Here is a 57,671-nt window from a genome sequence, read left to right on the forward strand (position 1 = left end):
CAGTTTTAAAGAGTGATTTTCTTTCATTTCAATGATGGTTGTTTTACCCCAAACTCTTTCTTTAGTTGTTTTAGTGTAAAATGGTTTCTTGATTGTCATCTGTTCCTGAAGTTGGGTGATGTGGTTATCGTAGTATTTGAAAAATTGTAGTGTTTCCTCAATGACTTCTTGATAAATCACCTCAACAGGACAATCAATTTGTTTAGAGTAGCTTAATACGGTGTTTTCAATCATTTTCTGCCACGCTTTCTGTTACAGGATTAGCTTCATCAGCGAGATATGTTTTGTCAATTGCCATCATGAATGGAAGCCAAATCGCAATAGAAACTGCCACGTTAACCAGTTGTAAAATCCCACCAGCAATAGAGGCTGTTCCAATCCAGCCTGAAAGGAAAACAGGTGTTGTCCAAACAATAGTGACACCAATTGGACGAGGAACAAAACCAAGATAAATAGCATAGTATGACGTTAACACGGTCACAACAGGAGCCAAAATCCAAGGGATGAGTACCATTGGATTTAAAACAATTGGAAGTCCAAAAGTAATCGGTTCAGAAATATTGAAGAAAGCAGGAACAGCTACCATTTTCATTGTGCTTTTTAGGCGAAGTGAGCGTGCTAGGAAAAGTGATATCAGAACAACACCCAGAGTCATTCCGTTACCACCAATAAGTGGGAAAATTCCCATGAAAGTCGAACAGATGATGTGCGGCAACGGTTTTCCAGCTTGGAAGGCAGCATAATTTTCGAGGTTTGATGTTTGCAGTAGTGGCTCAGTAATGGCGCCAACAATCATTTGACCATGAACTCCAAACCACCAAAGGAGTTGGGCAGCGACAACGGCAACGAGAGTAGCAGGCAAGCTTGTTCCAAGACCAACTAAAGGTTGTTGTAAAACATTAAATAAGCAATCAAAAGCATTGCCCCAACTTGTAAAGGTAAAGAGGTAACGAATGGTATTGAAAATCAATAGAGCTGCCGCACTTGGGATAATAGACGTAAATGATGTTGCTATCCCAGGTGGGACTTGTTTTGGCATTTTTATGGTAATTTTTTTATTTTCTAGGTAAGCAAAAATGGCTGTCGCTAAAAATCCAGTTAGGATGGCTACAATCATTCCTTGAGAGCCAAGCTTTGCTGTCGGCATGTAAACTTGACCTTTTACTGTTTTAAATGGAAGAAGTAGTAGGAAAGAGGCTAAACTAACAGCACCAGCATAAATCTTTGAGCATTTAAGATATTTAGCAAAATGATAACCAACACCAAAAGTAACAAATAATGCTGTGACATTCATTGTTGCATTTCCGATTGGACCAAAAAAATCGTTCAAAAAGGTTATGAAACCGTCAGGTAAAAATTTGTCGAATCCAAAGGTAGCGGGTAAATTTTGGATAATCATCATAATAGATGCAAACATTGTGGCTGGGAAAGCAACCATAAAACCATCACGTAAGCTGGTTAGATGCTTGTTTTCGCAAATAGCCGTAGCCAGTGGCATCATTTTTTGCGTGATTTTGTCAGTTAAAGACATAAGTAACCTCCTAAAGTAAAATGGATATTTTTTTAATTCACAAAATTATTGTAAACGTTTATAATATATAAAGATATGGATTTTCGTTTTTTATTTATGGAATTTTGTGACTTTTGGAGAAAGTAATGAAAATTATTAATTATTCTAATGACTGTTATCAAAATGTAGATGTGATGCTTTATAATTACGGCTATGAGGAATGTGATTCTGGGCATTTTTATGGACCTGCCGTCAGAAAAAGTTATATGATTCATTACATTACAGCTGGTAAAGGGATTTTCAGAGTTAATCATCAAACATATGAGTTATCAACAGGCGATGCCTTTTTAATGAAACCAGGTGAGGAAATTTATTATGAAGCTGATAAAAAAGAACCGTGGTGCTATGCTTGGATAGGTGTTCAAGGAGCAAAAATTGAACACTATCTTGATTGTACGACTTTGCTTGAAAAGCCAGTGTTTCATTATGATAAAGACGAACGCTTGGTCAAGATTTATAATCAATTCTTTAAGGCAACAAATGAGCCAGTTTTATTGAGAGAACTTAAAGCTAATCGTGCTATTTATGACTTATTTGCTTTCTTGATTGAAAATTTCCCAAATCATCAATCTCAAGATAAAAAAGATGATTTGTCTTACATCAAGGAAGCTGTCGCTTATTGCAATCTCAATTTAGATAAGCCGATTAAAGTTCAGGAAATAGCTGATTACCTTAACCTCAATCGCTCTTACTTAGCTCGTTTATTCAAACAAAAAACAGGCGTCAGCTTAAAGCAATATCTATCACATTTGCGAATTGAGAATGCCAAAGAATTATTAACAAAAACGGAATTACCAGTCAATGTCATTGCGTGTTCCATTGGATTTTCAGACCCATTATATTTCTCTAAGTTTTTTAAAAAATGGACAGGATATTCTCCAGAAAAATACCGTCAAGTTGAAGTCAATGTTCAAGACAGACAGCAATATGAATTTTTATTAAAATAATACTTTTTACATACTATAGTAGCTAAATCCGTGTCTGAAAACATTTACACTTGTTTTATCGCTGTTTTTTCATAGGATTTGTGGTATAATTCAAAAGTTAGAATAAATTTAAAAAATCGAGGAATCATGACTAAATTAAGAGAAGATATTCGTAACGTGGCGATTATCGCCCACGTTGACCACGGGAAAACAACCCTTGTTGATGAATTATTGAAACAATCACACACACTTGACGAACGTAAAGAATTGCAAGAACGTGCAATGGACTCAAACGATCTTGAAAAAGAACGTGGTATTACAATCCTTGCTAAAAATACTGCAGTTGCTTACAACGGTGTTCGTATCAATATCATGGACACACCAGGACACGCGGACTTCGGTGGAGAAGTTGAACGTATCATGAAAATGGTTGACGGTGTTGTGCTTGTTGTCGATGCTTACGAAGGAACTATGCCTCAAACACGTTTCGTGTTGAAAAAAGCTCTTGAACAAAACTTAACACCAATCGTTGTTGTTAACAAAATTGATAAACCATCAGCTCGCCCAGCAGAAGTTGTTGATGAAGTTCTTGAACTCTTCATCGAACTTGGTGCTGACGATGACCAATTAGAATTCCCAGTTGTTTACGCATCAGCTATCAACGGTACATCATCACTTTCAGATGACCCAGCTGATCAAGAACACACAATGGCTCCAGTCTTTGACACTATCATTGACCATATTCCAGCGCCAGTTGATAACTCAGAAGAACCACTTCAATTCCAAGTGTCACTTCTTGATTACAATGATTTCGTTGGACGTATCGGTATCGGACGTATTTTCCGCGGTACTGTTAAAGTTGGTGACCAAGTTACTCTTTCAAAACTTGACGGTACAACTAAAAACTTCCGTGTTACTAAATTATTTGGTTTCTTCGGACTTGAACGTCGTGAAATCCAAGAAGCAAAAGCTGGTGATTTGATTGCTATCTCTGGTATGGAAGACATCTTCGTTGGTGAAACAATCACTCCAACAGATTGCGTTGAACCGCTTCCAATTCTTCACATTGACGAACCAACACTTCAAATGACATTCTTGGCAAATAACTCACCATTTGCAGGTCGTGAAGGTAAATTCGTTACATCTCGTAAAGTTGAAGAACGCTTGCTTGCTGAATTGCAAACTGACGTATCACTTCGTGTTGAAGCAACTGATTCACCAGATAAATGGACTGTATCAGGTCGTGGTGAATTGCACTTGTCTATCCTTATCGAAACAATGCGTCGTGAAGGATATGAACTTCAAGTATCACGTCCAGAAGTTATCATCAAAGAAATTGACGGCGTGAAATGCGAACCATTCGAACGTGTTCAAATCGATACACCAGAAGAATACCAAGGTTCAGTTATCCAATCATTATCAGAACGTAAAGGTGAAATGCTTGATATGCAATCAACTGGTAATGGTCAAACACGTCTTGTATTCTTGGCACCAGCACGTGGACTTATCGGATACCCAACTGAATTCCTTTCAATGACTCACGGTTACGGTATCATGAACCACACATTCGACCAATACTTGCCAGTTATCAATGCAGAAATTGGTGGACGTCGTCGTGGTGCTCTTGTATCTATCGATACTGGTAAAGCAACAACATACTCAATCATGTCTGTTGAAGAACGCGGTACAATCTTCGTTAACCCAGGTACTGAAGTTTACGAAGGAATGATTATCGGTGAAAACTCACGTGAAAACGACTTGACAGTTAACATCACTAAAGCTAAACAAATGACTAACGTCCGTTCAGCTACGAAAGACCAAACTGCTGTTATCAAAACACCACGTATCTTGACGCTTGAAGAATCACTTGAATTCTTGAACGATGACGAATACATGGAAGTAACACCAGAATCAATCCGCTTGCGTAAACAAATCCTTGATAAAAACTTGCGCGCTAAAGCAGCTAAGAAGAAAAAATCTGCAGAGGAGTAAAACAGTCCAGAGGACTGTTTTAGGTCCGAGCCTAAAAACGAAAAAGCGAGGAAATCTGTTAGATTAAATCAAGTCTTCGCCTAAAAATAAGTAAGCGAAGAAGTCCAGAGGACTGTTTTAGGTCCGAGCCTAAAAACAAAAAAGCGAGGAAATCTGTTAGATTAAATCGAAGTTTCGCTTAAAAATGAAAGGGCGAAGCGAATAACAAAACAGTTTAAAACTGATAAATTGAATTGTAAAAGAAAGGAGTTATGAATGTTTTATTTAATCGTTGCTATTTTGATTGTTTCGTATTATTTTTTCATGGCTCCAAAAACAATTCGCAGCACTTTAAATATGATTGGTATGGTGGGAGCAGTAGCTTTATTGCTCGTTTTGGCAGCTATGAGTTTTGTCAAAATTATGCAATCACCACCAGAAATCTTTCTTGGACTTGCTATGGTTGCCTTAGGATTCTTCGCCATAAGAGATGTCTATCGCTTACCGTCTAAGAAAGATGAAAAAAAGCATTATAGCAAGAAAAGCTGAGGGATACTCAGCTTTTTTCGTATCTTGGTCAGCTTTGTGGCGGGAAATGTCGTAAAATATTGAAAAACACCTTAAATAAATGTAGAATATTATTATACTTGCAATGTTAGAATGGATGTATGATGAAAACAATTAAAACATTTGAAAATAAAAAAGTTTTGGTACTTGGTTTGGCAAAATCTGGTGAAGCCGCAGCACGACTCCTTGAAAAATTGGGCGCTATCGTTACTGTCAATGACGGTAAACCATTCGATGAAAATCCTGCTGCACAATCACTGCTTGAAGAAGGAATCAAAGTTATCTGTGGTAGCCACCCGTTGGAACTTTTGGATGAAAATTTTGAATTAATGGTTAAAAACCCAGGTATTCGATACGATAATCCAATGGTAGCACGTGCTATCGAAAAAAATATTCCAGTTATCACAGAAGTTGAGCTAGCTTACATGATTTCAGATGCCCCAATCATTGGAATTACTGGTTCAAATGGTAAAACAACGACAACAACCATGATTGCTGAAACACTTAATAACGGTGGTAAATCTGGGCTTCTTTCAGGAAATATCGGTTTTCCTGCTTCAGAAGTTGCGCAAACAGCAACAGATAAAGACATTTTGGTTATGGAATTGTCTTCTTTCCAATTAATGGGAACAGATACTTTCCACCCACATATCGCTGTTATTACTAACCTTATGCCAACTCACATTGACTATCATGGAACTTTTGAAGAGTATGTTGCAGCAAAATGGAACATTCAAAAGAATATGACTGCTGATGATTTCGTCGTGCTTAATTTCAACCAAGATTTGGCAAAAGAATTGGCACAAAAAACAGCTGCCCAAGTCGTTCCATTTTCTACAACTGAAAAAGTTGACGGTGCTTACTTAGACGGTGATACGTTGTATTTCAAAGGTGAAGCTATCATGAAAGCTTCAGAAATCGGTGTGCCAGGTAGCCATAATGTAGAAAATGCTTTGGCAACTATTGCCGTAGCAAAATTATCAGGAATCGCAAATGATGCTATCAAAGAAACCTTGACTCATTTTGGTGGCGTAAAACATCGTCTTCAAGCACTTGGTGGGATTAATGGTGTTAAATTCTACAACGATTCAAAATCAACTAATATTTTAGCAACTCAAAAAGCCCTTTCAGGCTTTGATAATTCAAAAGTGATTTTAATCGCTGGTGGCCTTGACCGTGGAAATGAATTTGACGAACTTGTTCCAGATATTACTGGGGTTAAATTAATGGTTATCCTTGGTGAATCAGCTCCGCGTGTCAAACGTGCAGCTGACAAAGCAAATGTTCCATATGTTGATGCCAAAGACGTTGCAGACGCTGCTCGCATTGCTTATGACAAAGCTGAAGCTGGTGATGTTGTTCTCTTAAGCCCTGCTAATGCTAGCTGGGATATGTACAAGAGCTTTGAAGTTCGTGGTGACGAATTTATCGCAACCTTTGAAGCAATTAAAGGAGAATAAACATGGCTAAGAAAATTGTCTTTACTGGCGGTGGAACCGTTGGTCATGTGACGTTGAACCTTATTCTTATCCCAAAATTTATCAAAGACGGTTGGGAAGTTCATTACATTGGCGACAAAAATGGCATTGAGCATGAACAAATCACCAAATCAGGTCTTGATGTGACTTTCCATTCCATTGCAACAGGAAAATTAAGACGTTATTTCTCATGGCAAAACATGCTTGACGTTTTCAAAGTATCATTTGGAATTCTACAATCATTGGTAATTATTGCTAAAATTCGACCACAAGCCCTCTTTTCAAAAGGAGGATTTGTGTCAGTTCCACCAGTCATTGCTGCTAAGACGTTAGGCGTTCCTGTATTTGTTCATGAATCTGATTTGTCTATGGGCTTGGCAAATAAAATCGCCTATAAATTTGCGACAACAATGTACACAACTTTTGAACAAGCTGAAGGCTTAGCAAAAGCAAAACATGTTGGAGCGATTACAAAAGTCGGCAGTAAAGTTGACTATGATGACAGTAAAATTGAAGAGATAAAAAATCATTTTGACCCTAATTTGAAAACACTTTTGTTTATTGGTGGTTCTGCTGGGGCACGTGTTTTTAATGATTTCATCACTAATACTCCTGAATTAATCGAGCATTTCAATGTTATCAACATTTCAGGGGATAAACGTTTGAATGGTTTAAGTCAAAACCTCTATCGTGTTGACTACGTCACAGACCTTTATCAACCTTTGATGGATATGGCTGATGTGGTTGTGACACGAGGTGGTTCAAATACTATCTTTGAATTGGTTGCAATGCACAAATTGCACTTGATTGTTCCTCTTGGAAAAGAAGCCAGTCGTGGTGACCAATTAGAGAATGCAGCTTATTTTGAGAAAAAAGGCTATGCTCGTCAGCTTGCTGAAGAAAAATTAACCTTTACTAATCTTGAAGAAGAATTAGCTCAACTTTTTGCTCACGAAGATAGTTATAAAACAGCAATGGCGACTTCAAACGAAATCAAATCACAAGATGAATTTTATCATCTCATCACGCAAGACATCTCTAAAACCGCAAAAGGAATGTAAATGACAAAAGAGAAAGAGCAAGATAAAAAAGAATCTAAAACTCAAAATGACGAAAAGCTTGCGCTGACAGAATGGCAAAAACGCAATATTGAATTTCTGAAGAAAAAAGAAGCTGAAGAAGCTGAGAAAAAGAAACGTCAAGAAAAATTACGTTTAGAACGCACGCCGCATGTCAAAAAAGAAGATGACGACGAGGAAGAAAAAGACTCCCAGTCTGAAAAGAAAGCTGACAAAGCGACAACCAACGGTGATGCTGACGAACAAGAAATTGTTTCTAAAAAAGAGAAAAAACAAAAAGTAAAACAAGCTAAAAAAGCCAGAAAAGAAAAAAAGAAAAAAGAGAAAAAGGAGCTCACGCCACTTCAAAAAGCGAGACGTCGTGCTTATCCTGTTCTTATTGTTGCTGGTGCAGTTTTGCTAATATCGCTCTTTTTGGTAACGCCTATTAGCAAGCAAAAAACAGTCACAGTTTCGGGAACATCAACAACAACTTCTGATGCTGTTTTGACTGCGTCGGGCATAAAAAGCTCAGATTATTTCTTCTCGCTGATTTTTAACCATTCAGCGTATGAAAAAAGCATTTTGAAAAACGATAAAATGGTCAAAGAAGCAAAAATCGTTTATCATTTTCCGAATAAATTCACGATAAAAGTGAAAGAATATGATATTGTGGCTTATGCCCAGACGGATGATGGCTACCAACCAATTCTTGAAAACGGAACTCACCTTGATGTTGTTGGGGCGTCTGAATTACCTGATACTTTCCTGACTATCAATCTTTCTTCTGAAAGCGATATTCAAAAATTGATAAAAGCTTTTTCAAAACTAGATAAAGATTTGGTTAGCCAAATTCAAATTGTTAGCTCTGCGAATTCTTCGACGACAGCTGATTTACTTCTTTTGGAAATGCATGATGGCAATACTGTTCGTGTACCATTGTCAGAAATTGTTGAGAAATTACCTTACTACACGAAAATTAAGGGAAATCTGACAGAAGCCAGCATTGTTGATATGGAAGTCGGTATTTACACAACGACAGAAACTATTGAGTCCGAAGCTGCCGCTGAAAAAGAAAGTGCTAGCTCAGAATCAAGTGATGAAAATACAGAGTCTAGCGATACCGAATCAACAACAGAATCTAGTGAGGAAACTCAGACAGAATCAAGTGATACAGAAGTATCAACAGAAGCATTTGCAGTAGATGGTGCTAGCGATAATAACCCTACTACAGAGGAAAATCCGAATAATATGACATCTGGTATGCAGGTTGGTCAACAATAAAATTAAGTTTCTATAACAAAAAACGTAAAATGATAACATTTTACGTTTTTTTATGATATAATATTTTCTGAATAATTCTGATTTTATACAGATTTTAGAATAGTAAATGATTGGAAAGATAGTGAGGTCGAGTGAATGGCTAGAAATGGCTTTTTTACAGGTTTGGATATAGGAACAAGCTCGATTAAGGTTCTAGTAGCAGAATTTGTTTCTGGCGAAATGAACGTGATTGGTGTGAGTAATGTTCCCAGTACGGGAGTAAAAGACGGGATTATTATAGATATTGAGGCTGCTGCTGAAGCGATTAAAAAAGCGGTTGAGCAAGCAGAAGAAAAAGCAGGAATGACAATTGATAAGATTAACGTAGGTCTTCCAGCTAACTTGCTTCAAATCGAACCCACCCAAGGGATGATTCCAGTACCTAGTGAATCAAAAGAAATTAAAGATGAAGATGTTGATAGTGTTGTTAAATCAGCATTAACAAAAAGTATTACTCCAGAACGTGAAGTAATCTCATTGATTCCTGAAGAATTTATCGTTGATGGTTTCCAAGGAATTCGTGATCCACGTGGCATGATGGGGATTCGCTTAGAGATGCGTGGTTTGATTTATACAGGACCAAGCACTATCTTACATAATCTTCGTAAAACAGTTGAACGTGCAGGCATTAGTGTTGAAAATATTATCATCACACCGCTTGCTATGGCAAAATCAGTTCTTAATGAAGGTGAACGCGAATTCGGTGCTACTGTAATTGATTTAGGTGGCGGTCAAACGACTGTTGCTTCTATGCGTGCACAAGAATTGCAATACACTAACATTTACCCAGAGGGCGGTGAATATGTAACCAAAGATATTTCAAAAGTTTTGAAAACATCTATGCAGATTGCTGAAGCCCTTAAATTCAACTTTGGACAAGCTAACCTAGAGGAAGCAAGTTTGTCAGAAACTGTCCAAGTTGATGTCGTTGGTAGTGATACACCTATCTCAGTTAGCGAGCGTTACTTGTCAGAAATTATTTCTGCGCGTGTACGCCACATCCTAGATCGTGTTAAACAAGATTTGGAACGTGGACGTTTGCTCGACTTACCAGGAGGTATTGTTCTTGTTGGTGGTGGAGCAATCATGCCAGGTGTGGTTGAAGTTGCTCAAGAGATTTTTGGAACAACAGTTAAACTACATGTTCCAAATCAAGTTGGTATCCGCAATCCAATGTTTGCTAACGTCATCAGCCTTGTTGAATACGTTGGTACAATGAGTGAAGTGGATGTGATTGCGCAACGAGCAGTTTCTGGTGAAGAACTTCTTCGACGCAAACCAGTTGATTTTGAACCACAACCGCAAGTACAACCACGAGTGGTCTATAATAACGACCCAGTTGTACCAGCAAATGATAACCTAGTACCGCAACCTACTCAGGTTCCACCAGTTCAAAAACAAGAAGAATCAAGACCAAAACTTGGTGAACGTGTTCGTGGTATTTTTGGAAGTATGTTTGACTAAACAATAAGTGAGGAATAAAAATGGCATTTTCATTTGACACAGCATCAGTACAAGGTGCAGTTATTAAAGTTATCGGTGTTGGTGGTGGCGGAGGCAACGCTATCAACCGTATGATTGATGAAGGTGTTGCTGGTGTTGAATTTATCGCAGCAAACACTGATATCCAAGCATTGAGCTCATCTAAAGCTGAAACTGTTATTCAGTTAGGCCCTAAATTGACTCGTGGACTTGGTGCTGGAGGACAACCTGAAGTAGGTCGTAAGGCTGCCGAAGAAAGTGAAGAAGTGTTGACAGAAGCTCTTACAGGGGCTGATATGGTCTTTATCACTGCTGGTATGGGCGGTGGTTCTGGTACAGGTGCTGCACCAGTTATCGCACGTATTGCTAAAAGCCTAGGTGCTCTTACTGTTGCTGTTGTAACACGTCCATTTGGTTTTGAAGGAAACAAACGTGGTAACTTTGCAGCAGAAGGAATTGCAGAACTTCGTGAACAAGTAGATACATTACTTATCATTTCAAATAATAACCTTCTTGAAATTGTTGATAAGAAAACACCTCTTCTTGAAGCGCTTAGCGAAGCTGATAATGTTCTTCGTCAAGGTGTTCAAGGTATCACTGACTTGATTACAAGTCCTGGTCTTATCAACCTTGACTTTGCCGATGTTAAAACAGTTATGGCAAACAAAGGTAACGCCCTTATGGGGATTGGTATTGGTTCTGGTGAAGAACGTATTACAGAAGCTGCTCGTAAAGCAATCTTCTCACCACTTCTTGAAACTACAATTGATGGTGCGCAAGATGTTATCGTTAATGTTACTGGTGGACTTGATATGACGCTTACAGAAGCAGAAGAAGCTTCTGAAATCATTAGTCAAGCAGCAGGTAAAGGTGTTAATATCTGGCTTGGTACATCTATTGATGATACGATGAAAGATGAAATCCGCGTAACAGTTGTTGCAACAGGTGTTCGTCAAGATCGCGCTGAGCAAGCAGCAGGATTCCAACAACCAACTCGTTCATTTACTCAAGCTAATGCACAACAAGCAGCAGGTGCTCAATACGCTTCAGAGCGTACACAACAACCAAATCAAACAACATTTGAACGTCGTTCAAGTTTTGACTATGATATGGGTGAAAGCCACGCTATGCCAGCTTCACAACAGCCAGCAGCTAACCAATCTCAACAAAAAGAAAATTCATTTGGTAACTGGGATCTTCGCCGTGACAACATTGCACGTCCAACAGAAGGTGAATTAGATAGTAAATTGACAATGTCAACATTTACAGCCAATGATGATGCGGATGATGAACTAGAAACACCACCATTCTTTAAAAATCGTTAATGACAGATTTTCAAAAAAATAAAGACCTTGTTTTTGAACAAGTTGCGCAGGCTGCGCAACAAGCCAATCGTTCTAAAGAAAGTGTCAATGTTATTGCCGTGACGAAGTATGTTGATAGTGGTGTTGCTGCTCGTCTTATTGACACAGGTATTGAACATATTGGTGAAAATAGGGTCGATATGTTTCTTGATAAATATGAAGCCTTAAAAGATAGAAAATTGACTTGGCATTTAATTGGAAGTTTGCAACGTCGAAAAGTTAAAAATGTGATTAACTTTGTTGATTATTTCCATGCCTTGGATTCTGTCAAACTTGCTTCAGAGATTCAGAAACGAGCAGAGCATACTATCAAATGTTTCTTACAGGTTAATATTTCAGAGGAAGAGAGCAAACACGGTTTTAAAGTTTCGGAAATTAACGAAGCTTTAGCCGCAATCTCTGAATTTGATAAAGTGGAAATCGTGGGCTTGATGACAATGGCTCCGAAAGAAGCTTCTGAAAGTGAGATTGAAGAAATTTTTGGAAAAGCAAACCAACTTAGACAAGAGTTACAAGCTCGCCAATTACCTCATATGCCTTTTACGGAATTAAGTATGGGGATGAGTGGTGATTACAAAATTGCGATTCGCAATGGAGCGACTTTTGTTAGAATTGGAACATCATTCTTTAAATAACGGGAGAACAAAAGATGGCATTTAAAGATAAATTTGACAAACTAATTTCTTATTTCGACACTGATGAGGTAAGTGATGTTGAAGAAACTGTTGAAGAAGAGGCTCAACGCCCACGTGTTCAACAGCAAGCAGAAGCAGTACCACAACAAGCCCAAAGACGTGCTGAACCAGTTCAAAATGTTAGAACTCAGCAAGTTCAAGGTGGTGGAGCAGCTCGTCAACGTCCACAACAGCCTCAACAAAGACGAGCAGTTGAAGAAAATCAACCTGTTCGTTCAATAAATCAACGTCGTGAAGAACAAATGCAAGTACGTGCTAATCAAGCAACAACGACAATTGCTTTGAAATTTCCTCGTAAATATGAGGATGCTCAAGAAATTGTTGACCTTTTGATTGTTAATGAATGTGTATTGATTGATTTCCAATACATGCTTGATGCACAAGCACGCCGTTGCCTTGACTTTATTGATGGTGCAAGTAAAGTTCTTTATGGAAGTCTTCAAAAAGTTGGTAGTTCAATGTACTTATTGACACCTTCTAACGTTATTGTTAATGTTGAAGAACTTGCTGTTCCAAATAACGGGCAAGACATCGGTTTTGACTTTGACATGAAGAGACGCTAATATATGATTTTTGTATTAATTGTACTATTAAGACTAATTCAGTTTTACTCTTATCTGTTATTTGCGTATGCTTTACTTTCATGGTTCCCAGGAGCCTACAACACTTGGTTTGGAAGAGCCATGGGGCAACTGGTTGAACCAGTTATTAGACCTTTTCGCCGTTTTAATCTTCAATTCATGGGATTAGACTTTACGATTTTAGCCGTAGTAATTGCGCTAAACGTTTTAAGTCGTGTTCTTATCATGATTTTTGCGTAATATGGCGATGAAAAAAGGTTTATATCAGCATTTTCGACCAGATGAGTATGATTTTATTGAAAAGATTGATGACCTTGCTCGTCGTGTCGAAGAAACTTATGCATATGCTTTAACAGATTTTCTAAATCCTCGCCAAGTTGATATCGCAAAAAGCGTTATTGGCAATCGAGGATTGCACTATTTTGTTTCGAGTGATTATTATCCAGCTGAATACGCTCGACTTATTGTGGCACCTGACTATTATGAGTTTAATCCTGAGAATTTTGAATTAACCTTGCTTGAGGTGAATTACAATTCAAAATTTAATCAGCTGACACATTCTCAGATTATGGGGACTTTACTTCATAAGCTTGGGATTAAACGAACAGTTATCGGAGATATTTTAGTTGAATCTGGTTATGCGCAGCTTTTGGTAACACAAAATATGGCTGATTACTTTAGAGCTAATGTGACTAAAATTGCTAAGGCTAGCGTTTCACTAAAAGAAATTCCTCTGGAACAGTTAATTGCAGGTGAGAAAGATAGTCGGCAACTGGACATCATGGTTTCTAGTATGCGCATGGATAAAGTTCTTGCAACAGTTTTGAAGCTTTCAAGAAGTCAAGCAGTGCAGTTGATAGAAACTGATAAAGTAAAACTTAACTATCAAATAGTTGATAGAGCCTCAGAAATGCTTCAAGTTGGAGATTTGATTAGTGTTAGAGGATTTGGTCGCTTTTCTATTTTAAGTGAAAATGGTCTCACTAAAAATGGAAAATGTAAATTGACCGTAGATAAGATGATACATAAATAAGGAGAAATCAATGGCACTTACAGCACTTGATATTAAAGATAAAACATTTAAATTAAAATTTCGTGGTTACGACGAAGAAGAAGTTAATGAATTTCTTGATATTGTTGTAGATGATTATGAAGACTTGGTTCGTCGTAATCATGAACAAGAAAACAGAATCAAAGATTTAGAAGATAAATTAGCTTACTTCGATGAAATGAAAGAATCATTGAGTCAATCTGTTATCCTTGCACAAGAAACAGCTGAAAAAGTTAAAACATCTGCTAACGATGAAGCTGCTAACCTTGTTAGCAAAGCTAACTATGATGCACAACATCTTATTGATGAGGCTAAATCAAAAGCTAATCAAATTTTACGCGATGCAACTGACGAAGCTAAACGTGTTGCTGTGGAAACAGAAGATTTGAAACGTCAAACACGTGTATTCCACCAACGTTTGGTAGCAGCTATCGAAGGGCAACTTGGTTTAACAAATTCACCAGAATGGACAGAATTGTTGCAACCAACAGCAGTTTACCTTCAAAACTCAGATGCTGCTTTCCGTGAAGTTGTTGAAAAAGTTTTGGAAGAAGAAGTTCCAGAAACAGATGACGAATTGTCAATGGATGCAACACGTCAATTTACACCAGAAGAAATGGAAGAATTGCAACGTCGTGTTGAAGCAGGGAACAAACACCTTGAAGAAACACAAAAAATTGCTATTGTAGATGACAACGAAGCAGATTCTGAAATCAATCTTAACGAAACACAAACATTTAAATTAAATATCGAAGAATAAGAAAAACACGGTTGATAGTCAATATTTACAGCGAGCAGGCGATGGTGTGAGACCTGCAATCACTTGGGTATCAATTATCCTTTTCTAACATTTTTACCTGAATCAAGTAGGGTAAAAGGGCAAACTCACCTTACGAGTTAAAGAGGGAAATTTAGATTTTAAAAACTAAGTTTCTAAACTAAGGTGGTACCACGAGCTTTCGTCCTTTTTGAGACGAAGGCTTTTTTGTTTAACCATTTATATGTTAGGTCATTTTCTGTTATTGGCAATGTCAATGATAGTTAAATATTATTATTTATAAGGAGTAGTCATGAAACTAAAAGATACGCTTAATCTTGGGAAAACTGCGTTCCCAATGCGTGCTGGACTTCCAAACAAAGAGCCAAATTGGCAAAAAGAATGGGAAGAAGCAGATATCTATGCTAAACGTCAACAATTAAATGAAGGCAAACCTTCTTTCAATCTCCACGATGGACCTCCGTACGCTAACGGAAATATTCACGTTGGTCACGCCATGAATAAAATTTCAAAAGACATTATTGTTCGTTCAAAATCAATGTCTGGTTTCCGTGCTCCTTATATTCCTGGTTGGGACACACACGGACTTCCAATTGAACAAGTGTTGGCTAAAAAAGGTGTGAAACGCAAAGAAATTCCTTTGACTGAATACCTTGAAATGTGTCGTGAATACGCACTTAGCCAAGTTGATAAACAACGTGAAGATTTCAAACGTCTTGGGGTATCTGCTGATTGGGAAAATCCATATATCACATTAATTCCTGAATACGAAGCTGCTCAAATTCGTGTCTTTGGTGCAATGGCTGATAAAGGTTACATCTACCGTGGTGCAAAACCTGTTTACTGGTCATGGTCATCTGAATCAGCACTTGCTGAAGCTGAAATCGAATACCATGATATCGATTCAACATCACTTTACTATGCTAACAAAGTTAAAGATGGTAAAGGTGTGCTTGATACTGATACTTATATCGTTGTTTGGACAACAACACCATTTACAGTAACTGCTTCACGTGGTTTGACTGTTGGTCCTGATATGGATTACGTTGTTGTGAAACTAGCTAATGATGACCGAAAATTCGTTGTTGCAGAAGGACTTTTGGATAGCTTAGCTGAAAAATTTGGTTGGGAATCATTTGAAGTTCTCGCTAAACATAAAGGTACTGAACTCGAATACATCGTTACAGAACACCCATGGGATACAGAAGTAGATGAACTTGTTATCTTGGGTGACCACGTTACACTTGATTCAGGTACAGGTGTTGTCCATACTGCCCCTGGTTTTGGTGAAGATGACTACAACGTTGGTGTTAAATACGGATTGGAAGTTTTTGTTACTGTTGACGAACGTGGTATCATGATGGAAAATGCTGGTCCAGATTTCCAAGGTCAATTCTACGATAAAGTTGTTCCAACTGTTACTGAAAAACTTGGTGACCTTTTGCTTGCTAGCGAAGTCATCACTCACTCATACCCATTTGACTGGCGTACTAAGAAACCAATCATCTGGCGTGCTGTACCACAATGGTTTGCATCAGTTTCTAAATTCCGTCAAGACATTCTTGATGAAATTGACCGCACAACATTCTATCCAGAATGGGGTCGTACACGTCTTTACAACATGATTCGTGACCGTGGTGACTGGGTTATCTCACGTCAACGTGCATGGGGTGTGCCACTTCCAATCTTCTATGCTGAAGATGGTACAGCTATCATGACGAAAGAAGTGACTGACCACGTTGCTGATTTGTTTGCTGAACATGGTTCAATCGTTTGGTGGCAACGTGAAGCTAAAGACCTTCTTCCAGAAGGATTCACTCATCCAGGTTCACCAAATGGTGAATTCACTAAAGAAACTGATATCATGGACGTATGGTTTGACTCAGGTTCTTCATGGAATGGTGTTATGAATGCCCGCGAAGGTTTGGAATATCCAGCTGACCTTTATCTTGAAGGTTCTGACCAATACCGTGGTTGGTTCAACTCATCATTAATCACTTCAGTTGCCGTTAACGGACATGCTCCTTACAAAGCTGTGCTTTCTCAAGGTTTCGTCCTTGATGGTAAAGGTGAAAAAATGTCTAAATCACTCGGAAATACAATCCTTCCAAGTGATGTTGAAAAACAATTTGGTGCTGAGATTTTACGTCTTTGGGTAACTAGCGTTGATTCTAGCAACGATGTTCGTATCTCAATGGATATTTTGAAACAAACATCAGAAACTTACCGTAAAATCCGTAACACACTTCGTTTCTTGATTGCCAATACAGCAGATTTCAATCCAAATACAGATGCAGTTGCTTACGAAAACTTGCGTGCAGTTGATAAATACATGACTGTTAAATTCAACCAATTGGTAGCAACAATCCGCAAAGCTTACGAAGCCTATGACTTCATGGCGATTTACAAAGCTGTCGTGAACTTCATCACAGTTGATTTGTCAGCATTCTATCTTGATTTTGCTAAAGATGTTGTTTACATCGAAGCAGCAGATAACCTTGCTCGCCGTCAAATGCAAACAGTTTTCTACGATATTTTGGTTAAAATCACTAAATTGTTGACACCAATTCTTCCTCACACAGCTGAAGAAATCTGGTCATACCTCGAATTCGAACCAGAAGAATTTGTTCAATTGTCTGAATTACCAGATGCTGAAGTCTTTGCAGGGCAAGAAAATATTCTTGAAGAATGGGATGCCTTCATGACACTTCGTAACCAAGCTCAAAAAGCTTTGGAAGAAGCTCGTAATGCTAAAATCATTGGTAAATCATTGGAAGCTCATTTGACAATTTATGCTAGCGAAGAAGTGAAAACTCTTCTTACAGCACTTGATAGTGACGTTGCTCAATTGTTGATTGTATCTCAATTGACTGTTACTGATGAAGCTGCGCCTGCTGACGCAGTAGTCTTTGATGATGTTGCGTTCACAGTTGCTCATGCTGACGGACAAGTTTGTGACCGTTGCCGTCGTGTTGACCCAACAGCTAAAGAACGTTCATACGGTGTTACTATTTGTGACCACTGTGCTGAAATCGTTGAAGCAAACTTCCCAGAAGCAGTAGCAGAAGGATTTGAAGTTAAAGCAAAATAACATCACTTTACTGTTTAACAAATACAAAAAAAAACGAACTCAAATTTTTGAGTTCGTTTTTTACATACCAAAGCAACAAAAAATCAGGTTGCGAAGACCTGATTAGTGAGCTGTTGGGAATGAAATTTCAATTAGATTTGCTGTATGCAAGGTTTTTAGTTGGTCTAATTGAACGATTGATTTGTCGATTTTACGTTTGAGGAAAAATTCACGAATGGCTTCAATTTCACTATCTTTAATAGCGCGATATTTGTTTGAAATCAACAGCTCGTAGTGTTTTGGCGCTTGTGTGAAAATAACATCAGTATTTCCTGCAGAGTAGGTCTCGACGAGCTTGGCGTCCGTATTTCGCAACTGATTACGAACTAGCTCAGAATGACTACTTGTTGTGTTGATTAACCTCATAGATCTCCTCCTGTGTGATTTTCTACCACTATTATAACACTATTTTGAGTGAAAAAGTAGAATAAGAGATATTAGTGATGATTTTTTTTCCAAGCTTCAACGCCCCACTTATGGCTACCGCGTTTTAGTTTTTCAATAGCTTCATTAATTGGAAACCAAGATAGGTTGTTGAAGTCTTCCAAAGGAGCATCAATTTCTTCAAAATGTGTCACTTCGTAGATATAAGCGGGATTATAAAAGTATGTATCACGGTGGCGAGAGTAAAAATACTCATCTGCCTGTCCATAGTAATAACCTAGCTCAGCCGAAAAGCCCAATTCTTCAATGAGTTCACGTTTTAAAGCTGAAAAATGGTCTTCACCTGCCTCGATTTCTCCGCCAGGAAGAAACCAAGAACCATTAGGTGCTTGAACTAGGATAATCTGATTTTTATCAGCGTTGGGAATAACGGCATAAACACCATAGCGTGCTTTGTAATCAACAGTTGTAAGTTTTTCACCGAAAGTTGGATTTGTCATGATATTCTCCTATGAAAAATGTGATAGAAATAGTGGAGACCGAAATAATTAATACGAGTGTCTATTGGTGATATTATACTAAAAAAATGAACTTTTTTCTATAAAATTGTCGGAATATTTCGATTTTAATTTTACGACAATTTATGCATTATAAAAAAAGCAGAGCAGAAAATTTTGTGGAAATCTGGAACGTCATCAAGTTTTGTTTTCTTGTTGATGAGGAGTCGTTGAGGCAAAGAAAAAGAGATTGGAACTATTGTTGTTCCAATCTCTTTAGAGTTTCATTATTCTGATTCTGCTGAAACGGTTGTTTCTTCTTTTTCAACTTTTTTAGCAGATTTGATGATAATTTTACCATTGCTTGTCATAACAGCTTTCAAATCTTTTTCGCTTGGATTTTCAAGATAGAAGTCTGTAATGGCATCTTCAATGTGGTCTTGGATAGTACGACGTAATGGACGAGCTCCCATTTTAGGATCGTAGCCAAGGTCAACTAATTTTTCTTTTACCTTATCAGTGACTTCGAGGTGAATATCGTTAGTTGCTAGACGTTTATTGACATCCTCAAGCATAAGGTTAACAATTTGGAGAAGATTGTCTTTGCTAAGAGCCTTAAATTCGATAATACCGTCGAAACGGTTCATGAATTCAGGGCTGAAGTAGTTGCTAAGTTCACCAAGGACAGAATTTGTACGTCCTTCACGAGCAGCACCGAAACCAACTGAAGCTTCTGTTTTACCAGTACCAGCATTAGAAGTCATGATAATAATAGTATCTTTGAAGCTTACTGTACGACCTTGACCGTCAGTCAAACGACCGTCATCAAGAACTTGCAAGAACATATGCATAACATCAGGATGCGCTTTTTCAACTTCGTCAAGAAGGATGAGTGAGTATGGATTACGGCGAACTTTTTCTGTCAATTGACCAGCTTCTTCGTAACCAACGTATCCTGGAGGTGCTCCGACAAGTTTAGCGACCGCATGTTTTTCCATGTATTCAGACATATCGAAACGAATCATGCTGTCAGCTGAGCCGAAAAGTTCGATCGCTAATTGTTTAGAAAGTTCTGTTTTACCAACACCAGTTGGTCCAACAAAGAGGAATGAACCGATTGGACGATTTGGTGTACCGAGACCGACACGGTTACGACGAATAGCTTTAGCAATTTTGTCAACGGCATCATCTTGACCGATGACGTGTGTTTTCAAATCATCAGCGAGATTGATTAATTGTGATTGTTCCTTCTCTTTCAAATCACCAACAGGGATGTTAGTTTTTTCTTCAACGATAGCTTCGATAGTCTTTTCAGTAATGACTGGAATATCGTCTTCGTTGATTGTTTGTTGTTGCATTTCCTTGTATTTAGCGATTTGGTCACGGAAATAAGCTGCGCGTTCATAATCTTCTTCGCGAGTAGCTTGTGTTTTTAGGTTTTCAGCTTCCACTAAACGCTTGTCGATTTCTTGTGGGTCAACAAAGTTAAGGGTTAAATTCATCTTAGAGCCAGCTTCGTCTAGCAAATCAATGGCTTTATCTGGGAGGAAGCGGTCTTGAATGTAACGGTTAGAAAGATTTGCGGCAGCCTCAATTGCATCATCGCTGTATTTGACATGATGATAATCTTCGTATTTCTTTTGAATACCACGAAGAATCGTAATCGTTTCTTCCACACTTGGTTCATCAACTTTGACAGGTTGCATACGGCGTTCAAGTGCTGCATCTTTTTCAATAATGCGGTATTCATTGAGTGTCGTAGCACCAACTAATTGAAGTTCACCACGAGCAAGTGCTGGTTTTAAAATATTACCAGCGTCCATGTTGCCGTCGCCTGCAGAACCAGCACCGACAATTTCGTGAATTTCGTCAATGAAGAGAATAACGTCCTTGCGTTCACGGATTTCTTCCATGAGTTTTTGCATACGTTCTTCAAATTGACCACGAATACCTGTGCCTTGCACAAGGCTAACGACATCAAGACGAATAACTTGTTTATTTTGAAGTTTTTGTGGAACGTTACCATCTACGATTTTTTGAGCTAATCCTTCAACAACGGCTGTTTTACCAACCCCTGGTTCACCAATAAGAACAGGATTATTTTTTGTACGACGGTTAAGAATTTCAATCACACGAATGATTTCGGCATCACGTCCAATGACAGGGTCGATGTCACCGCGACGAGCAATATCAGTAACGTTGATACCAAATTCTTCTAGCAAACCTTTTTGTTGTTGCTGTTGGTTAGCTGCGCCGTTTGGACGATAATTGTTATTATTGCCGCCGTTATTTCCACCACCTGATTGTGTTGGAGGCGTATTTTGGAAATCTTGTCCACCGAATGCGTGGAAATTATTCAAATTACTGAAGAAATCATCAAAAGGATTCATACCAGTAGATTGATTTTGTGTGGAAGAAGCTTGTGCATCTCCTAAACCACCTAAAATAGTATTGTTAGGGTCAGTTTTCATGATTTGATAGCAGTTTTGGCACAAATCAATTTGCTTTTGCTGACCATTGACATTTGTATAAAGATGAATTGTTGATTCGTTTAAATGACAATTTTGACAGAGCATATAAAATACCCTCCTTTCGTAATGGCTTGACATTGACAATAAAGGTCAAAGATAGTCAAACTTCATGATTCTATTATAGCACTAGGTTAATAGAAATCAAGTAAAAAGCATTAAAAAATTAGCACTCTTATGCTAAGAGTGCTATTCTTTCTCAGGGTCAATCTGACTGGCTGCCATAGACCCCATAGCAGCACCAAAAATTACCCCACCAAGGATGATTGCGATAAGTCCAAGAGGATTTGTGAAGAGTTCCAAAGGATTTTCTCCCTCTTGCCATTTGCTAAAAGCGTTAAAAACGAGCATGAATAGTGCAAAAATTCCACCAGCTAACCAGCCCTTTTTGCGAGCTTTCTGTCGTGTCTGTTCGACTTCATTTTTAGGGACTTCCAATGATGTTTGCAAATCACGATTGGTCAACATAACAAGAAGAATAATAGGAATAACAAAAATGAGGACGAAGAGATTAATATAGAGAAAAGCGGTGGTCGCTATCGTTTGGTTGATGAGTAAAATAATAGTAGAAAAGAATAACTCAAAGAAAAAGAGACCAATAAACAGTTTATTGCCGATACGGTTAACTTCTTGTTCGCGATATTCGTCTAATTCGCCATTAATTCCGTAGAAACGTTTAATAAATTTTAGCCAAAGTGATGTTTTTTTCGTTTTCATAATGATTCTCCTTTAAAATTCCCAAAATTATAGATGTCTATTCTCCCAAAAAAGTGTGTTTAAATCAGTTTGCAGTGCCTCCGCTAGTTTGATACAAAGGTCAAGCGACGGATTATATTTATTGTTTTCGATGAGGTTAACCGTTTGGCGGGCAACACCTATTTGTTTTTTAGCAAAAATTTTTTGATACTTTCCTTAAGTGTACGGACGGCAGCGACTTCCGTCGGAATTCCATGCCTAAGTTTTGAGCCGAGAGTCTCAAAACTTCCGAGTGGCTGTTCTTTTATTATTCAGCCACTTTTACCACGGCGGAAAGTATCGTTTTGTTTGCTCGCTTCGCTCGCAAATAATCCATTGATAAAATGCTATTAAGTTTTTCAAGAGAAAAGTTTGTTTGTATGCGTTCTGATTATATATTGATTATATGTGACATGTCAAATATAAATGACAAATGTGGTGGTATTTTGGAGGAGATGATTTTTTTATTTTTATTCAAAATTTGCTTGACAAAATGTATAATTATGCTAAAATTAGGTATATTATTCAAAGAAAAAGGATGGACGAGTGTATGGCTATTAATGATTCATTTTTGAAAGAGATTGATTTTACTAGGGAAGAACTGGTTGAATTGATTGATTTAGGATTGAAATTTAAAGAGTTGAAAAAGAAAAAAATTCCTCATAAATATTTAGAGGGGTTGAACATTGCTCTTATTTTTGAAAAGACAAGTACACGAACACGTTCAGCTTTCACGGTGGCTGGGCAAGATTTGGGCATGAACGTGACTTATCTTGGTAGTAGCGAGATTCAACTTGGTAAAAAGGAATCAGTCATTGATACGGCAAAAGTTCTTGGTTCGATGTTTGACGGAATTGAGTACCGTGGTTTCAAACAAGAAGATGTTGAAGCCTTGGCTGAGTATTCTGGTGTGCCAGTCTGGAATGGTTTGACAGATACTTGGCATCCAACACAAATGATTGCTGATTTTATGACCTTAAAAGAAGTTTTTGAAAAATTAGAAGGCTTGACGATTGCTTATGTCGGTGATGGGCGTAATAATATGGCAAATTCTTTGCTTGTGACTTCGGCAATTCTTGGTGTCAATGTTAAAATTATTGCGCCAGCTAGCTTGCAACCTGAAGCTGAAATTATTGAAATTGCTCAAAAATACAACAATGGTGCTGAGTTAACCATTACAGATGACCTTGCTGCGGTTAAAGGTGTTGATATGCTTTACACTGATGTTTGGGTATCAATGGGAGAAAAAGTTGATTTCAAAGAACGTATTGACCTCTTATTGCCTTACCAAATCAATGCAGAACTATTAGTGAAAACTGAAAATCCTGATGTGATTGTCATGCATTGCTTACCAGCTTTCCATGACCTTAATACCGAAATTGGTCAAGAAATTTATGACAAATATGGTCTTGCTGAACTTGAAATTACCGATGAGATTTTTCAAAAATACAGTTCAATAATTTTTCAAGAAGCTGAAAACCGTATGCATTCTATCAAAGCGATTATGTACAATTCACTAAAAGCAATTTAAGGGATAATAATCACTGGAAAATGGCACTTTTGACAGGAATTTTTGATAAAAGCAAGAAAATACATTCCTTTGTTGTTTGTTTGTAGGAAATTATGTTAAAATAGTATGGACAATAAACGAAGAGGAGAATAGTCATGGAATCACATTTGGTGAGAATTATCAATCGTCTTGAGTTAATGACAACTGATAGTAGTAATCTTAAACGTAATTTTGAACGTGATGGTGTCGTTGTGGCAGAAGTGTCATTCAGCAATGACCCTGAAAATGGTCCAGTTTTCACTTTGCGTGATGTTGAAGCGCGTGAGTCTTACTCATTTGATAGCATCGATTTAATCGCAATGGAAATTTACGACCTTCTTTACTAAAATAAAGAAAAATTCAGGACAGAGTATAAGGTTTTTGTAAAGCCCTGTTTAAGTGTGGTTTCAACGTTTTCTTATATTGCTATTTTGAATTGCAAAAAGTTCGCAAACTGCGAGCTTTTTATTTTTTTGTTTATTAAAATGCTAGAAATGCTGTTATATCAAGTGTTTACGACTGTTTTCAGAAAAATGAATCATTGGTATTTTTATTCAATCTGTGTTATAATTAATTGATTATTGCTTATAGGAGAAATAAATGGATTTTTCATTTTTGCCAAAATATTGGGCTTATTTTAACTATGGTGTCCTTGTAACCATTATGATTTCAGCGTGTGTTGTTTTCTTTGGGACGATCATTGGTATCTTGGTTGCTTTAGTTAAACGTACAAATATAAAAATTTTAAATTGGATTGCTAGTTTTTACGTTTGGGTCTTTCGTGGGACTCCAATGGTCGTTCAAATCATGATTGCCTTTGCTTGGATGCACTTTAATAATGCGCCAATCGTTGGCTTTGGTGTTCTTGATCTTGATTTTTCACGTTTGCTTCCAGGTATCATTATTATTTCGTTAAATAGCGGAGCTTATATTTCTGAAATCGTCCGTGCTGGTATCGAAGCAGTGCCAAAAGGACAGCTTGAAGCGGCGTATTCGCTTGGTATTCGCCCAGTCAATGCAATGCGTTATGTCATTTTGCCGCAAGCCCTTAAAAATATCTTACCAGCACTTGGTAATGAATTTATTACCATTATCAAAGATAGTTCACTTCTTCAAACTATCGGTGTTATGGAATTGTGGAATGGTGCCCAATCGGTTGTAACAGCAACATATTTACCAATCACACCGTTGTTATTTGCTGCATTCTACTACCTCATGGTGACAACTGTGATGTCATTCTTAGTGAAACGACTTGAAAAAAGCATGGGAAACGGAGGTAGCAACTAATGTCAGAAACGCTTATTTCAATTAAAGGGCTTCATAAATATTTCGGAAAAAATGAAGTGCTAAAAGGGATTGACCTTGATATTAAATCTGGTGAAGTGGTTGTTATCATTGGACCTTCAGGGTCAGGAAAATCAACATTTCTTCGTACAATGAACTTACTTGAAACACCAACAAAAGGTGTGATTACTTTTGAAGATGTTGATATTACAGATAAGAAAAATGATATTTTCAAAATGCGTGAAAAAATGGGAATGGTTTTCCAACAGTTCAATCTTTTCCCAAATATGACGGTACTTGAAAATATCACATTATCACCAATCAAAACAAAAGGTGTCTCTAAAGCGGAAGCAGAAGCAAAAGCCTATGATTTGCTAGATAAAGTTGGGCTTCGCGACAAAGCAGATGCTTATCCAGCTAGTTTGTCAGGTGGTCAACAACAACGTATCGCGATTGCGCGTGGACTTGCTATGGATCCAGATGTCTTGCTCTTTGACGAACCAACATCAGCGCTTGACCCAGAAATGGTTGGTGAAGTGCTTGGTGTTATGCAAGATTTGGCGAAATCTGGGATGACAATGGCGATTGTTACCCATGAAATGGGATTTGCACGTGAAGTAGCTGACCGTGTTATCTTCATGGACGGAGGTGTCATTGTTGAACAAGGAACGCCAGAAGAAGTCTTTGAACAAACCAAAGAAGCTCGTACAAAAGATTTCTTGAGTAAAGTTTTATAATAGAATAAAAAAACCTCGGTTGAGTGCATAAACTCAACTGAGGTTTTTCTTGTTCTGGAAGAAGTTGAATATAGGTAAAAATGGATATTTCATTAGATTAAAATGAGTGGAATTTTATATATTAAGCACACTTAATTTTTAGAATTTAGTTATTTTTTAAAAAATGTAAATGATTGAAACAAGAATGAAAACATCTATATTATAATGATTCTAAATAGACAAACATCTTATTTAGAACAATTCTAATTAATTTAATAATTAAAGAAAAAATTAATTTTTATAGAAAATTTGCCCTATTTTTATGATATAATGAATCGGGCGGAAGGTCAAATATTTTATCAAAAAATTACGAGGAGGTCAAGAATTTTGATTTTGCAAAATGCTAAAGTTGATATTCCTTACACAGTCGTTAGTGTTGATTTGCCTGATGAAAGTGTTCGACATTTATCAAACTTAGGGTTAAAAGTTGGTGCTTCGTTAAAAGTCGTTTCAAAAACGCCAACCAGTGCAATTGTCATGCTTAAATCAAGCCGTTTGGCATTTGATCAGTCAATTTTAAATCATATTGATGTTACTGAAGAAGAAGGAGAACTTGAAACTTTGCCCCTTTCAGAGTTGAAAGTTGGAGAATTTGCTTATGTGGATGGTATTTATGCTATTAATGAAGCAAAACGTCGTCTTATGGATATGGGCTTAACACGCCATACCAAAGTTTACCTTCGTAAAGTAGCGCCATTAGGAGACCCTATCGAAATTAGTTTACGTGGTTACGAGTTAACCTTACGCAAATCAGAAGCGCAGATGATTAGTGTTGTAAAAGTAGATAGTGAGGAGAAAAAATGACAGAGATAGCCTTAATTGGGAATCCGAATAGCGGAAAAACAAGTCTCTTTAATTTATTAACAGGAAAAAGTGGCGCGTGACTATTTGTTGAGTAATCATGCGGACAGTATTCTTAATGTTGTTGATGCGACAAACTTGGAACGTAATCTTTATTTGACAACGCAGTTGATTGAAACAGGGATTCCTGTGACTGTTGCGCTTAACATGAGCGATGCCCTCAAAGGTCAAGGAAAAACGATTAATATCGATAAACTTTCTTATCAACTTGGAGTTCCAGTCGTTTCTACTAGTGCTGTTAAAAATGTCGGCGTTGAGAAAGCTGTTAAAAAAGCAGCTCATACTACTAAAGAAACCGTTGATATCATTCAATATCCTACTTATAGTGATAAATTTGAAGCGGCAATTAAACAAATTATTGATATTTTAGGTGATATTGTTCCAGAACGTTCTGCACGTTTTTATGCTATTAAACTTTTTGAACGTGATGCTTTGGTTCAAAATGAAGTAGAATTGTCAGAATTTCAAAAAGGTGAAATCAATGAAGTGATTAAAATCACCGAAGAAATTTTCACAGAGGATTCTGAATCTATCGTTATCAATGAACGTTATGAATTTATCGAACGTGTGGCTAAAATGGCGCAGAACCAAGATAGCAATTTCAAGATGACGATTTCAGATAAAATCGACCGTGTCGTAACAAACCGTATTTTGGCATTGCCGATTTTTGCGGTAGTCATGTTCTTGGTTTATTACCTATCTATTCAAACAGTCGGAACAATGTGGACAGACTGGGTGAACGATGTTCTCTTTGGTGATTTAGTGCCAAATTGGGTACAAGCTGGTCTAGATTACTTGCATGTATCTGGTTGGTTAGAATCATTGATTATTGACGGAATCGTTGCAGGGGTTGGTACGGTTCTTGGTTTCTTACCACAAATCTTTGTTCTATTTATCTGTTTGGGTATTTTAGAAGATATTGGTTACATGAGCCGTATTGCTTTTGTCATGGACCGTGTGTTCCGACGCTTCGGGTTGTCAGGAAAATCTTTCATTCCGATGTTGATTGCGACAGGGTGTGGTGTGCCTGCGATTATGGCAAGTCGTACCATTGAAAACGAACGTGACCGTCGTATTACCATTATGACAGCAACGTTCATGCCATGTTCGGCTAAATTGGAAATTATCGCTTTGATTGCGGGAGCATTTTTCCCAGATAATCCATTTGTTGCGCCATCTACATATTTCATCGGTTTCTTGACAATTATTTTATCAGGGATTGCGCTTAAGAAAACAAGTTTCCTTGGAAGCTATGTTAGTCCATTTATCATGGAATTGCCAGCTTATCATATGCCAAAAGTGTGGTCAGTATTACATTATGCCTTTGGTAAAGCCATGAGCTTTGTAAAACGTGCTGGTACCATCATTTTCAGTTTGACGGTTATTATCTGGTTTATGTCATCTTATGATTTTGCTTTCCAAGCTGTTGATACGGAGTATTCAATCCTTGCTGCTCTTGGTAGAGCAATTGCTTGGATTTTCCAACCACTTGGTTTTGGTGACTGGAAAGCTACTGTTGCAGCTGCGACAGGGCTTGCAGCCAAAGAAGCCGTTGTTGGAACATTCGGTGTCTTGTATAATGACAGCACAACTAGTGGTTTGTATCATGCTTTGCAATTGGATTACACATCATTAGCAGCTTATTCATTCTTGACATTTAACCTGCTCTGTGCGCCATGTTTTGCCGCAATGGGTGCTATCAAACGTGAAATGGGAGATGCAAAATGGACAATTGGTGCAATTGGCTTCCAAACAGGACTTGCTTATGTGGTTAGTTTGATTATCTATCAACTTGGACTTGTTGTTTTCTATGGCAAAGGCATCACATTCTGGACGATTGTAGCTGTTATCTTGTTGATTGCTATTATTTACTTTATCGTTAGAAAACCAAGACAAGTTAAAGAAAAAGTGATTACTTTGGATAATCTAGAAATGGCTGGAGAATAACGCTATGGCAACGATTATTATTGCTGCAATTATTGCATTTGCGGTGTTTATGGGCTTTCGTAGTTTCATCAAAGGAAAAGGTTCTTGTGGTGATTGTGATTGTAACTGCCCAGTCAAAGATGAAATGCATAAAACAGCAAAGTAAACTAACAAAAGAAAGCTTGCTCATTTTGGGCAAGCTTTTTGTAGGTATAAAAGACAGTATCAATAATATTTTAAAGAATTTTCTGAAAAATAGAATATAGTGCTGTTTTCTGGTATAATGGAAGAAATACAATTTGGGAGAATGATATGGCAACAATTATAGATGGAAAAGCTTTAGCCGTCAAAAAACAGACTGAATTAGTTGAAAAAGTTGAAAAATTAAAAGCTGAGACGGGCGTTGTGCCTGGTTTGGTCGTTATTCTTGTTGGTGATGACCCAGCTAGTCAAGTTTATGTCCGCAATAAAGAACGTTCTGCTAAGAAAGCAGGATTTTTAAGTGAAACTGTTCGCCTTTCAGAATCAATCAGTGAAGAAGAATTGATTCAAGTGATTGAACAATATAACGAAGATGACCGTTTTCACGGTATTTTGGTGCAATTGCCACTTCCTGCACACATTAATGATAAGCGTGTGATTCTAGCAATTGACCCTAAAAAAGACGTAGATGGTTTCCACCCAATCAACACAGGACACCTTTGGAATGGACGTCCTGTCATGGTACCGTGTACGCCAGCTGGCATTATGGAATTGCTTCGTGAGTATGACATTGATTTAGAAGGTAAAACAGCTGTCATCATTGGTCGTTCAAATATCGTCGGAAAACCAATGGCGCAGCTATTATTGGACAAAAATGCAACGGTTACCTTGGCGCACTCTCGTACACGTCATTTGGCGCGCGTGACAAAACAAGCTGATGTTTTAATCGTGGCAATCGGTCAAGGACATTTTGTAACCAAAGAATTTGTGAAAGAAGGGGCAGTGGTTATTGATGTCGGTATGAACCGTGATGACAATGGTAAGCTCATTGGAGATGTTAAATTTGACGAAGTTGAACCACTCGCAAGTTTTATCACACCAGTACCTGGTGGCGTTGGTCCAATGACCATTACAATGCTTATGGAACAAACGTATCAATCTGCCCTTAGAAGTGTGAAAGCATGATTATTAATGAATTATTGGTGCGTCAAGTGATTACAAATCGCCAGCCACATTCTCACAAAGGAACATACGGTCGTGTTCTTTTAATTGGTGGATTTTACCCTTATGGTGGAGCGATTATCATGAGCGCCTTAGCCACGGTTAAAAGTGGTGCTGGATTAGTGACTGTGTCGACTGAGCGTGACAATATCGCAGCTCTTCACAGCCATCTTCCAGAAGCTATGGCTTTTGATTGTGATGATAAGGAGCTATTTTATGAAAATTTGACCAAGGCTGATGTCGTTTTGATTGGTCCTGGTTTAGGGGAAAATAGCAAAGCAGAAACCGTGTTTCAAATGGTTTTTGAGCATATTTCTGAACACCAGATTTTGATTATTGACGGCTCCGCTTTGAATTTATTGGCAAAAGCTAAGCCAATCACAGTTAAAACGAATCATCTCATATTGACACCGCATCAAAAAGAATGGGAAAGATTATCAGGAATCGCTATTTCGAACCAGACAATCGAAAACACCAAAGCAGCTCTGCAAGAATTTCCAGAAAAGACCGTCTTAGTGGCTAAAAGTCATCAGACTAAAATCATTCAAGGAAATCAAGTCGGCGAGCTAACTGTTGGCGGTCCTTACCAAGCGACAGGTGGTATGGGAGATACGCTTTGTGGCATGATTGCAGGCTTTGTCGCCCAGTTTAAAGATAATCTCTTTAGCAGTGTTGCCACAGCAACGTACCTACATTCCTACATCGCTGACCAACTCAGTGACCAAGCCTATGTTGTTTTACCAACGACAATTAGCGCAGAACTCCCCCGTATCATGAAAGAACTCTCGGAGAGATAAAGTGATTATGATTAATTAATGACCGATTATGACAATGTTAAGTAAAGGCTATTTTTTGATTTTATAATAGTATTTGTTACATATTTATTGTAGGGAATAGGGAGTTTTATTATGTTAACTATTTTTGTTTTGGAAGATGATTTTTTACAGCAATCTCGTATTGAAAATGCCATTAATATTGCTTTAAAACGCAATTCTTTAAAATGCCGTTCTATCAATATTTTTGGTAAACCTCAACAGTTATTAGATGCCATAGTGGAGCTCATCAACTATTCTTTTTAGATATTCAGATTGGAAACGATACCAAAAAGGGATTTGAAATTGCTAGTCAAATTCGTCAAAGAGATCCAAATGCAACAATTGTTTTTACAACGACGCACTCTGAATTTTTACCTGTAACATTTCAATATAAAGTTGCAGCTCTTGATTTTATTGATAAATCTTTATCGGAAGAAGAATATTTGGAGCATGTCGAGTCGGCAATCGTGGTGACTGTGGAGAATAGAGGAAAGAGTGTACAAGAAGATTCATTTAGTTTTGAGACATCTTTAGCAGCAATTCAGGTTCCCTTTCATAAAATTTTGTACTTTGAAACTTCACCAACGATTCATAAAGTTATTTTACACACTAAAGATGAACGTATAGAATTTTATGCACGATTGTCACAAATTGTAAAAGCAGATGAAAGACTTTTTAAATGTCATAAATCCTTTGTTGTTAATCCTGAAAATGTCACAAAAATTGATAAAGAAACTGGAATGGTCTATTTCGAAACTAATGATACATGTTTAGTTGCAAAATTAAAACAGAAAAAATTAATTGAAAAAATGAAAATTTAGGAGTTCTATGAGCATTGAAATAATTTGTAGTGAAGTACATTTTTGGGTGATGATTATTCTCTATTTGTTGTTGTATCAACAAATTTCTGGGATAAAATTTCAAAAGCGGTGGTTTATAATAATCCCTCTTATTTTTAGAATACTATTTTTGATAATTCCTATTTTAGGATATTTTGGATCGCTGCTTTTTTTAGTAATCTATTCACTTTATAAAAATTATTATCAAAATAGACTGTTAGATATTTTTTATGGATTTTATCCGATAATTATTGAAAGTCTATTTAGTAAGTTATTCACTCATTTTATTTTTCCGCTGTTTGGTATCTCATTTGATATCGTTAGTAATAATTACATATTGCTTTTTATTGTTGAACTATTAATCTATCCTATCTATTACTTACTTATAAGAGTTTTAAAAGTTGATTTTAGTTGCCTGCAAAAAAGTTTAAAAAAGCAAAATTTTAATCCATTTTTATGGCTTGTTGATATCACTATGGTTGTATATTTTTGTATCTTACAACTTTTAATGATTTTTGATGTTAATTTTAATTCTTTTTTGAGTTACAGAAAGCTATTGGTGGGTATTTACCTGATTTTATTCTTTATGATGTTGATTTATATAAATGGTACTTGTAAAGAAAAACTTGAACAAGAAGTTTTAGAACAAAAAGATAGACAATTGGCTGATTTATCTAACTATAATAAGCAGATTGAGCATTTATATAAAGAGATAAAAAACTTTCGTCATGACTATGTTAATATTCTTTCGAGTATAAAGACAGGGATAGATAATAGAGATATTGATGCCATTTCGGACGTTTATCAAAAAGTATTAGCCAAATCTGGTCAACGAATTCAAGGAAATAGATATAATATAACTAATTTAATAAATGTAGAAAATGAAGCAATAAAAAGTGTTTTGTCTGCTAAAGTACTAGAAGCTCAAGATAAAGGAATTAATATAAATATCGAAGTTGGAGATTCTTTTGTTAATCCTAAAATTGATTTACTTGATTTTGTGACTATTTTATCAATATTAATTGATAATGCCATTGAAGGTGTTCAACCAGATTCTAATCATAGTATTACAGTTGCTTTGATTGCTGGTGAAGAAGATGCGTTGATAGTGGAGAATACAACTTTGAAAGAAAAAATAGACATTTCACAAATTTATTCGTATGGTTTTTCTACTAAGGGAACAGATAGAGGAATTGGGTTATCTAATGTCATTCATATTTTAGATAATTATCCAAATGTTACTTTGCAGACACAAAGTAGTCACCATATATTTAAACAGACATTAAAAATGAAATAAAAATACCATCATATTCTCAACTCAAGAATATGATGGTATTTTTTGTTGTTGAAAATTGAAAGTTTAAAAAATAATTACTTTAGCTAAGATATTATGTATGATTTTCCAAAAATCAAATCCGTTCATTTTTACCTCCGTATATCTGTTGCTTTAATCACAGTATATAACAAAAAAACGAAAAATATAATGTTTTGTCATAAAAAGTATGTATTTAATCATTTTTGATAAATGATTTAGAAAATGACTAAAAAAGCACATATTATGACAATTATGATTTTGATCTATATTCTCATGATAATATAGATTCCGTTGTGCTAAAAAAGAGCATAATATTTAAAGTTTAAGGAGACATATAACTATGAAAAAGTCAATTTTTGACCATTGTTCGCAGCGCTTTTCAATTAGAAAATGTTCATGTGGTGTAGTGTCAGTTCTTCTAGGGATTACACTATTATTAGGTGGAGCAAATGTTAGCGCAGAAGAGGAAGCTGTTTCATCACATTTGACAGAAGATAATGTTATTCTATCAAATGTTCAAAATCAAGATTCTATATCTGATTTAAATCAAAGTAATAATGATTTTTTCAGTGATGAAATTGAAGAAAATAATGATTCTGAAGAAAATATTGTTGAGACCACAGAAGCTAATACGAATGTAAATATTGATGATTCAGCAGGTTGTGATATTGATGAAGTAAATAACATTAATGATGAAGCGGAATCTAGTGATAAAATGAACGAGTTTGAAAGTGACGAAGTACAAAGTGTAACTTTATCAATTCAAGAGAACACTGTTTACTATACAGAGAAAATGTTATCAGCTTCATTGAATTCTGGTAAGTCAGGTGTGGTGGGAGATGATTATCCTTCTGGTTGGAAAGGCAGTGGAGGTGGACAGGATACATGGGGATATACAAAATCTACCTGTACATCATTTGTTGCATATCGACTACGAAATATCAATAAATTTGAAATTCCTAAAAATTTAGGAAATGCTGGAGAATGGGGAAGAAAAGCACAAAGTCAGGGATATTTAGTAAATAAAAAACCAGCGGTTGGTGCGGTAGCTTGGTCAACTGAAGGAACATATGGACATGTAGCTTGGGTAGCGGCGGTCAACGGTAATAGTGTTGTTGTTGAAGAATACAATTGGAATTGGGATTATGCATATCACACTAGGACTATGCCAATCAGTAGTTATGCTGGCTTTATTCATTTTAAAGATTTAAAATCAGAACCTGAAAAGCCAGTGGTAAAAGGAAAAATCGAAATCCAAAACCAAAATGACAAAGCTGGAACTTTTGATGTTATTGTAACAGATGCCTCAAGTAACTATGAGATACGTGAAGTTCAACTTCCGATTTGGTCAGCACAGAATGACCAAGATGATATCATTTGGTATAGAGCTCAAAAACAAGGAAATGGCACATATAAGACATCGGTAAAAATCAGTGATCATAAGAATGATAGAGGTACATATAATATTCACTTATATTACGTCTTGAGTAATGGTCAACAAATTGGTATTGGTGGAACGCAGACAAATATTACAGATGGAAAAAGTGAAAATCCTACTGGTAAGCTAAAAATTACAAATCAAGATGATAAAACAGGAACATTTAGTGTAATAATTGAAGATGTCCTTTGCCCAAATGGATTAAAAGAAATTAGAGTTCCAGTTTGGTCAGAAAAAAATGGTCAAGACGATATTATCTGGTATACTGCTACCAAACAAAATGATAGTACCTATAAAGTTTCTGTAAAGATTAGCGATCATAAAAATGATAGAGGAACGTATAATATTCATCTTTATTACGCAACTAATAATGGTAAATTTTTAGGAGTTGACGGTACACAAATTGAAATAAAAGAAGTAGTTGATAATGGACCAACAGGTGACATTGCAATTAAAAATAAAAACAATCAAACAGGTACATTTGATGTTATTATCTCTAATGTTTTTAATAAAAATGGAGTGAAAGAAGTCAAAGTTCCAATTTGGTCAGAAGAGAATGGTCAAGATGATATTATCTGGTATACTGCTAGCAAACAAAGTGATAACACCTATAAAGTTTCTGTGAAGGCAAGTAATCACAAAAATAGTCAAGGACAATACAATGTTCACTTATACTATGTTCAAAATGACGGTAAAATGATTGGAGTTGGTGGAACGAAAACAGATGTTCATTTTATTTCACGACCTTCAATCCCAGATAAAGGAAACTATACATTTAGTAGTCGTGCAAGTATAAAATCAGAACCTAAAATGTCATCACCTGAAATTGCGTATTATGATGCAGGAAATAAGGTCTATTATGATAAAGTTCTTTTTTCTGATGGTCATTATTGGATTAGTTATGTATCTTATACGGGAAGTCGTCGTTATATTAGTATTACGTAGATTAAATATTTCAAAAATGTTACAAATATTACATTTTTGTATTGACTTTTACAGATATATACTTTATAATATTTTTCAGAATTGGCCGATTCTAATAATTAATGGTGATGATTTTAGCTATAAAATCAGCTGTTGTCACTGTTTTATGAAAAATGTCTAGGAGATTTTTTTATGAGAAAGAGTTGTAAAATAACTGTAATATTACTCTGCTCAGTCTTGTTACTTGGAGCTTGTTCAAAAAAGGAAAAGTCATCTCAAGTTAGCACAAGCCATTCAAAAGTAACACAAGTAAGCAAGAGTAGCACAAAGAAAAAGAAAGTGACTAAAAATTCATCAAGCACAGAGTTGAGTTCATCAATTTCAGCACCCAATAGCCAAGATAGTAGTAATGACAGTTCAGTTGCTGAGAGTGGAGAAGCTCAAAGTTCAGATTCTTTAAATACTCAAGGTTCTTCTGTATTATCTCGGAACGAGAATAACACTACAAATTCTGAGCAGTCTACATCATCCAGTGTTGAGAATAGTGGGGGAGCAGTGGTTAATTCTGGAACACTTGAATTAAGTCAAGCGACACCAATTTATTCACAACCCGACAAATCAAGTGAGGCGGTTGATATTTTTTCTACTGGAAACATTGAATTTGATAAGTATTTCAGTGAAAATGGTGAGTGGTGGTATAGTTATGTTTCATACGAAGGCCAACGTTACTACATTGCTTATTCAGATATTAATCATTAATTAAATGATTGAGTTTGGGAAGGTGAAGAAATTATGAAAAAAAGTATATTTGGTTGTGAGGAGCAACGTTTTGGTATCCGCAAATATAGTGTTGGGGTTGCTTCTGTTTTAATCGCAAGTGTGCTAGTTATGGGAGGACAAACTGTTGCTGCTGATGATGTGGTGTCGGCGGATGCTATTTCAACGGAGCTAGTAACAGATGTTCAAGAAGAAAGTGAGAATTCGTCTGCTATTAGTGAATCTAATGTTCAAGCAGATGTCACAACAGAAGATGAAAATACTGAAGCAGTCACTTCTGATGAAACTGATGAGCAAGCCGTTAGTCAAGTAGCAAATGAAAATCAGCCAGAAGAAACTGCTGATGTTGCGAAAGAAGAGCAAGTAGAAGAAAGTAATGCCACTGAGACATCTGAAGCACGTGAGGTTGAATCAAACGAAAATGAGGTTGTTACTATAAATGTAGCGCAAGCGAGCAAAAATGTTCAAACAAATCAAGCGCGTGTTTTTGAAGAATCAAAAATTCCTGTAACAGCTAATAGCCTACCTAATCAAGGCTATTACACTTATACCAAACAGACGGAAGTCAAAAATACACCGAAAGCTTCTGCACCAGTTGCTTTTTATGCCAATGTTGGCGACCGCATTTTTTACGACCAAGTTTTGAGCGAAGATGGCTACCAATGGATTTCTTATAAATCTTATTCAGGTCAACGTCGTTATGCTGCTATTCAGAAATTGACACCAACAGTTGTTCAAAAATTGTCTGGCTCTATTAATATTCAGAATGTTAGTAGCCAAGGTTTTGAAGTTCTTGTGACAAATGTTTCAGATCCTAAAGGTGTAAAGGCGGTAAAAGTTCCAGTCTGGACAGATAAAAATGACCAAGATGATATTATCTGGTATGACGGTGTGAAACAGACTAATGGCGATTACAAAGTTATTGTCAAAACTGCTGAACACAAAGGCGAGACTGGCAATTATAATGTGCACCTCTATTACCTTGAACAAAGTGGGAAAATGCAAGGTATCGAGGGTAAAAAGGTTACTGTTCCAGAGAAAACAACTGGTGCGCAAAATATTCCAGAACAAGGTTCTTATACCTTTAACGAAGTTGTCGAAGTGAAAAATGAACCTAAAATGTCAGCGCCGACTGAATTTACCTTTGAAAAAGGATTTAAACTTGGTTACTACGATAAGGTTTTAGAAGCCGACAATCACCAATGGATTTCTTATGTCAGCTACGGTGGGGTACGTCGCTATATTCCAATTGCTACGCTAAAAACACAAGCTCCAACTGGCAAAGTCGATATTCAAAACCACACTAACGGAGACTTTGATGTTATTGTGTCGGACGTTTCAGATAGCAATGGTATTAAAGCTGTGAAAGTGCCAGTCTGGACGGTAAAAAATGACCAAGATGACATCATCTGGTATGACGCCGTGAAACAGTCAGATGGTACTTACAAGGTCAATGTCAAATTGTCTGAGCACAAAAACGAACGCAGTGATTACAATGTTCATTTGTATTACCAAGAACCAGATGGCAAAATGCGTGGCGTGCTGGGTACAAAAACAACAGTAGCGGAAGCTAAAACAAGTGTTACTGGCAAAGTCGATATTCAAAGCCACGCTAATGGAGACTTTGATGTTATCGTGTCAGACGTTTCAGATAGTAATGGCATTAAAGCTGTGAAAGTTCCCGTTTGGACGGTAAAGAATGACCAAGATGACATCATTTGGTACGACGCCGTGAAACAAAGTGACGGCATCTATAAAGTTAACGTGAAATTGTCTGAGCACAAAAACGAGCGTGGTGATTACAATGTTCACCTCTATTACCAAGAAACAGACGGCAAAATGCGTGGCGTACTTGGCACCAAAACAACAGTAGCGGAAGCTAAGCTTTCTGGTCAATTGGCGATTACCAACCAATCACCACAAGGATTTGATGTCATTATTTCGGAAGTTTCAAATCCTAATGGAGTGAAAACGGTGAAAGTGCCAGTTTGGTCAACGCAAGGTGGGCAAGATGATATTATCTGGTATAATGCGACAAAACAAAATGATGGCACTTATAAGGTAGCTGTTAATGTTAAAGACCATAAAAATAATTCTGGTGAGTATAATGTTCATCTTTACTATGAGCAAAATGATGGTTCATTAAAAGGTGTTTCAGCAACTCGCACGACTGTTGAGGCTCCTAAAGCTCAACCAGCGCCAGCTATGCCACAAAGTGGAACATATGTTTTTACAAGTCCAAAAGAAGTGAAAAGTCAACCAAAAGTATCAGCGCCAACCGAGTTTACCTTGGATAAAGGGTATCAAATCCGCTACGACCAAGCGTTTAGTGCTGACGGTCATCAATGGATTTCTTATGTTAGTTATGGTGGCTTGAGACGTTATGTATTGATTAATTAGAATTGTTAAGTTTAGAGATATTGCTCCTACTTGGAAATGATTTTCTAGTGGGAGCATTATTTTAGGGAAGAGAGATGCAAAAGAAGTTTTCAAAAAGGATTACTGTTTTATTTTTAGCTTTGTGCTTTATCATTCTTAGCTATTGTCTTTATCGAAATATTAATAAAGCTATTCAGCCAAGGCAGCAAGAAGTACAGATTCAAGAGAAGAACGAAAAGAAAGTTTATCCTAATTTGGCAAATTACAGCAATGTGAGTATTCTTGTTTCGATTAAGCAACAGAAGATGATTATTTATTCTGGAAATCAAGTAATATTTAAGACGACCGTTTCGACAGGTGCTAAAGATAGTCCGACGCCGACAGGAAAATTTGCCATTGAAGCTGAACGTGGTGATTTTTTCTACAATGAAGAATCTAGTGAGGGAGCTTATTACTGGGTGTCTTTTAAAGACCATGGAACGTATCTCTTTCACAGTGTGCCAACGGATTGTAACGGAAATGAAATTAAAGAAGAAGCTGAAAAATTAGGAACACCTTGTTCTCACGGGTGTGTCAGAATGTCAAAAGAAGATGCCAAATGGTTTTACGAGAACATCTCTGAGGGAGTTATCGTTAGCATTCATTGATATTGGCAATATAAAATTTTCTAAAATTATAGGTCAGGCTTTCAGGAGGTGGAAGTAAAACTGACTGTTTTAAGTTGGTAACAAGACTCGCTAGAAGATCAAGTTTCTGTAAAAGGACTGATTATTGTTAGAGAAAAAAACTATCCACTGGATAGTTTTTTTAAAATCCAAAAATCTTAAAATAAGAAAGTGAAGAGTGGGCGCGATAACGCATTGTATCAATATTTTAGTTTTTTTGATATAATTATTTTGATATGCAAAAATTGTCTAATGTACGGAATTTTATGGAAAGGAGCCTGCTATGTCGGATTATTTAAGTGTCTCGAGTTTGACTAAATACCTTAAATTAAAATTTGATCGTGACCCTTATTTGGAGCGAGTTTATTTGACAGGTCAGGTCTCCAATTTTCGTCGTCGTCCAACGCATCAATATTTTTCGTTGAAAGATGAAAATGCGGTGATTCAAGCGACGATGTGGGCAGGAACCTTTAAAAAACTTGGTTTTGAGCTGGAAGAAGGCATGAAAATCAATGTTGTTGGTCGTGTCCAACTTTATGAACCAAGTGGTTCTTATTCGATTATTATTGAAAAAGCTGAGCCAGATGGAATTGGTGCCTTAGCGATTCAGTTTGAACAATTGAAGAAAAAATTAGCAGAAGCTGGTTATTTTGATGAGCGACATAAGCGTCAATTACCACAATTTGTTAAGAAAATTGGTGTTGTTACCAGTCCAAGCGGAGCGGTCATTCGTGATATTATCACGACCGTTTCACGACGTTTTCCAGGGGTTGAAATCCTTCTTTTTCCAACAAAAGTTCAAGGTGAAGGCGCTAGTCAAGAAGTAGCTGCAAATATTGCCAAAGCTAATGAGCGGGATGATCTTGACCTTTTGATTATCGGTCGTGGGGGAGGTTCGATTGAGGATCTCTGGGCGTTCAATGAGGAAATCGTTGTTCAAGCCATTTTTGAATCACGTTTGCCAGTTATTTCAAGTGTCGGACATGAAACTGATACGACTTTGGCAGATTATGTGGCTGACCGTAGAGCGGCAACGCCAACAGCAGCCGCTGAATTAGCAACGCCAGTAACGAAAGCTGATATTATTTCTTGGATTGCGGAGCGCCAAAATAGGGCTTATCAAGCTAGTTTGCGCGTGATTAAACAAAAACAAGAACGTTTGGATAAACTAGCAAAATCCGTTATTTTTAGACAACCTGAGCGATTATACGACGGATATGTTCAAAAATTGGATCGTTTGACAACTCAGTTGACGAACACTATGCAAACTCAATTTAATCAGGCTAGTCAACGGCAACAACTGCTAAATCAACGTCTTTTGGCTGTTGACTTAGGAAGTGATATTCGACGTTATCAAGAGCGTTTAGAAGCTTTTCAACGCCTTTTAATATCTAACATGACCAGCCAATATGATAGTAAGTTAGCACGATTTGAAAAGGCACAAGATGCTTTGCTGTCTTTGGATACTAGTCGAATTATTGCCAGAGGCTATGCCATGGTACAAAAAAACGAAGAAATTATCTCAAGCGTGACAGATGTTACAGTAGGCGACCAATTGACTGTTCGACTAAAAGACGGTCAGCTTGAAGTGGAGGTAAAAGATGCCAAATAAAAAAACATTTGAAGAAAATTTACAAGATTTAGAAGCTATTGTTACCAAACTTGAAAATGGTGATGTCGCTTTGGAAGATGCTATCGCAGAATTTCAAAAAGGCATGGTGTTATCAAAAGAGCTTCAAAAAACGTTAGAATCTGCTGAAAAAACACTTGTCAAAGTGATGCAGGCTGACGGAACAGAAACGGAAATGGATGCCTAATGGATAAATTAAACGAAATCAATCAGGCAATTCGACGTTATTATGCACAGTCAGATGTTGTTTCGCCAGAGTTAATTGAAGCGATTCTTTATTCTGTGGAGGCAGGCGGAAAACGTATCCGTCCCTTGATTTTCTTAGAAATTCTGGAAGGTTTTGGGATCGAGTTGACAGAAGGTCATTTTGATGTGGCAGCTGCTCTTGAAATGATTCATACAGGTAGTTTGATTCATGATGATTTGCCAGCAATGGACGATGATGATTATCGTCGTGGGCGTTTAACTAACCACAAAAAATTTGATGAAGCAACGGCGATTTTAGCAGGAGATAGCCTCTTTTTAGACCCATTTGGTTTGGTGGCAAATGCTGCGCTATCAGCTGGTACCAAAGTTTGTTTGATTGCAGAATTATCACAAGCTTCAGGCACTTATGGCATGGTTGGTGGACAAATGCTTGATATGAAAGGCGAAGAGCGTAAGCTTAATCTTTCAGAATTGCAAATGATTCATGCAAATAAAACAGGAAAATTATTGACCTTCCCAGTTGTGGCGGCAGGAATTGTTGCGAATTTAGCAGCTGATGATTTAAAGTCATTGCGCGAAGCTGGTAGCTTGGTTGGGTTAGCTTTCCAAGTTCGTGATGATATTTTAGATGTGACAGCAACGTTTGAAGAACTTGGAAAAACGCCGAAAAAAGATTTGCTTGCTGATAAGGCGACTTATCCAAGCTTGCTTGGTTTAGAAAAATCATATGACATTTTGAATCAATCAATCGACCAAGCGCTAGCTATTTTCCAAAAACTTTCGGAAACACAAGCGTTTAATGCAGGAAAAATCACTGAAATGATAGAAAGGTTGCGACTAAATGCCTAAGGAAAGAGTTGATGTGCTTGCCTATAAACAAGGGCTTTTTGAAACACGTGAACAAGCAAAACGTGGTGTCATGGCAGGTTTGGTTGTCAATGTGATTAATGGTGAGCGCTATGACAAACCAGGTGAGAAGATTGACGACGGGACGGAGCTAAAGCTCAAAGGTGAAAAATTAAAATACGTTAGCCGTGGTGGACTGAAATTGGAAAAAGCTTTACAAGTTTTTGAGATTTCTGTTGACGGTCAAACGACAATCGACATCGGTGCTTCAACAGGTGGTTTTACCGATGTGATGCTTCAAAATGGGGCAAAACTTGTCTATGCGGTTGATGTTGGTACCAATCAATTGGTTTGGAAACTTCGTCAGGATGAACGTGTTCGTAGCATGGAGCAGTATAATTTCCGCTATGCCGAATTGGCGGATTTTACAGAAGGTCAACCGACTTTTGCTAGTATCGACGTTAGCTTTATCTCTTTGAATTTGATTTTGCCAGCGCTTCACAATATTTTAGCTGATAATGGTCAAGTTGTGGCTCTTATCAAACCACAATTCGAAGCAGGACGTGAGCAGATTGGTAAAAATGGAATCGTTCGTGATAAAGCTGTTCATCAAAAAGTTTTGGAAAATGTGACAGATTTTGCTCTAAATTACGGATTTACAGTTAAAGGGCTTGATTTTTCACCGATTCAAGGTGGACATGGTAACATTGAATTTTTGGCTCATTTGGAAAAATCAGCTGACGCTCAAAATTTAGTGACTGCCATGATTCCAGAAATTGTAGAAAAGGCACATAAGGAATTTAAAGATGAAAAAGAGTGAACGTTTAGAATTAATCAAAAAAATTGTTGCTGAAAATGCTGTTGAGACACAGCATGATTTGCTGAAATTGCTTGAAGCAGAAGGTTTGACATTAACGCAAGCTACTGTTTCACGTGACATGAATGAAATTGGTATCATCAAAGTACCGTCACCTGAAGGTCCTTATATTTATGGGCTTTCAAAAGATAAAACTAAAAAAGTTGGTCAAGTTTCTGTGCCAATTAAAAGCACTGTTCTTGCGATTTCAGAAGAAACAGCAGGACTTGAAAACATGATTAATCTTGATGTGATTCCAGGAAACAGCCGTTTGATTAAACGCTTCTTGTTGGAAGATTTTAAAGATGTGATTTTCAGTATTATTGCTGATGATGATAGTTTGTTAGTAGTTGCCAAAACAGCTGAAGGAGCAGCAGCAATCCGCCAAGAAGTGCTTAAATGGATGAAAGACCGTAACTAAGGGAGGTCACCCAATGCTTTTAGAAATTTCCATTAAAAATTTTGCCATTATCGAAGAAATCTCGCTCACTTTTGAAAATGGTATGACGGTTTTGACAGGGGAAACTGGAGCGGGGAAATCGATTATTATTGATGCCATGAACCTCATGTTGGGGGCGCGGGCTAGTCTTGACGTTATTCGTCATGGGGCTAACAAGGCTGAAATTGAAGGGCTTTTTTCGGTTGGTGAAAATCCTGCGCTCACACAGATTTTGGAAGAAAATGGCATTGATGTGACAGAAGAATTGATTATTCGCCGTGACATTCTGCAAAATGGTCGTTCTATCGGTCGTATCAACGGACAAATGGTGAATCTGACAACGTTACGTGCTGTTGGGCAGTATCTCGTTGATATTCATGGGCAGCATGACCAAGAAGAATTGATGAAGCCAAATATGCACATTCGGATGTTGGATGAATTTGGTAATGAACAGTTTGCTGATGTCAAAAAACATTATCAAGAGCTTTTTGAAAGCTATCGTCAATTGCGTAAGCGTGTCGTGACCAAGCAAAAAAATGAACAAGAGCATAAAGCGCGTATTGAAATGCTAGAATTTCAGATAGCAGAGATTGAAGCGGCAGCCTTGAAAGCTGGTGAGGACCAAGCACTCAACCAAAAACGTGATAAATTGCTTAATCATAAAAACATTGCAGATACGTTGACCAATGCTTATGTCATGCTTGATGACGAAGAATTTTCAAGTCTGTCTAACATTCGTTCAGCCATGAATGATTTGATGACGCTCGAAGAATTTGATGCTGACTATAAAGAAATGTCAGCCAACGTTTCAGAAGCTTACTATATCTTAGAAGAAGTAACGAAACACCTAGGTGATGTCATTGATGACCTTGATTTTGATGCGGGAAGTTTGCAACAAATCGAAGCGCGCCTAGAGGTGATTTATAGCATTACACGCAAATATGGCGGTAGTGTTGATGATGTTTTAGAGTATTATGATAATATCACCAAGGAATACAATCTTTTGACTGGAAGTGATGAGTCATCTGATGATATGGAAAAAGCCCTTAAACGCTTGGAAAAAGAATTGATTGTTGCTGCTGAAGAACTCAGTCAAGAACGTCATGCCTTGGCTAAAGATTTGGAAGCTGAAATCAAGCAAGAATTGGCTGATTTGTACATGGAAAAGGCTGATTTTCAAGTCCAATTCACCAAAGGGAAATTCAATCGTGATGGCAATGAAGCTGTTGAATTTTACATTTCAACAAACCCTGGTGAAGGCTTCAAACCACTCGTTAAAGTTGCGTCTGGCGGCGAAATTTCTCGCTTGATGTTGGCTATTAAATCGGCATTTTCACGTAAAGAGGACAAGACAAGTATCGTCTTTGACGAAGTGGATACTGGTGTATCTGGTCGCGTTGCGCAAGCTATTGCTCAAAAAATCTATAAAATCGGAAGTAACGGACAAGTCTTGGCAATATCGCATTTGCCACAAGTGATTGCTATTGCTGATTATCAGTTCTTTATCGAAAAACGCAGTGATGAAAATACGACTGTTTCAACGGTTCGCTTGTTGACCGAAGAAGAACGGGTGGAAGAAATCGCTAAAATGCTTGCTGGTAGCGATATTACCGAAATGGCGCGTGAACAAGCTCGCGAACTTTTGAAGAAATAAAATTGAAGCCGCAAGGCTTCTTTTTTGTGCAATTAGACTTTCTCTGATAAAATGTCCCCTAAGTTTTAAAAATTTGGTATAATTAATGTTAGAATAAAATTTAGATACAAGTATTGAAAGTATGATAGGATAGAAAATGAGTAAAATTAAAATTGTTACGGATTCCTCTTTAACTATTGAACCTGAATTGGTTGAAAAATATGATATTACTGTTATCCCGTTATCGGTCATGATTGATGGTGTCGTGTATTCAGATAGTGATTTGAAAGAAGAAGGAAAATTCCTTAACATGATGCGAAACAGTAAGGAATTGCCAAAAACAAGTCAGCCGCCAGTAGGCGTTTTTGCAGAAGTTTATGAAAACTTGATGAAAAATGGTGCTGAGCATATTGTTTCCATTCATATCACACATACACTTTCAGGGACAGTCGAAGCAGCACGTCAAGGGGCTAATCTAGCAGGTGCTGACGTTACCGTTATTGACTCAACCTTTACAGATCAATGTCAAAAATTCCAAGTTGTTCAAGCTGCAAAATTGGCTCAAGAAGGTGGCAGCTTAGAAGAAGTTATTGCTAAAGTTGAAGAAGTTCGTCAAAAGTCTGAACTTTATATTGGTGTGTCAACGCTTGAAAATTTGGTAAAAGGTGGACGTATCGGACGTGTGACTGGTCTTATTAGCTCACTCCTTAACATTAAAGTTGTTATGGAAATGGTTGATTGTGAATTAAATCCAATTATTAAAGGACGTGGTCTAAAAACGTTCAATAAGTGGCTAGACAATTTTATTGAATACGCTAAAGGTAAAAAAGTAGCAGAAATCGGTATTTCTTACTGTGGTACGGCTGATATGGCAAATGGATTTAAGGAAAAGTTACAAGTGTTAGGAGCTCCGATTGCTGTTCTTGAAACAGGTTCAATTATCCAAACACATACTGGTGAAAACGCCTTTGCGGTAATGGTACGTTATGAGTAAGAAAAAGAATATTTTAACTGGGTTTGCTTTCTTTTTAGCAAGCCTTCTTCTGTTTATTGTTATTTTTAGTGTGCTGATTCCAAAATCTGATACAGAGCTAACAAAGAAAGATTTTTTGGCGCAAGAAGCGACACCGTTTAATTATGTGGCGATTGGTGATTCGTTGACGGAAGGAGTTGGTGACACTACTAACCAAGGTGGTTTTGTTCCTTTGCTGACGCAGAGTTTAACGGATACCTATGATTATCAAGTTACCGATAGTAATTATGGTGTTTCTGGAAATACCAGCAAGCAAATCTTGCAGCGGATGCAAGAAAAGACAGATATTCAAAAATCGCTGGCTAAGGCAGATATGATGACCTTAACCGTTGGTGGAAATGATGTCATGGCAGTTATTCGAAAGAATTTAACGAGTTTATCTGTGTCATCTTTTACCAAACCTGCCAAATCTTATCAGAAACGCTTGCGTCAGATTATTGAATTAGCGCGTGCAGATAATGAAGATTTGCCGATTTATATTTTGGGTATTTACAATCCGTTTTACCTCAATTTCCCTGATATGACGGAAATGCAAGAAATCGTTGATAATTGGAATGATGCTACTGAAAGTGTCACCGAAGAGTATGACAATGTCTATTTTGTGCCTATCAACGACGAGTTATATAAGGGAATTAATGGTGAAGAAGGAATTGTTTCAACTTCTGGTGACCAGACAACCGTGATTAACGATGCACTTTTTAGTGGTGACCATTTTCACCCAAATAATATTGGTTACCAAATCATGTCAGATGTAACAATGGAGAAAATCAGTGAAACTAAAGAAGAATGGAAAGAAGATTAATTGGTGGAAATGGGGATTTCTCCTCATTTTGGCTATAAATATTGCGTTTGTTGGCGTTATTGCTAGTCGTTTGATTCAAGTGAGGGAACCAGCGGCTGAGAACGTTAGTTCTAAACAAACGGATAGTGTTAAGGTTGGGACTTTTTCAACAAATCGTGAGCAATTAAACGAAACTGTTGCTGCTTATTTGGAAGATTATCAGACAGACCAGATGTCTTATACCGTCTATGCCACATCATCAGCGATAATGTTTGAAGGGACATACACCCTTTTAGGCTATGAAGTGCCGCTTTATATTTATTTTCAACCTAGCCGTCTTGATTCTGGGGCAGTTCAGCTAAAAATTACATCATTTTCAGTTGGCACACTTTCCTTGCCTGAATCAGAGGTTTTGAAATACATTAAATCAAGTTATAAATTGCCAAGTTTTGTCGAAGTTTTGCCAGACGAGTCAGCAATCAATATTAATATTCAAAATCTGGAGAACGATGCAGACATTTATTTGGAAGCGACAACTATCGATCTTGTCGGAGACCAATTTAACTTTGATATTTACAAGAAAAACGACTAAAAAAACGTTTAATACTTGACCTAAAAAGTATTTTTGGGTATCATAGAACGTGTTAAAGTGTTAACGCTTAGAAATTAATTGGAGGATTTGTTAAATGGCTAACAAACAAGATTTAATCGCTAAAGTTGCAGAAGCAACTGAGCTTACTAAAAAAGATTCAGCAGCAGCTGTAGATGCAGTATTCTCAGCAATCGAAAGCTTCCTTTCTGAAGGCGAAAAAGTTCAATTAATCGGTTTTGGTAACTTTGAAGTTCGCGAACGCGCAGCTCGTAAAGGTCGTAACCCACAAACTGGTGAAGAAATTGAAATTGCAGCTTCAAAAGTACCTGCATTCAAAGCTGGTAAAGCACTTAAAGACGCTGTAAAATAATTAAGTAGAAAAGAACCTTGTCATATCAACATCTGTTGAGCCTGATAAGGCTCTTTTTTTGTTATGAGGGACAAATTTTGGGGACATAAGCTCTAAAGAACTTGTTAAAGGTTTTATGGTATAATCAAATTATGAAATCCTTAGCTTATTAGCTATCAGAATCAACAGAGAAAGATCAGAAGAGAGTGTGTTATGGATAAATCCTTATTAATCGTTGTCATTTTTTTAGGCCTTTTTTCAATTTTGAAAGTTATCATGTTTATCGCTTACAGCTTTGTGATGAAACCTAAAGTAGATGAAAACGGCAAGGTCATTGAACAAAGAAAAATAGAAAAGACAGAGGAAGAAACCGAAGAAGATCAACAAAAAGAAGATGATGACTTCTGGGACAATTGGTGATGAAAAAAGCATCCATTGGACGTTTTTTTCACTTGCTTAGAAATAGAAAAGCGAGTAAGTTCCGTTTGATGCTTTTTTTACTTGTCTAGAAATAGGAAAGTGAGTAGTGTCCATTGGGCACTTTTTTACTCGGTCATAATTAAGATGTTGGGTCAATTTTATGGGAGCTTTTATCACGACTATTCAAAAATTAAAAATCAAGAATATAAGAATAATGTTAAAGAAGAATTTTTCTTCAGTAATATAAAAATACATTGAATGTTAGATATTGCTGATAAAAAAGTTAAAAGCTAACATGATTTGATAGCTATTTTCTGACTATTAAAAACATAACAAAATTTTTTTGGTGAGAATTTATGACATAGAATGCTTGATATTATGGGCTTTTTAGGAAATTTGTGATAAATGATGTCAGAAAAACTAACTTGATAAAGTCTAAAATTCCTTATATAATGGAATGCATGGGTAAAAAAATAGAAAAAACATTTTTTGGACAACCTAAAGCTTTGTTTACATTATTTCAAACAGAACTTTGGGAAAGATTCTCGTATTATGGCATGCGTGCCATTTTGATTTATTATTTGTATGCATCTGTTACCGCGCCTAATGCAGGTTTAGGACTTCCTAAAACTCAAGCAATGGCTATCGTTAGTATTTACGGTGCACTTGTATATCTTTCAGGAATTATCGGTGGATGGTTTGCAGACCGTATTCTCGGAGCTTCTCAAACAATTTTCATCGGTGGTATTCTTATTACTCTAGGACATATTGTTCTAGCTATTCCGTTCGGCTTGGCATCTCTATTTGTATCACTCTTTTTGATTATTCTAGGAACAGGGATGTTAAAATCCAATATTTCAAACATGGTTGGTCACTTGTATGCAGCAGATGACCCACGTCGTGATACAGGATTTAACATATTTGTCGTTGGAATTAACATTGGTTCATTACTTGCTCCTATTGTAGTAGGGACAGTTGGTGAAAGCATCAATTACCACCTAGGCTTCTCGCTTGCTGCAATCGGAATGATTTTTGCTTTGTTTGTTTATTGGTTTGGACGCATGAAACAATTCCCAGAATTGGGAAATAAACCGTCTAACCCATTAAGTCAAGAAGAAAAACAAAGTTTGTTAGTGAAGCTGGGTGTTGCTTTAGTCATTATCCTTATTGCTGGATTCTTCGTTTATCGTTTAAATCCATCAAACTTTGTTAATAATGTCATTAATGTTCTTTCATGGGCAGGTATTGTCATTCCATTTATTTACTTTGCGACAATGTTTACCTCAAATAAAGTCTCAAGTACTGAACGTAAACAATTATTGGCATATCTTCCATTGTTCTTATCTTCGATTGTTTTTTGGTTAGTCGAAGAACAAAGTTCAACAGTTATTGTGGTTTGGGGTGAAACACGTTCAAACCTGAATCCAACTATTTTAGGCGTCACTATTCATATTGACCCTTCTTGGTATCAGTTGCTTAATCCGTTATTTATCGTGATATTGACACCTGCGTTTGTATGGCTTTGGAATAAATTGGGGGATCGTCAACCATCGGCAGTTTCAAAATTTGGTTTAGGTCTATTGTTAACTGGAATCTCATACCTCATCATGGCTGTGCCAGGTATCCTATACGGTACACATGGCCGCGTGAGCTTCATGTGGTTGGTAGTGATGTTTGCAGTTCAAATGTCTGGTGAATTGTTGATTTCTCCAGTAGGTCTATCTGTTTCAACTCGCCTTGCACCGCTTGCTTTCCAATCACAAATGGTTGCTCTTTGGTTCTTGGCAGATTCAACATCACAAGCAGTAAATGCCTTGATTACACCATCTTTCAATAAAGGAACAGAAGTAGCATTCTTCGGTATTCTAGGTTTAATCTGTATCGGCATTGGTGTGGTATTATTCCTTGTCAAAAAACCAATCTTGAATTTAATGCGTAATGACTAAATAGGAAATAACTTATTATCAAAACTCATATCTTTCTGAGGTGAAAAATAATAGAAAGAAAAAAGCATCTGGGACATTGTCTCAGATGCTTTTGGCTTTTGTGATATTTAATCAATATATTTTAATTTGCCACGGAAATCTTCAAGGCTTTTGTAGCCTTTTTCTTCCATAATGGCTTTTAGTTCATTCGTAATACGTTCAAAGACTGCTGGACCTTCTTGGTGTAAAATTGTCCCTAGTTGAACCATGCTAGCGCCACACAAGATGTGCTCGAAAGCATCACGCCCTGTTTTGACACCGCCTGTTCCGATGATTTGGATAGATGGGTTAAGGCGTTGGTAAAAAGCGTGGACATTAGCAAGCGCCGTAGGTTTGACATAGTCGCCACCAATACCGCCAAAGCCATTTTTAGGTTTGATAAGCACGGTTTCGTCTTCGATAATCAAACCATTTCCGATAGAATTGATACAATTCACAAAAGTGAGTGGAAATTGATTGAAAATCGCAGCTGCTCGGTCAAAATGAGCAATGTCGAAGTAAGGTGGTAATTTCACACCAAGTGGTTTAGTGAAATAAGTAAAAATATCTCTTAAAAGTGTCTCTGTTGTTTCAAAATCATAGGCGATTTGAGGTTTACCTGGAACGTTTGGACAAGAGAGGTTTAATTCCACCAATCCTTGGTAGTCAGAATCTTGGACGGCTTTAAGAATGGTATGTGTTTCTTCTTCTGACATGCCAACAAGTGATAAGAAATGATGTTTGCTATTTGGTGTATTTTGGAGCTCTGTAACGTAGTCAAGATAATATTGAAAACCGTTATTTGGTAAGCCCATTGAGTTAATTGAACCAAGGCTAGTGTCTGCATAACGTGGTTCAGGATTACCAGCGCGTGCTGTCAATGTTCCTGTTTTTGTAACGAAAGAACCAGCTGCAGAGGCATCAATTTCTGCCAATTCTTCACGAGTCATGCAATAAACGCCAGCGGCATTCATGAAACAGTTGTCAAAATCGAAAGCGCCAATTTTTGTTGCTGTTGAAACCATAAAGTCCTCCAAGAATAGTGTAGTGGCTAGAAAGATATTTTTAAGCCACCTTTATTTTACTATTTAGTTAGAAGGAAAGCAAGTTATTTCCGAACGTTTTTAGTTTAAAATCATATCAATGACCAGTTTTCCTGTAACTTTTCGGTCTTTTATCAGTTGTAAAGCCTCTTTTGTTTGTTTAAATGGGAATGTTTGGCTAACAAGGGCTTTTACTTTTTGCTCTTGAGCAAGTGCAAAGAGTTCTTCGGTCATTGTTGCAAGGTCTTGGGCTTGTTGAGGATTGTGTGATAAATGAGCGCCGCCAAGATTTAAGACATCAATGCTTAAGGCGCGGCTAAATAAGTCACTTGGATTGTCAATGCGTGGTGGTGAAACAACTGCAATCAGACTGCCATTATAAGCTAATCGTTTCAAATCTTCGGTTGATTCGTCTTTACCAATGGTATTGATAATCATGTCAACACCAAGTCCGTCAGTGAGTTCGGCAATTCGCCTACTAACATTTTCGGTCTTGTAATCAATCACGATATCTGCACCGAGCGATTTGACAAAATCAACCTTAGCAGTTGAAGCTGTGGTATAAACCGTCAAACCAGCCATTTTGGCTAATTGAATGGCAATGCTCCCAACACCGCCACTTCCTGCATGAATGAGAATTGTTTTCTTGTTAGCGAGTGTTGCTTTACGAAATAGTGCCTGATAAGCGGTCAATCCATTACAGAGTAGTGCAGCAGCGTCAGTATGAGAAATGCCACCAGGAATTTTGGCTAATTGGTAAGCAGGGACGCTGGCAAATTCAGCTAGGCAACCTTGTTTGGTTAAATTGCCATGCCCAGCCACACGGTCACCGATTTGAAATTGAGTGACATGCTCACCAAGCTCAACGATTTCTCCGACAACATCCATACCGATGATATGCGGAAATGTCCAAGCATCAACACCGTTTTCGATAACTTTGAAATCGACAGGATTAAGCCCGACAGCGGTCACTTTGACGAGAACGTCATCCGCTGAAATCTTAGGTTTTGGAATATCTATTATTGCTAAATCAGAAATCGCTCGTTGTGAGCTGTCTGTAAGTGCAAAAGCTTTCATTATTACCTCCAAAAAATTGTATATACAAGAATTGTAGCACAAATTTCTTATTTTGGAAAAAATCCAGTATTTCCTTGAAAAAAAGCGGTAAAAGTGCTATATTTTAATTATAAAACAATTGAGCAATTGTTCAAGTGTTTTATAAATTGATATTGGAGTAATTTTAGATGATAGAAGATAGCCAAACACAACAGTTGCTTGAGGGAGAGCTATTGGAAAATGTTTCAGATTTTTTCAAGGCTTTGGGAAATGGGACACGTTTACAAATCATTTGGTGCCTAAGTCAGGGTGAATTAAAATCTAGTGAGCTGGCAGCTATTTTGCAAATGAGCCCGTCAGCTATTTCACACCAATTGACCTTGTTGAAAAATCTGAAAATTGTATCTGTACGACGTGAAGGAAAAAATCAGATTTATGCTTTGGCTGACAAGCATATCAGTCAGGTTTTAGATTCCGTCGTGGAGCATTATGAGGAGGACTGACAATGTCAGAAAAAAACAAAAAATCCCTTAGACGGATTTTACTAGCGATTTTAGGATTTTTGCTAGTTTTTGGAGTGGTAAAGGCAACACAACCATCTTTACCAGTACAGGCTGCACTTTACGCCATACCATATCTTATTGCTGGGTATGATGTTTTAAGAAAAGCGGTGCTGAAAATCAGTAAAGGAAAAGTTTTCAGCGAACACTTTTTGATGACGATAGCAACGTTAGGGGCATTTGTCTTGAGCTTTATAACAAATGAATCTGAGTTTGCGGAAGCTGTTTTTGTCATGATATTTTACCAAGTTGGTGAATTATTTGAACATATTGCAGAAGGTAGCAGCGAAAAATCAATTGCTGAATTGTTAAATTTACGCCCAGACCTTGTTCACTTAGAAAAAGGCGATGAGGTAGTTGATATTGACCCACAAGAAGTGCAGGAAGGGCAAGTCATTTCTATCCATCCTGGAGAAAAAGTGGCCATAGACGGTATTTTGATTGCTGGTGAATCCTCTGTTGATACAGCGGCTTTGACAGGTGAAAGCTTACCACAAACGGTTCAAGTTGGTGACCAAGTGCTTTCAGGAATGATTAACATGACAGGGGTTATTCGTGTTAAAGTTTTGCATTCTGTAAAGGATTCAACGTTAAGCAAGATTCTGGATTTACTAGAAAATTCTGCTGCTAACAAGTCAAAAAGTGAGCATTTCATGACAAAATTTGCGGCTGTTTATACGCCAACTGTGGTGATTGCAGCGGTGATTTTGGCTGTTTTGCCACCTCTCGTTTCTGGTAATTTCGCTGGGAATTTCCCAGAATGGTTTAGCCGTGCATTGACTTTCCTTGTGATTTCGTGTCCGTGTGCGCTTGTGATTTCAATTCCTTTGAGCTTTTTTGGAGGATTGGGAGCTTGTTCAAAAGCAGGTGTATTGGTTAAAGGGTCTAATTATTTGGAAAGTCTAGCTTCACTTGAGAGTTTGCTTTTTGATAAAACTGGAACTTTGACAGAAGGTGTTTTTGAAGTAACGGCACTTCATCCCAATGATATTACGGATGAGCAGTTGTTACATTTAGCCAGTCATGTGGAACGTTTTTCAACTCACCCAATTGCCCAATCGCTTCGCGAAGCTTATGAAAAAGAAGCAGATGATTGTTCCATTACAGACGTGACAGAAAAGTCAGGATATGGTGTCAGCGCTATTATTAATGGACATAATGTTGCTGTCGGAAATACCAAATTCATGGATAGCCTAGGGGCAAAATGGAAGGCTTGTAGCAAAGTTGGAACAATCGTTCATGTTGCTATTGACGGAGCGTACGCAGGGCACATTGTAATTTCTGATTGCATCAAGTCAGACACCAAGGAAGCCTTGGAACAATTCAAACAAGCTGGCGTTAAACATCTGGTGATGTTGACAGGAGACCGTCGTGAAGTTGCTGAAAAAATCGCTGATGAGCTAGGCATCACAGACTATCAAGCGGAGCTATTGCCAACAGATAAGGTTGATGAACTTGAAAAATATCTTGCTAAAAAATTACCACGTACCACAGTTGGCTTTGTCGGTGACGGTATCAACGATGCACCAGTTTTAGCCAGAGCTGATGTTGGAATTGCCATGGGTGGTCTAGGAAGTGATGTTGCCATTGAAGCGGCAGATGTGGTTATCATGAACGACCAATTATCAAAGATTGCCAAAGCGATTAAGATTGCTCGCAAGACCATTCGTATTGCTCATGAAAACATCATATTCTCAATTGGTATCAAAGTTCTAGTCTTATTACTAGCGAGTTTCGGAATGGCGAATATGTGGCTAGCAATTTTTGCAGATGTGGGAGTAACGATTCTCGCAACCTTGAATGCCATGCGTACCATGACATTGACATAAAAAATAATTTGATTTATAATAGCATCAATCATATAGAAAGCTACCACTTTCCCCGGAAAGTGGGGAATGGCGATAACATCACTTCGTAGGGATATCCTTTTGGATAAAGAAATGGTGTTGTTGCCATTTTTTTATTTTATCAAGGAAAAGGAGAGCAAAATGACGTGGATTTATTTGATTTTCGCAGGAATATTGGAGGTAGTTTGGGCAACGAGTATGAAATTAAGTGAGAATTTTAGCAGGCTTGGCTACTCAATGGTAACCATTCTTGGAATGATTTTAAGCTTTGTCTTTTTAGCGCGTGCGTTAAAGGACCTTCCGATGAGTCTTGCTTATCCGATTTGGATAGGGATTGGTGCAATCGGAACAGTAGTTGTTGGAATTATCTTTCTGAAAGACCAATTATCACCGCTTGCCTACCTTTTTTTGATTTTGGTTGTCATTGGAATTATCGGTTTAAAAATGACCAGCGGACATTGAGTCTTTTAGAGAAAATTAGTAATTTTACTAGCTTTTTTACAGCTTTTTGGGTAGAATAGTAAGGGTAAGCGACTTTATCTGGTCGTAATAATTAATATGGCTAGAATGCTGAGCCAAAAATAGTCTAACTTATCAAGTCGCTGGACTGATAGGCTAATACCTATTTTTCGCTGTGCGTTAATAGCCTTTGTATTACTTTAAAGGAGACTTTATCTAATGGTAAAATTAGTGTTTGCACGTCACGGTCAATCTGAATGGAACAAAGCTAACCTTTTCACTGGTTGGGCTGATGTTGACCTTTCAGAAGAAGGTACAAAACAAGCTATCGAAGCTGGTAAATTGATTAAAGAAGCAGGAATCGAATTTGACCTTGCTTTCACTTCAGTTCTTAAACGCGCTATCAAAACAACTAACCTTGCTCTTGAAGCTGCTGACCAACTTTGGGTTCCAGTTGAAAAATCATGGCGCTTAAACGAACGTCACTACGGTGGTTTGACTGGTCAAAACAAAGCTGAAGCTGCTGAAAAATGGGGTGACGAACAAGTTCACATCTGGCGTCGTTCATACGATGTATTGCCACCAGCTATGGCTAAAGATGACGAATATTCAGCACACACTGACCGTCGTTACGCTAACCTTGACGACACAGTAATTCCAGATGCTGAAAACTTGAAAGTTACTTTGGAACGCGCTCTTCCATTCTGGGAAGATAAAATTGCTCCAGCTCTTAAAGACGGTAAAAACGTCTTTGTAGGTGCACACGGTAACTCAATCCGCGCTCTTGTAAAACACATCAAACAATTGTCAGATGACGAAATTATGGATGTTGAAATCCCTAACTTCCCACCACTTGTATTCGAATTCGACGAAAAATTAAACGTTACAAACGAATACTACCTTGGTAAATAATCTGATAGTAGATTATAAGGGCTAAAACCCTTGATATGAAAGCATTCTAGGCTATCCCCTAGAGTGCTTTTTATATTACTTATAGTAAAACTAAAAAGAGTGATGTACAATGTAAGTGAAGTAGAAGTGGTCTAACGCCCATGAAGCAGTTTTCTGTGGAGGCGGTGGGTCACTTCTGCTTTTTTGTTTAAAATGAATGGAAAGTAAAGGGATTAAAATTGACTATTTCAGTTTATTGTTGTACAATGTATTACAGAAAGTGAGGTACACGCTATGTCAATCGTATCACTTAGACTAAATGAAAAAGAAGAAGAACTTTTTAGAAGTTATTCTATCCATACAGGAAAGACATTATCAGAGTTGTTTAAAACAGCTTTAGCTGAACAAATTGAAGACCAATTAGATTATGAAACAGGCATTAAAGCATTGAAAGAATTCAAAAAGAATCCTGTTACTCACTCTATTGATGATATTATTGAGGAGTTTGAAAATGACTTATAGATTGGTTGTTAGTGACAAGGTCAAGAAACAACTAAAGAAAATGGATAAGCATGTAAGGCTTATGCTTGCTAAAGACATGAAGAAACACCTTGATGGTTTAGAGAACCCTAGACAAATTGGAAAAGCACTAATAGGTCAATTCAAAGGCCTATGGCGTTACCGAATAGGAAATTATAGAGTTATTTGTGATATTATGGACGATGAATTAGTTATTCTTGCTATTGAAATCGGACATAGAAAAGATATTTATAAAAACTAAAAGTCCTTTATATAAGTATGGTAAAAAGGAAAGATTAGTGTATAATATGATTAAAGGCAGAACCTTTCTAACTCCCCTTGAAACAGACTTTGTGTCTGCGGTAGGAGGTGGACGGTTCTGCTTTTTGTTTGACAAATTTTCTTAGTCATAACGAACGTTTTATATTGAGTGCTAAAAAGAGTCTGGGACAAAAGTACCCAGCTTCTTTGTTTATATAGTTATTATTTGCAAGACGCAGTAGTTGAGTGGATTCTAATGCGCTGATAAATCAGCTTTTACAACCCTACTCAACCTTGCGGGGGTGGGACGACGAAATCGAATTTCTTCGAAATTACCGATTTCTGTCCCACTCCCAAAAATTCATTTGCTAAATTTAGCTTAATTTTTACTGTATATGATTAGTCCTACCGCTGTGTCTTCTGCTAAAATTTTCTTTCTGGCATATTTAATGTCAAGGAGATAGACATAGTAGAAATCACCGATACATCCTGTTGCATGTAGGCTGGCAATTCCGACATAGGCAGGAAAAGATAATAAATTCATACCAAAGAGGATAGTCAGCGTTAGAGACCAAATGATAAAAGGTGCTAAGCTAATGACTATCATTTGCCATCTGTCATAAGTCACTTTTGGACAGGTAGCATATGCCGCTCCTAATTTCCAATTGATTCCAAATTTGACTTTACTTTTAGGTTTAAAGAGTTTGAAAAAGAAAGCATGGATAAGTTCATGAATGATGACAACAGCAAGTATCGCTAGCACAAAAAGAAATAATTTTCCCAAATGAATAGTGTAGATAACATTTTCAATAGTAGGGTGTTGAATCTTTAAACCAAGTAAGTAAAAAAGATAAAAAAATAGGAAAAAAGTAGGAAGGGATATGATATTTAGCCAAATGGCTAATTTTTTGTCTTTTGTGATATTAATTTCTCTTAAAATCTCCATTTTATTCTCCCACAGAATGGTTGAGTTGCTTATAACAAGATAAATTTTTTATAGCTTTATTATAGCACAGCACAGAAAAAGTTAGTGACACGAACTAAACACTCCTTGTGCGGTTTGAGATGTTTTTCCTTTCACAATTTAATCATTTTTTGAAAAATTGCTAAATTTTCTGGTGTGAGTATCTGGTGGACGTTTTTTTGAAAATTTATGGTATGATTAATAGTAAGGATTATATTTGGAGGGGGCTTTTATGAAAGCAGCAGAACGTCGTCAAAAAATTATCGATATTTTGAGCCAAACGCAAGTTCCCATTTCAGCCAGTTCTTTAGCTAGCAGACTTGGTGTTAGTCGCCAAATTATTGTTGGTGATGTTGCTTTGTTAAGAGCAGCTAATCATGACGTGATTTCGACACCTAAAGGTTATGTGATGTCACAAGCGCTTTATTCGCACCAATTTATCGGGAAAATTG

At 37.2% G+C, this 57,671-nt stretch carries 56 protein-coding genes and 2 pseudogenes (2 of these 58 cut by a window edge); 48 read left to right on the forward strand and 10 right to left on the reverse strand.

Going from position 1 to position 57,671, the window contains the following annotated elements; genetic code table 11:
* Positions 1-234, reverse strand: the 5' portion of a protein-coding gene (locus tag BTR42_RS03575) for a hypothetical protein (protein WP_009853685.1). Its footprint begins 207 nt before the window's first position; only the first 234 of its 441 coding nucleotides appear in the window; it begins with the start codon at positions 232-234; the stop codon falls past the left edge of the window.
* Positions 227-1,531, reverse strand: coding sequence for a PTS sugar transporter subunit IIC (locus BTR42_RS03580; RefSeq protein ID WP_077496450.1), 1,305 nt, complete (start codon positions 1,529-1,531; stop codon positions 227-229). The genes BTR42_RS03575 and BTR42_RS03580 overlap by 8 nt, the downstream gene beginning before the upstream one ends.
* Before the next feature lie 125 nt (positions 1,532-1,656).
* On the opposite strand from BTR42_RS03580, the gene BTR42_RS03585 reads away from it, so the two are divergent.
* The 14 genes from BTR42_RS03585 (at position 1,657) to ileS (ending at position 17,935) form a co-directional block, all read left to right on the forward strand.
* Positions 1,657-2,517 carry an AraC family transcriptional regulator gene (locus BTR42_RS03585; RefSeq protein ID WP_013642812.1) on the forward strand — a complete coding sequence of 287 codons (861 nt, stop codon included), beginning with the start codon at positions 1,657-1,659 and terminating at the stop codon, positions 2,515-2,517.
* 126 nt (positions 2,518-2,643) lie between these two features.
* Positions 2,644-4,488: a translational GTPase TypA gene (gene typA, locus BTR42_RS03590; protein WP_009853688.1), complete on the forward strand. Its 1,845-nt coding sequence runs from the start codon at positions 2,644-2,646 to the stop codon at positions 4,486-4,488.
* Positions 4,489-4,743: 255 nt separating this feature from the next.
* Positions 4,744-5,016, forward strand: a complete 273-nt coding sequence (locus BTR42_RS03595) for a DUF3165 family protein (RefSeq protein WP_003063692.1) — start codon at positions 4,744-4,746, stop codon at positions 5,014-5,016.
* 122 nt (positions 5,017-5,138) lie between these two features.
* Complete coding sequence (gene murD / locus BTR42_RS03600; protein ID WP_014619977.1) at positions 5,139-6,494, forward strand: UDP-N-acetylmuramoyl-L-alanine--D-glutamate ligase; 1,356 nt, start codon at positions 5,139-5,141, stop codon at positions 6,492-6,494.
* Positions 6,495-6,496: 2 nt separating this feature from the next.
* A complete protein-coding gene (locus tag BTR42_RS03605; RefSeq protein WP_077496452.1) occupies positions 6,497-7,573 on the forward strand; it encodes a UDP-N-acetylglucosamine--N-acetylmuramyl-(pentapeptide) pyrophosphoryl-undecaprenol N-acetylglucosamine transferase in 1,077 nt (358 codons plus the stop codon).
* The gene (locus BTR42_RS03610; RefSeq protein ID WP_077496454.1) at positions 7,574-8,854 is read left to right on the forward strand and encodes a cell division protein FtsQ/DivIB; all 1,281 of its coding nucleotides are present in this window, start codon (positions 7,574-7,576) and stop codon (positions 8,852-8,854) included.
* A gap of 135 nt (positions 8,855-8,989) precedes the next feature.
* Positions 8,990-10,357 carry a cell division protein FtsA gene (ftsA, locus tag BTR42_RS03615; RefSeq protein ID WP_012961619.1) on the forward strand — a complete coding sequence of 456 codons (1,368 nt, stop codon included), beginning with the start codon at positions 8,990-8,992 and terminating at the stop codon, positions 10,355-10,357.
* Positions 10,358-10,377: 20 nt separating this feature from the next.
* Positions 10,378-11,700 carry a cell division protein FtsZ gene (gene ftsZ, locus BTR42_RS03620; protein WP_009853693.1) on the forward strand — a complete coding sequence of 441 codons (1,323 nt, stop codon included), beginning with the start codon at positions 10,378-10,380 and terminating at the stop codon, positions 11,698-11,700.
* A complete protein-coding gene (locus tag BTR42_RS03625) occupies positions 11,700-12,374 on the forward strand; it encodes a YggS family pyridoxal phosphate-dependent enzyme (RefSeq protein WP_061458954.1) in 675 nt (224 codons plus the stop codon). The genes ftsZ and BTR42_RS03625 overlap by 1 nt, the downstream gene beginning before the upstream one ends.
* 14 nt (positions 12,375-12,388) lie before the next feature.
* Entirely contained in the window at positions 12,389-12,997 is a 609-nt protein-coding gene (locus tag BTR42_RS03630; protein WP_009853695.1) for a cell division protein SepF, read from the forward strand.
* 3 nt (positions 12,998-13,000) lie between these two features.
* Positions 13,001-13,255: a YggT family protein gene (locus tag BTR42_RS03635; protein WP_013642817.1), complete on the forward strand. Its 255-nt coding sequence runs from the start codon at positions 13,001-13,003 to the stop codon at positions 13,253-13,255.
* 1 nt (position 13,256) lies between these two features.
* On the forward strand, positions 13,257-14,048 hold the full coding sequence (locus tag BTR42_RS03640; protein WP_074656369.1) for a YlmH family RNA-binding protein: 792 nt from the start codon (positions 13,257-13,259) through the stop codon (positions 14,046-14,048).
* Positions 14,049-14,058: 10 nt separating this feature from the next.
* Positions 14,059-14,826: a DivIVA domain-containing protein gene (locus tag BTR42_RS03645; protein ID WP_013642819.1), complete on the forward strand. Its 768-nt coding sequence runs from the start codon at positions 14,059-14,061 to the stop codon at positions 14,824-14,826.
* A gap of 310 nt (positions 14,827-15,136) precedes the next feature.
* Complete coding sequence (gene ileS, locus BTR42_RS03650) at positions 15,137-17,935, forward strand: isoleucine--tRNA ligase (protein ID WP_074656373.1); 2,799 nt, start codon at positions 15,137-15,139, stop codon at positions 17,933-17,935.
* 102 nt (positions 17,936-18,037) lie between these two features.
* Here the strand turns inward: ileS and BTR42_RS03655 are convergent, their stop codons facing one another.
* The 5 genes from BTR42_RS03655 to BTR42_RS03675 form a co-directional block, all read right to left on the reverse strand.
* Positions 18,038-18,340 (reverse strand): DUF1827 family protein, encoded by a 303-nt coding sequence (locus BTR42_RS03655; protein WP_009853700.1) that lies wholly within the window; start codon positions 18,338-18,340, stop codon positions 18,038-18,040.
* Positions 18,341-18,411: 71 nt separating this feature from the next.
* Positions 18,412-18,858, reverse strand: coding sequence for an NUDIX hydrolase (locus BTR42_RS03660; RefSeq protein ID WP_077496456.1), 447 nt, complete (start codon positions 18,856-18,858; stop codon positions 18,412-18,414).
* Between the two features lie 284 nt (positions 18,859-19,142).
* Positions 19,143-21,431, reverse strand: a complete 2,289-nt coding sequence (locus BTR42_RS03665; protein WP_077496458.1) for an ATP-dependent Clp protease ATP-binding subunit — start codon at positions 21,429-21,431, stop codon at positions 19,143-19,145.
* A 141-nt stretch (positions 21,432-21,572) separates the two neighbouring features.
* The gene (locus BTR42_RS03670) at positions 21,573-22,100 is read right to left on the reverse strand and encodes a DUF3278 domain-containing protein (RefSeq protein WP_009853703.1); all 528 of its coding nucleotides are present in this window, start codon (positions 22,098-22,100) and stop codon (positions 21,573-21,575) included.
* 27 nt (positions 22,101-22,127) lie between these two features.
* Positions 22,128-22,280: a helix-turn-helix transcriptional regulator gene (locus BTR42_RS03675; protein WP_077498000.1), complete on the reverse strand. Its 153-nt coding sequence runs from the start codon at positions 22,278-22,280 to the stop codon at positions 22,128-22,130.
* A 388-nt stretch (positions 22,281-22,668) separates the two neighbouring features.
* Here BTR42_RS03675 and argF point away from each other — a divergent pair, with 388 nt between their 5' ends.
* The 27 genes and pseudogenes from argF to BTR42_RS03810 all read left to right on the forward strand — a co-directional run bounded on the left by argF (position 22,669) and on the right by BTR42_RS03810 (position 49,601).
* Complete coding sequence (argF, locus tag BTR42_RS03680; RefSeq protein WP_077496460.1) at positions 22,669-23,649, forward strand: ornithine carbamoyltransferase; 981 nt, start codon at positions 22,669-22,671, stop codon at positions 23,647-23,649.
* A 134-nt stretch (positions 23,650-23,783) separates the two neighbouring features.
* Positions 23,784-24,014 (forward strand): DUF1797 family protein, encoded by a 231-nt coding sequence (locus tag BTR42_RS03685; protein WP_003063726.1) that lies wholly within the window; start codon positions 23,784-23,786, stop codon positions 24,012-24,014.
* Positions 24,015-24,267: 253 nt separating this feature from the next.
* A complete protein-coding gene (locus tag BTR42_RS03690) occupies positions 24,268-24,954 on the forward strand; it encodes an amino acid ABC transporter permease (RefSeq protein WP_077496462.1) in 687 nt (228 codons plus the stop codon).
* The gene (locus BTR42_RS03695; RefSeq protein WP_012961629.1) at positions 24,954-25,688 is read left to right on the forward strand and encodes an amino acid ABC transporter ATP-binding protein; all 735 of its coding nucleotides are present in this window, start codon (positions 24,954-24,956) and stop codon (positions 25,686-25,688) included. The genes BTR42_RS03690 and BTR42_RS03695 overlap by 1 nt, the downstream gene beginning before the upstream one ends.
* A gap of 366 nt (positions 25,689-26,054) precedes the next feature.
* Positions 26,055-26,531: a FeoA family protein gene (locus BTR42_RS03700; RefSeq protein WP_012961630.1), complete on the forward strand. Its 477-nt coding sequence runs from the start codon at positions 26,055-26,057 to the stop codon at positions 26,529-26,531.
* Positions 26,528-28,535: pseudogene (gene feoB, locus BTR42_RS03705) on the forward strand (ferrous iron transport protein B). Before BTR42_RS03700 ends, feoB begins: the two are co-directional and overlap by 4 nt.
* Positions 28,536-28,539: 4 nt before the next feature.
* Entirely contained in the window at positions 28,540-28,680 is a 141-nt protein-coding gene (locus BTR42_RS03710) for a FeoB-associated Cys-rich membrane protein (protein ID WP_014294172.1), read from the forward strand.
* A 146-nt stretch (positions 28,681-28,826) separates the two neighbouring features.
* Positions 28,827-29,681 carry a bifunctional methylenetetrahydrofolate dehydrogenase/methenyltetrahydrofolate cyclohydrolase gene (locus BTR42_RS03715; RefSeq protein WP_012961632.1) on the forward strand — a complete coding sequence of 285 codons (855 nt, stop codon included), beginning with the start codon at positions 28,827-28,829 and terminating at the stop codon, positions 29,679-29,681.
* Positions 29,678-30,514: an NAD(P)H-hydrate dehydratase gene (locus BTR42_RS03720; protein WP_077496464.1), complete on the forward strand. Its 837-nt coding sequence runs from the start codon at positions 29,678-29,680 to the stop codon at positions 30,512-30,514. Before BTR42_RS03715 ends, BTR42_RS03720 begins: the two co-directional genes overlap by 4 nt.
* A gap of 111 nt (positions 30,515-30,625) precedes the next feature.
* Positions 30,626-31,353: pseudogene (locus BTR42_RS03725) on the forward strand (response regulator transcription factor).
* A 7-nt stretch (positions 31,354-31,360) separates the two neighbouring features.
* Positions 31,361-32,668, forward strand: coding sequence for a sensor histidine kinase (locus tag BTR42_RS03730; RefSeq protein ID WP_077496466.1), 1,308 nt, complete (start codon positions 31,361-31,363; stop codon positions 32,666-32,668).
* Positions 32,669-33,026: 358 nt separating this feature from the next.
* Complete coding sequence (locus BTR42_RS03735; RefSeq protein WP_077496468.1) at positions 33,027-35,069, forward strand: GBS Bsp-like repeat-containing protein; 2,043 nt, start codon at positions 33,027-33,029, stop codon at positions 35,067-35,069.
* Positions 35,070-35,240: 171 nt separating this feature from the next.
* Positions 35,241-35,807, forward strand: a complete 567-nt coding sequence (locus BTR42_RS12590) for an SH3 domain-containing protein (RefSeq protein WP_077496470.1) — start codon at positions 35,241-35,243, stop codon at positions 35,805-35,807.
* Positions 35,808-35,840: 33 nt separating this feature from the next.
* Positions 35,841-38,225, forward strand: a complete 2,385-nt coding sequence (locus tag BTR42_RS03745; RefSeq protein ID WP_077496472.1) for a GBS Bsp-like repeat-containing protein — start codon at positions 35,841-35,843, stop codon at positions 38,223-38,225.
* A gap of 74 nt (positions 38,226-38,299) precedes the next feature.
* Positions 38,300-38,851 carry a L,D-transpeptidase gene (locus BTR42_RS03750; protein WP_012961636.1) on the forward strand — a complete coding sequence of 184 codons (552 nt, stop codon included), beginning with the start codon at positions 38,300-38,302 and terminating at the stop codon, positions 38,849-38,851.
* A gap of 301 nt (positions 38,852-39,152) precedes the next feature.
* Positions 39,153-40,481 (forward strand): exodeoxyribonuclease VII large subunit, encoded by a 1,329-nt coding sequence (gene xseA, locus BTR42_RS03755; RefSeq protein WP_009853716.1) that lies wholly within the window; start codon positions 39,153-39,155, stop codon positions 40,479-40,481.
* Positions 40,471-40,686 carry an exodeoxyribonuclease VII small subunit gene (locus BTR42_RS03760; protein WP_003063737.1) on the forward strand — a complete coding sequence of 72 codons (216 nt, stop codon included), beginning with the start codon at positions 40,471-40,473 and terminating at the stop codon, positions 40,684-40,686. The genes xseA and BTR42_RS03760 overlap by 11 nt, the downstream gene beginning before the upstream one ends.
* Positions 40,686-41,555 (forward strand): polyprenyl synthetase family protein, encoded by an 870-nt coding sequence (locus tag BTR42_RS03765; RefSeq protein ID WP_077496474.1) that lies wholly within the window; start codon positions 40,686-40,688, stop codon positions 41,553-41,555. Before BTR42_RS03760 ends, BTR42_RS03765 begins: the two co-directional genes overlap by 1 nt.
* Positions 41,548-42,372 carry a TlyA family RNA methyltransferase gene (locus tag BTR42_RS03770; RefSeq protein ID WP_013642835.1) on the forward strand — a complete coding sequence of 275 codons (825 nt, stop codon included), beginning with the start codon at positions 41,548-41,550 and terminating at the stop codon, positions 42,370-42,372. The genes BTR42_RS03765 and BTR42_RS03770 overlap by 8 nt, the downstream gene beginning before the upstream one ends.
* Complete coding sequence (locus tag BTR42_RS03775; protein ID WP_009853719.1) at positions 42,359-42,829, forward strand: arginine repressor; 471 nt, start codon at positions 42,359-42,361, stop codon at positions 42,827-42,829. Before BTR42_RS03770 ends, BTR42_RS03775 begins: the two co-directional genes overlap by 14 nt.
* A gap of 13 nt (positions 42,830-42,842) precedes the next feature.
* Positions 42,843-44,501 carry a DNA repair protein RecN gene (gene recN / locus BTR42_RS03780; protein WP_013642836.1) on the forward strand — a complete coding sequence of 553 codons (1,659 nt, stop codon included), beginning with the start codon at positions 42,843-42,845 and terminating at the stop codon, positions 44,499-44,501.
* A 136-nt stretch (positions 44,502-44,637) separates the two neighbouring features.
* Positions 44,638-45,474, forward strand: a complete 837-nt coding sequence (locus BTR42_RS03785) for a DegV family protein (RefSeq protein WP_012961642.1) — start codon at positions 44,638-44,640, stop codon at positions 45,472-45,474.
* Positions 45,467-46,315 carry an SGNH/GDSL hydrolase family protein gene (locus BTR42_RS03790; protein WP_077496476.1) on the forward strand — a complete coding sequence of 283 codons (849 nt, stop codon included), beginning with the start codon at positions 45,467-45,469 and terminating at the stop codon, positions 46,313-46,315. The genes BTR42_RS03785 and BTR42_RS03790 overlap by 8 nt, the downstream gene beginning before the upstream one ends.
* Positions 46,284-46,886 carry a YpmS family protein gene (locus BTR42_RS03795; RefSeq protein WP_009853723.1) on the forward strand — a complete coding sequence of 201 codons (603 nt, stop codon included), beginning with the start codon at positions 46,284-46,286 and terminating at the stop codon, positions 46,884-46,886. The genes BTR42_RS03790 and BTR42_RS03795 overlap by 32 nt, the downstream gene beginning before the upstream one ends.
* A 94-nt stretch (positions 46,887-46,980) precedes the next feature.
* Positions 46,981-47,256, forward strand: a complete 276-nt coding sequence (locus BTR42_RS03800) for an HU family DNA-binding protein (protein ID WP_009853724.1) — start codon at positions 46,981-46,983, stop codon at positions 47,254-47,256.
* A 192-nt stretch (positions 47,257-47,448) separates the two neighbouring features.
* On the forward strand, positions 47,449-47,655 hold the full coding sequence (locus tag BTR42_RS03805; RefSeq protein ID WP_077496478.1) for a hypothetical protein: 207 nt from the start codon (positions 47,449-47,451) through the stop codon (positions 47,653-47,655).
* A 461-nt stretch (positions 47,656-48,116) separates the two neighbouring features.
* The gene (locus BTR42_RS03810) at positions 48,117-49,601 is read left to right on the forward strand and encodes a peptide MFS transporter (RefSeq protein WP_099046282.1); all 1,485 of its coding nucleotides are present in this window, start codon (positions 48,117-48,119) and stop codon (positions 49,599-49,601) included.
* A gap of 107 nt (positions 49,602-49,708) precedes the next feature.
* Here BTR42_RS03810 and BTR42_RS03815 read toward each other — a convergent pair whose 3' ends face one another.
* Both BTR42_RS03815 and BTR42_RS03820 read right to left on the reverse strand, forming a co-directional pair.
* Entirely contained in the window at positions 49,709-50,644 is a 936-nt protein-coding gene (locus tag BTR42_RS03815; RefSeq protein ID WP_012961645.1) for a dihydroorotate oxidase, read from the reverse strand.
* 99 nt (positions 50,645-50,743) lie between these two features.
* Positions 50,744-51,739, reverse strand: coding sequence for a zinc-binding dehydrogenase (locus BTR42_RS03820; protein WP_013642842.1), 996 nt, complete (start codon positions 51,737-51,739; stop codon positions 50,744-50,746).
* Between the two features lie 167 nt (positions 51,740-51,906).
* Between BTR42_RS03820 and BTR42_RS03825 the strand changes: the two genes are divergently transcribed.
* From BTR42_RS03825 to BTR42_RS03850, 6 genes are all read left to right on the forward strand, one after another.
* Positions 51,907-52,221, forward strand: coding sequence for an ArsR/SmtB family transcription factor (locus BTR42_RS03825; RefSeq protein WP_003063779.1), 315 nt, complete (start codon positions 51,907-51,909; stop codon positions 52,219-52,221).
* A 2-nt stretch (positions 52,222-52,223) separates the two neighbouring features.
* Positions 52,224-54,107: a heavy metal translocating P-type ATPase gene (locus tag BTR42_RS03830; RefSeq protein ID WP_077496480.1), complete on the forward strand. Its 1,884-nt coding sequence runs from the start codon at positions 52,224-52,226 to the stop codon at positions 54,105-54,107.
* 159 nt (positions 54,108-54,266) lie between these two features.
* A complete protein-coding gene (locus BTR42_RS03835; protein WP_077496482.1) occupies positions 54,267-54,587 on the forward strand; it encodes a DMT family transporter in 321 nt (106 codons plus the stop codon).
* A gap of 216 nt (positions 54,588-54,803) precedes the next feature.
* Positions 54,804-55,496 carry a phosphoglycerate mutase gene (locus BTR42_RS03840; RefSeq protein ID WP_009853732.1) on the forward strand — a complete coding sequence of 231 codons (693 nt, stop codon included), beginning with the start codon at positions 54,804-54,806 and terminating at the stop codon, positions 55,494-55,496.
* 273 nt (positions 55,497-55,769) lie between these two features.
* The gene (gene relB, locus BTR42_RS03845) at positions 55,770-55,997 is read left to right on the forward strand and encodes a type II toxin-antitoxin system RelB family antitoxin (RefSeq protein ID WP_013642845.1); all 228 of its coding nucleotides are present in this window, start codon (positions 55,770-55,772) and stop codon (positions 55,995-55,997) included.
* A complete protein-coding gene (locus BTR42_RS03850; RefSeq protein ID WP_009853752.1) occupies positions 55,987-56,256 on the forward strand; it encodes a type II toxin-antitoxin system RelE family toxin in 270 nt (89 codons plus the stop codon). The genes relB and BTR42_RS03850 overlap by 11 nt, the downstream gene beginning before the upstream one ends.
* Before the next feature lie 378 nt (positions 56,257-56,634).
* Here BTR42_RS03850 and BTR42_RS03855 read toward each other — a convergent pair whose 3' ends face one another.
* Positions 56,635-57,201 carry a DUF3267 domain-containing protein gene (locus tag BTR42_RS03855; RefSeq protein WP_009853753.1) on the reverse strand — a complete coding sequence of 189 codons (567 nt, stop codon included), beginning with the start codon at positions 57,199-57,201 and terminating at the stop codon, positions 56,635-56,637.
* Between the two features lie 250 nt (positions 57,202-57,451).
* On the opposite strand from BTR42_RS03855, the gene BTR42_RS03860 reads away from it, so the two are divergent.
* On the forward strand, positions 57,452-57,671 hold the start of the coding sequence (locus BTR42_RS03860) for a transcription repressor NadR (RefSeq protein ID WP_009853754.1). Its footprint extends 302 nt past the window's final position; the window shows 220 of its 522 coding nt (coding positions 1-220); its start codon is at positions 57,452-57,454; its stop codon lies off the right edge, out of view.

Source organism: Streptococcus gallolyticus subsp. gallolyticus DSM 16831, from assembly GCF_002000985.1.
GTDB lineage: Bacteria > Bacillota > Bacilli > Lactobacillales > Streptococcaceae > Streptococcus > Streptococcus gallolyticus.

Coding starts and splice junctions, on each gene's coding strand:
- BTR42_RS03800 (WP_009853724.1), top strand. CDS start 46,981: ATGGCTAACAAACAAGATTTAATCGCTAAAGTTGCAGAAGCAACTGAG.
- BTR42_RS03760 (WP_003063737.1), top strand. CDS start 40,471: ATGCCAAATAAAAAAACATTTGAAGAAAATTTACAAGATTTAGAAGCT.
- BTR42_RS03765 (WP_077496474.1), top strand. CDS start 40,686: ATGGATAAATTAAACGAAATCAATCAGGCAATTCGACGTTATTATGCA.
- BTR42_RS03645 (WP_013642819.1), top strand. CDS start 14,059: ATGGCACTTACAGCACTTGATATTAAAGATAAAACATTTAAATTAAAA.
- BTR42_RS03810 (WP_099046282.1), top strand. CDS start 48,117: ATGGGTAAAAAAATAGAAAAAACATTTTTTGGACAACCTAAAGCTTTG.
- xseA (WP_009853716.1), top strand. CDS start 39,153: ATGTCGGATTATTTAAGTGTCTCGAGTTTGACTAAATACCTTAAATTA.
- BTR42_RS03775 (WP_009853719.1), top strand. CDS start 42,359: ATGAAAAAGAGTGAACGTTTAGAATTAATCAAAAAAATTGTTGCTGAA.
- BTR42_RS03655 (WP_009853700.1), bottom strand. CDS start 18,340: ATGAGGTTAATCAACACAACAAGTAGTCATTCTGAGCTAGTTCGTAAT.
- BTR42_RS03605 (WP_077496452.1), top strand. CDS start 6,497: ATGGCTAAGAAAATTGTCTTTACTGGCGGTGGAACCGTTGGTCATGTG.
- BTR42_RS03610 (WP_077496454.1), top strand. CDS start 7,574: ATGACAAAAGAGAAAGAGCAAGATAAAAAAGAATCTAAAACTCAAAAT.
- recN (WP_013642836.1), top strand. CDS start 42,843: ATGCTTTTAGAAATTTCCATTAAAAATTTTGCCATTATCGAAGAAATC.
- BTR42_RS03830 (WP_077496480.1), top strand. CDS start 52,224: ATGTCAGAAAAAAACAAAAAATCCCTTAGACGGATTTTACTAGCGATT.
- BTR42_RS03735 (WP_077496468.1), top strand. CDS start 33,027: ATGAAAAAGTCAATTTTTGACCATTGTTCGCAGCGCTTTTCAATTAGA.
- BTR42_RS03695 (WP_012961629.1), top strand. CDS start 24,954: ATGTCAGAAACGCTTATTTCAATTAAAGGGCTTCATAAATATTTCGGA.
- ileS (WP_074656373.1), top strand. CDS start 15,137: ATGAAACTAAAAGATACGCTTAATCTTGGGAAAACTGCGTTCCCAATG.
- BTR42_RS03855 (WP_009853753.1), bottom strand. CDS start 57,201: ATGGAGATTTTAAGAGAAATTAATATCACAAAAGACAAAAAATTAGCC.
- BTR42_RS03850 (WP_009853752.1), top strand. CDS start 55,987: ATGACTTATAGATTGGTTGTTAGTGACAAGGTCAAGAAACAACTAAAG.
- BTR42_RS03815 (WP_012961645.1), bottom strand. CDS start 50,644: ATGGTTTCAACAGCAACAAAAATTGGCGCTTTCGATTTTGACAACTGT.
- BTR42_RS03840 (WP_009853732.1), top strand. CDS start 54,804: ATGGTAAAATTAGTGTTTGCACGTCACGGTCAATCTGAATGGAACAAA.
- BTR42_RS03595 (WP_003063692.1), top strand. CDS start 4,744: ATGTTTTATTTAATCGTTGCTATTTTGATTGTTTCGTATTATTTTTTC.
- BTR42_RS03820 (WP_013642842.1), bottom strand. CDS start 51,739: ATGAAAGCTTTTGCACTTACAGACAGCTCACAACGAGCGATTTCTGAT.
- BTR42_RS03685 (WP_003063726.1), top strand. CDS start 23,784: ATGGAATCACATTTGGTGAGAATTATCAATCGTCTTGAGTTAATGACA.
- typA (WP_009853688.1), top strand. CDS start 2,644: ATGACTAAATTAAGAGAAGATATTCGTAACGTGGCGATTATCGCCCAC.
- BTR42_RS03825 (WP_003063779.1), top strand. CDS start 51,907: ATGATAGAAGATAGCCAAACACAACAGTTGCTTGAGGGAGAGCTATTG.
- BTR42_RS03750 (WP_012961636.1), top strand. CDS start 38,300: ATGCAAAAGAAGTTTTCAAAAAGGATTACTGTTTTATTTTTAGCTTTG.
- BTR42_RS03625 (WP_061458954.1), top strand. CDS start 11,700: ATGACAGATTTTCAAAAAAATAAAGACCTTGTTTTTGAACAAGTTGCG.
- BTR42_RS03585 (WP_013642812.1), top strand. CDS start 1,657: ATGAAAATTATTAATTATTCTAATGACTGTTATCAAAATGTAGATGTG.
- BTR42_RS03690 (WP_077496462.1), top strand. CDS start 24,268: ATGGATTTTTCATTTTTGCCAAAATATTGGGCTTATTTTAACTATGGT.
- BTR42_RS03730 (WP_077496466.1), top strand. CDS start 31,361: ATGAGCATTGAAATAATTTGTAGTGAAGTACATTTTTGGGTGATGATT.
- BTR42_RS03720 (WP_077496464.1), top strand. CDS start 29,678: ATGATTATTAATGAATTATTGGTGCGTCAAGTGATTACAAATCGCCAG.
- BTR42_RS03770 (WP_013642835.1), top strand. CDS start 41,548: ATGCCTAAGGAAAGAGTTGATGTGCTTGCCTATAAACAAGGGCTTTTT.
- ftsZ (WP_009853693.1), top strand. CDS start 10,378: ATGGCATTTTCATTTGACACAGCATCAGTACAAGGTGCAGTTATTAAA.
- BTR42_RS03660 (WP_077496456.1), bottom strand. CDS start 18,858: ATGACAAATCCAACTTTCGGTGAAAAACTTACAACTGTTGATTACAAA.
- BTR42_RS03665 (WP_077496458.1), bottom strand. CDS start 21,431: ATGCTCTGTCAAAATTGTCATTTAAACGAATCAACAATTCATCTTTAT.
- BTR42_RS03785 (WP_012961642.1), top strand. CDS start 44,638: ATGAGTAAAATTAAAATTGTTACGGATTCCTCTTTAACTATTGAACCT.
- BTR42_RS03580 (WP_077496450.1), bottom strand. CDS start 1,531: ATGTCTTTAACTGACAAAATCACGCAAAAAATGATGCCACTGGCTACG.
- BTR42_RS03710 (WP_014294172.1), top strand. CDS start 28,540: ATGGCAACGATTATTATTGCTGCAATTATTGCATTTGCGGTGTTTATG.
- BTR42_RS03630 (WP_009853695.1), top strand. CDS start 12,389: ATGGCATTTAAAGATAAATTTGACAAACTAATTTCTTATTTCGACACT.
- relB (WP_013642845.1), top strand. CDS start 55,770: ATGTCAATCGTATCACTTAGACTAAATGAAAAAGAAGAAGAACTTTTT.
- BTR42_RS03640 (WP_074656369.1), top strand. CDS start 13,257: ATGGCGATGAAAAAAGGTTTATATCAGCATTTTCGACCAGATGAGTAT.
- ftsA (WP_012961619.1), top strand. CDS start 8,990: ATGGCTAGAAATGGCTTTTTTACAGGTTTGGATATAGGAACAAGCTCG.
- BTR42_RS03635 (WP_013642817.1), top strand. CDS start 13,001: ATGATTTTTGTATTAATTGTACTATTAAGACTAATTCAGTTTTACTCT.
- BTR42_RS03835 (WP_077496482.1), top strand. CDS start 54,267: ATGACGTGGATTTATTTGATTTTCGCAGGAATATTGGAGGTAGTTTGG.
- argF (WP_077496460.1), top strand. CDS start 22,669: ATGGCTATTAATGATTCATTTTTGAAAGAGATTGATTTTACTAGGGAA.
- BTR42_RS03745 (WP_077496472.1), top strand. CDS start 35,841: ATGAAAAAAAGTATATTTGGTTGTGAGGAGCAACGTTTTGGTATCCGC.
- BTR42_RS03790 (WP_077496476.1), top strand. CDS start 45,467: ATGAGTAAGAAAAAGAATATTTTAACTGGGTTTGCTTTCTTTTTAGCA.
- BTR42_RS03670 (WP_009853703.1), bottom strand. CDS start 22,100: ATGAAAACGAAAAAAACATCACTTTGGCTAAAATTTATTAAACGTTTC.
- murD (WP_014619977.1), top strand. CDS start 5,139: ATGAAAACAATTAAAACATTTGAAAATAAAAAAGTTTTGGTACTTGGT.
- BTR42_RS03715 (WP_012961632.1), top strand. CDS start 28,827: ATGGCAACAATTATAGATGGAAAAGCTTTAGCCGTCAAAAAACAGACT.
- BTR42_RS12590 (WP_077496470.1), top strand. CDS start 35,241: ATGAGAAAGAGTTGTAAAATAACTGTAATATTACTCTGCTCAGTCTTG.
- BTR42_RS03805 (WP_077496478.1), top strand. CDS start 47,449: ATGGATAAATCCTTATTAATCGTTGTCATTTTTTTAGGCCTTTTTTCA.